We start from the raw sequence: 56,154 nt of genomic DNA, 5'->3' as shown, positions 1-56,154 counted from the left end.
GTCGAGAAGCTGATGGTGCTGACCATCGGCGACAAATACAATCCGGCGGCGGTGCAGCCGATGTGCGGCTGCACGACGCTCGGCCATGACGAGGTACGCCGGCTGATCAAGGCCAAGAGCCTGAAGACCATTCCGGCGGTCATGCAGGAATTGGAATGGACGACTTCCTGCGGTTGCGCCAAATGCCGGCCGGCGCTCAACTACTATCTCGTCTGCGACTGGCCGGACGACTATGCCGACGACTACCAGTCGCGCTTCATCAACGAACGCGTCCACGCCAACATCCAGAAGGACGGCACCTATTCGGTGGTACCGCGCATGTGGGGAGGTGTCACAAACGCCGCCGAACTGCGCGCCATTGCCGACGTCGTCGACAAGTTCGAGATCCCGATGGTCAAGGTCACCGGCGGCCAGCGCATCGACATGCTCGGCATCCGCAAGGAGGACCTGCCGGCGGTGTGGGCGGATCTCGGCCAGGCCGGCTTCGTCTCCGGCCATGCCTACGCCAAGGGCCTGCGCACCGTGAAGACTTGTGTCGGCTCCGACTGGTGCCGCTTCGGCACGCAGGATTCGACGGGGTTTGGCGTCCGCATCGAAAAATTCATGTGGGGCTCGTGGACCCCGGCCAAGGTCAAGATGGCGGTGTCGGGGTGTCCGCGCAACTGCGCCGAGGCGACCTGCAAGGATGTCGGCGTCATCTGCGTCGACAGTGGCTACGAGATCCATTTTGCCGGTGCTGCCGGCCTCGACATCAAGGGCACCGAAGTGCTCGGACTGGTCAAGACCGAGGACGAGGCGCTGGAGCATATCGTTGCGCTGACACAGATGTACCGGGAGCAGGGCCGCTATCTCGAGCGCATCTACAAATGGGCCAAGCGCGTCGGCATAGCCGAGATCAAGCGCCAGATCATGGACGATGGGGAGAAGCGCAAGACCTATTACGACCGCTTCGTCTTCAGCCAGAAATTCGCCCAGGTCGATCCATGGTCGGAACGCGTGTCCGGCAAGGACAAGCACGAGTTCCGGCCGATGGCCTCGGTCGGCTTTGCGCAGGCGGCGGAGTGACAATCATGAACTGGATCGCCATTGGCTCCATCTCCGACATCCCGCGCCGCGGCGCCCGCTGCGTCGCCACACCCGAGGGGAAAATCGCTGTCTTCCGCACCGCCGACGATCAGGTCTACGCCATCGACGACCATTGTCCGCACAAGGGTGGACCGCTCAGCCAGGGCATCGTGCATGGCACGGCCGTGACCTGTCCCTTGCACAATTGGGTGATTTCGCTGGAGACGGGCAAGGCGCTCGGCGCTGACGAGGGCGCGGTGCGGACCATTCCAGTGCGGGTCGAGGGCGAGCATCTGTTCATTGCGCTGGAAGCGCTGGCGAGCCGCGCGGCCTGACACATGGAAATTGAAGAAGCGCGCGAGGTGAGGACCACCTGCCCCTATTGCGGGGTGGGCTGCGGCGTGCTGGCGAAGGTCGCCGCGGATGGGCAAGTGTCCGTCCGCGGCGACCCCAACCATCCGGCCAATTTCGGCCGGCTCTGCTCCAAGGGTTCGGCACTGGCCGAGACCGTCGACCTTGACGGCAGGCTGCTTCATCCGGAGATCCACGGCCGCCGCGCCGGCTGGGACGAGGCGCTCGACCTGGTCGCCTCGACCTTCTCGCAAACCATCGCCGAGCACGGCCCGGATTCGGTTGCCTTCTATGTCTCCGGCCAGTTGCTGACCGAAGACTATTACGTCGCCAACAAGCTGATGAAAGGTTTTATCGGCTCGGCCAACATCGACACCAATTCGCGTCTTTGCATGGCCTCCTCGGTCGCCGGCCATCGCCGTGCCTTCGGCGCCGATACGGTGCCGGGAACCTATGAGGATCTGGAGCTTGCCGACCTCATCGTGCTGGTCGGCTCCAACCTCGCCTGGTGCCATCCCGTGCTCTACCAGCGCATCGCGGCGGCCCGGGAAAAGCGGCCGGAGATGAAGATCGTGCTGGTCGATCCGCGTCGCACGATGACCGCTGACATCGCCGACATGCACCTGGCGATCGCGCCGGATGGCGACGTCGCCCTGTTCACCGGCTTGCTGGCCTATCTCGGCCAGCACAATGCGCTCGACCGCCCCTATATCACGGCGCATACGACCGGTTTCGGGCAGGCTCTCTTCGCCGCCTCCGCGCTCGACCTTGCCAACGTCGCCGCCTCCACGGGCCTGAGCGAGGACGAGCTTGGCCGCTTCTACAGCCTGTTTTCGGCGACCGCGAAAACGGTGACCGTCTACAGCCAGGGCGTGAACCAGTCATCCTCGGGCACCGACAAGGTCAACGCCATCATCAACTGCCATCTCGCGACCGGCCGCATCGGTAAGCCCGGGGCAGGGCCATTTTCGGTGACCGGCCAGCCCAACGCCATGGGCGGCCGCGAGGTCGGCGGCATGGCCAACATGCTGGCCGCCCACATGGAAGTCGAAAACCCGGAACATCGCGATCGCGTGCAGCGATTCTGGAATGCACCGACCATTGCCCGAAAGCCCGGCCTGAAGGCGGTCGAGATGTTCCAGGCGCTGGCCGATGGGCGGATCAAGGCGCTGTGGATCATGGCCACCAACCCGGTCGATTCGATGCCGGACGCCGACGCCGTCGAAGCGGCAATCAAGGGCTGCCCGTTCGTCGTGGTGTCGGACGTGTTGGCCCAGACCGACACCGTGCGCCACGCCCATGTGCGGCTGCCCGCCGCCGCCTGGGGCGAAAAAGACGGCACCGTCACCAATTCCGAGCGTCGCATCTCGCGCCAGCGTGCTTTTTTGGAGCTGCCCGGAGAAGTGCTGCCGGACTGGCGGATTGTTGCCGAGGTCGGCAAGCGGATGGGTTTTGGCGAGGCGTTTTCCCATGCCACGCCGGCGGAGGTGTTTGCGGAGCATTCCGCGCTGTCGGGGTTCGAGAACGATGGTGCGCGGGATTTCGATATTGGAGCTTATGCCGGGGTTGATGGAGAAGACTACGACGCGTTGGAGCCTTTCCAATGGCCGGCGCCGAGCCAAGGCACCCCCCTCTGGCCTGCCGGCCATCTCCCCCGCAAGGGGGGAGATCGGCTGTCACTACAGCCTTCGCCAATCGCCAACGTGGCAAGAATGGCGGCAACGCCTGAACCGCTAATCTCCCCCCTTGCGGGGGAGATGGCCGGCAGGCCAGAGGGGGGTGTTCAAGCTGGACGTCAGCCAGAGGAGAGCGCTCACGCCGCACCTGGCCCTTCCACTACCCGCTTCTTCGCCAACGGCAATTTCTACACACCCGACCGCAAGGCGCGCTTCATTGCCATCCGCCCCACTACAGAAATCCGCACCAGCCCGGACTATCCGCTGATCCTCAACACCGGCCGTATTCGCGACCATTGGCACACCATGACGCGGACGGGGAAAAGCCCGCGGCTTTCCCAGCACATCGCCGAGCCCTTCGTCGAAATCCACCCGGCGGATGCCGCGCTTTACGGCATCGGCGACGCCGACATCGCGCGCGTTTCCAGCCCGCGCGGCGAGGTACTGGTGCGCGCGCTGGTGACGGCACGACAGCGCCAGGGCAGCCTGTTTGCACCGATGCACTGGACCGATCAGTTTGCGGCAAAGGGCAGGCTCGATGCACTGACCGCGCCGGTGACCGACCCGATTTCCGGCCAGCCGGCGTTGAAACATGTCGCGGCCCGCATCGAGAAGTTCGCCGCGAAAGCCTTCGGCTTCGCAGTGACGCGGCAGAGGCCGGGGCCCGATACCACGGCCTACTGGGCCGTGGCAAAATGCAAAGCCGGCTGGCGGGTCGAGCTTGCCTTTGGCGATGACGACATCGACTGGGCCGGCTTCGCCGGGTCCTTGTTCGGCACGTCACCGGGCGCCGAAATCCTCGCCTATCATGACCGCGACGCCGGCCAGCATCGCATCGCTGCCTTCGACGGCGATCAATTGTCCGGGGCCTTGTTCGTCGCGCCCGGTCCGGTTGCCGTTTCGCGTGGTTGGGCGGCGGAACAGTTGAGTGCCGATCACGTCGACCGGCGCGGCAGGCTGGCGATCGTGGCCGGGCGGCCCGGCGGGATCGACGCCGACCGCGGCGCCATCGTCTGCTCCTGTTTCGGCGTCGGCGCCAACCAGATCGCGGAAGCGGTGCGCCAGGGTTGCGGCAGCGTCGCGGCAATCGGCGCGGCGCTGCATGCCGGGACGAATTGCGGCTCCTGCCGCGCCGAAATCAGGGTTATCGTCGACGCACAAACTCTTCAGGCAGCCGAGTGACGAGCGCCGGAGCGGGCCGCGAAGAGTGCGCCCGACCGCTGCCGCCCGCTCGAAACCAAAAGGATCTGCGCCGCGGCGCCAGTTGGGCTAAGATGGCACAAGCGTGCAGCACCGAGCACGAATCCTCTTCAGTCAGGGTCACCCAATGGCTAATCCCCCGCGCCGACCGACAAATCCGATGACGGCCGCCGAGGCCGCCTTCAAGCCGGTGAAGAAGCCGGCTGCTCCGGTTCGTGAGCCCTCGGCCGCTCCAGGTGTCAGGGAGCTTGTTTCGATCCGGATCGACCGAGCCGTTCTGGATTATTTCCAGGAGGATGGACCCGGCTGGCAGGATCGCATCAACGACGCCTTGCGGCAGGTGATAGAAGGCAAGCCGACTGCCGGCGGTTCGGAAGACGAGTAGAGACCGTTGCGTCGCAAAGGTCGCGGCATCCTTGGCGATTTTCTGCGCGGCATGGCAGAACAGGACAACCGTCCTGTATTCGACAAACCGGGCGCGGACGCCGGCGCTTATTGGTCGGCGGCCTGACGCGCCGGCAGGCATGCGTTGATCTAAGACCGGATCCCCGGAGGAATATCATCGGCGGACGCTTTGGTCTGGCGGTCGAAAACGACTGCCAAACCCTTCTTGACAGCATGCGAGGCGACCATGTCGTCAAGTTCGCGATCGGGAATGGCGGGTTTGAGGACCTGCCGGATGGCCCGATAGGCGTGTTCGGTCGACACATAGTCGTGGCGCTTTTTGCGCGCTTCCACATACTGCTCGATGAGAATGCCCAATCGGCGGGCGGCGACAGAGTCTGGTTGCTGCTGCAAAGGAGCCTCCTCAAGCGTCAATGGTTTGCAGACGCCAAGGGATGTAAAAACCCACGCCGCGAAAGTTAAGACCTGCGTCCGGTTCGAGGCCAAATAAAATGTGCCGTCGACATTGACGACAAGGGTGCTCCTGCGCCGAATGATGCCATCAGCAGCGCAGCTGAAGTACTTTGTATATGCTTGTATACGCAACATGATATGATAGCCTCGAAACCGAAGCCGGCACAGCAAGGAGGATCACATGCGCAATGCTTCTCTCTTCGATCTCTCCGGCAGGAAGGCGCTTGTCACCGGCGCAAGCCGCGGCATCGGGCGCAGCATCGCCGAGGCGCTGAGCGCAGCCGGCGCCGACGTCGCGGTCACGGCCCGCGGCCTGGCTTCGCTTGAGGCGACGACGACAGCCATCCGCGCGGCCGGCGGGGTGGCGCACGCCATCGCACTTGACGTCACCGATGTCGAGCGGTGCCGGGCAGCAACCGCCGAGGCCGCCGGCCTGCTTGGCGGTCTCGATATTCTCGTCAACAATGCCGGGATGGAGGAGGTGCGGCCCTCGCTCGATGTCGATGAGGCGCTGTGGGACAGGATCGTCGATACAAATCTGAAGGGAGCGTTCTTCTGTGCCCAGGCCGCCGCACGGCAGATGCGGGACGCCGGCCGTTCCGGCGCCATCATCAATTTGTGTTCGCTGACATCGGAGGTCGGAATCCCCACTGCGGTGCCGTATGGCTCTTCGAAGTCGGGTCTGCTCGGCATGACGCGGGCGCTGGCGGCGGAGTGGGCGGAGCTTGGCATCCGGGTCAACGCCATTGCGCCGGGCTATTTCAGGACGGCGATGACCGACGTGTTTTACAGCAGCGAAGCATGGCAGCAGTCGATGCTGGCCAAGATTCCGCAGCGCCGCTTCGGCGATCTCCACGACCTGCACGGCATCGCGGTGTTCCTTGCTTCGGATGCCGCGGCCTACATCACCGGCCAGTCCATCCCGGTCGATGGCGGCTTTCTCGCCTCGATCTGATGGAGCAGTTTGCCTCGGCAGTTTCGATCGGAAGGACGGTGGAAAAATTGCTGGCGACCGTCATACGTACATGTATATACTTTATGTCCGGGCGAAGCCTCGCGATGGCTTTGATCCTCGTCCCGGGTCGACCCGTCGGCCCGCCGAAAGATGGCCGACCAGCCGTCATTGCGTTCGAAAAGTCCCAGGAGAACCAGCTGCCATGTCCGACATCAGCTTCCACGATTTGTCATCCATCGATGCCGACCAGCGCGCCAGTCTGCTGAAGCGCGCCGAGACCGATCTGACGGTCTTCGTCGAGAAGGTCCGGCCGATCATCCAGGCCGTCAAGGACGAAGGCGACGCCGCCTTGATCCGCTTTGCCAGGGAACTCGACAAGGCCAATGTCGCCGAGGGCGAACTGCAGGTGTCGGAAGCTGAGTTCGACGCGGCGTTCGACAAGGTCGAAAAAGATGTCGTGGAGAGCATCCAGTTCGGTATCGACAACATCCGGCATTTCCACGAGGAGCAGAAGCCGGAAACGATGTGGCTCAAGGAGGTCCGGCCGGGAGCCTATGCCGGCGACAGGTACACGCCGATCGCTTCCGTTGCGCTTTACGTGCCGCGCGGCAAGGGCGCCTTCCCGTCGGTGACGATGATGACGTCGGTACCGGCGGTGATTGCCGGCGTGCCGCAGATCGCCATCGTGACGCCGCCGACATCGGATGGTTCGGTGGACGCTGCAACGCTGGTCGCCGCGCGCCTTGCCGGCGTCGGGACCGTCTACAAATGCGGCGGCGCGCAAGCCGTCGCCGCCGTCGCCTACGGCACCGAGACAGTGAAGCCCGCACTCAAGATCGTCGGTCCCGGCAGCCCGTGGGTGGTGGCGGCCAAGAGCGTGTTGTCCTCGGTCATCAATACGGGTCTTCCAGCCGGCCCGTCGGAAGCGATCATCTTTGCCGATGACAGCGTCGACGGCGGCCTTGCCGCGCTTGATCTTCTCATCGAAGCCGAGCACGGGCCGGATTCTTCAGCCTATCTGGTGACGCACAGCCGCAAGGTCGCCGAAGCAGCACTCGCCGCACTTCCGGATCACTGGTCGCGGATGACTGAACAGCGTGTTGAGTTCTCTCGCGCTGTGCTGACCGGCAAGCGCGGCGGCGTCGTGCTGACTGCGTCGCTGGAAGACAGCTACCGTTTCATCAACGACTATGCGCCCGAACATCTCGAGATCCTGTCGAAGGAGCCGTTCGCGCATCTCGGACGCATCACCGAGGCGGCCGAAATCCTCATGGGACCGCACACGCCGGTGACCCTTGCCAACTTCGTCCTCGGACCCAATGCCGTACTGCCGACCAGCCGCTGGGCGCGAACCTATGGGCCGCTTTCGGTGACGGATTTCGTCAAGCGCTCGTCGGTCGGCTATGTCACCTCGGCGGCCTATCCTGAACTCGCGCTGCATGCGCGCAGGCTCGCCCGCTATGAGGGGTTCAGCTCGCACGAGAACGCGGTGTCGGAGATCCGCGACCGCTATCTCGCCGGCTGAGCGGACGCGATCGTGATGAAGGCCGCACGACTTTATGGACCCGGCGATCTGCGCGTCGAGGACATCGCCGCGCCGGGCACGCCGGATGCGGGCTGGGTGAAGCTGAGGGTCGATGCCGCCGGCATTTGCGGTTCGGACCTGCACAATTTCCGCACCGGCCAATGGATAAGCCGGTCGCCTTCGACGGCCGGCCATGAGCTGACCGGCACGGTGATCGCCATTGGCGAGGGCGTCGATACGGTCGCCGTCGGCGACAGGGTGATTGCCGATTCCCGCTTCTGGTGCGGAGATTGCGCACAATGTCGCGCCGGCAGGCGGCATCTCTGCACTGCGCTGGGCTTCGTGGGTGAGATCTGCGACGGCGGATTTGCAGAACAGGCGGTGCTGCCCGCGCGGCTTTTGCATGCCATCGATGCCGCGCTCGACGAGCGGGTTGCGGCGATGGCCGAGCCGCTGGCGGTGGCGCTGCACGCGGTGCGGCGGCTGCCGAAAACGACAGGTTCCGTGCTGGTTGTTGGCTGTGGACCCATCGGCGGTCTCGCCGCGCTGCTGTTGTCTCGAACTTTTGCGGGCACCGTGCTGGTTGCCGACCGCAACCTGGGCCGTTGCGCCCGGGTGGCGCGGGTGACCGGGGCAACGATCGTCGACCTGAACAGGGATGCCATTGCCAGCGCTACCGCCAATGCCCCGTTGCTCGCGGCCGTCGAAGCGACAGGCAGCATCGCGGCACTGAACCAGTTGCTCCGCGTTCTCGATCCCGGCGGCACGGTTGCTATGGTCGGCATCTTCCATGGCCGCCTCGACATCGACCCCAATAGTCTGGTCGAACGCGAAATCGGGTTGCTGGGATGCCACGCCTTTGCCGACGAGCTGCCCGAGGCCGTCCGGATGCTGGGTGAACTCAGCGATCCGCTGCTGGCCCTGATCGATCAAGAGATCGGCCTGGATGAGCTTCCCGCCGCCTATGAGCGGCTGTTGGCGGGGCGCAGCGACGGCTTGAAAACAATCATCCGCATGCGGCAACCTGTCGAGCCGTCGTGATTTCCGATCAATCGCCGGAAAGGACTTTTGAAATGATCACCTTGCCCGATACGGCCAGCCCTCTCTACGAGAAGGTGAAGGACTATATTCTGACGAATATCGGAACCGGCAAGTGGAGCAAGGATCGCAAGCTGCCGTCCGAGAATGAGTTGGTGGCGTCGCTGGGCGTATCGCGGATGACGGTGCACCGCGCCTTGCGGGAACTGACCGCGGCGGGATTTCTGACCCGGCTGCAAGGTGTGGGAACTTTCATTGCGCCACCGCGGCCGCAATCCACGCTGATCGAGATCAACAATATCGCTGCGGAAATCGTCGAGCGCGGCAACAGGCATCGCTCCGAAGTCCTCGTGCTCGAAACGATCATGCCGACAAAGGAGTTGGCGCTGTCGTTCGAATTTCCAAAACGTGTCTCGATCTATCATTCCGTCGTCGTCAATTTCGAGAACGATCTGCCGGTGCAGTTGGAAGAGCGCTTCGTCAATCCGGCTCTGATACCCGACTACGACAAGCAGGATTTTTCGAAGACGGCGACCTATGACTACCTGATGCAGAAAACCCCGGTGAGCGAGGTCGAGCATATCATCTCGGCGATCCCGGCTGATGCCGAGACGGCGCGGCATCTGGGTATCGATGTCGGCGCCTGCTGCCTTTTCCTGAACCGCCGGACATGGACGGGCGCGGTGGTGGCGACGATCAGCAGGCTGACATATGCCGGCAGCCGCTACTCGCTCGGCAGCCGTTATTCCCCTTCCAAAAATAGCTGACGGTAACGCTGCGACGCAAGACGGAGAGGTTTCGTTGCCAATGTATTTTGCATGTATTGAGGGCAGGCAGAGGCGCACGATCAAAGTCGAAATTGAGTCCTTTCCAACTTGTATATGCATGTATGTATTTTAGCCTTGACATCCGCTCCTGCTGACGCTGAAATATCCTCGCACTTCACCATGAGGTGGCAGGTAAGACGCCGAGGCACAGTGCCGCAAGAGCAGAAACCCGCAGTCTCAACAGACCGGACGCCTGGGTAAGAAAAGCGGTCTGATCATCAAGGGGAACAAAGATGATGCGTAACCTAACAGGACAATTTCGCGCGCTCGTGATGGCCGTCGCCATCGGGCTCGCCGCCGCCCCGGCAGCCTACGCGGCCGATGCGGCCATTCCCACTACGCCCGAGGCGGGAGCGTTCAAGATCGGCATCGAGCCCTGGCTTGGCTATGGCCAGTGGCATGTCGCGGAGGCCAAGGCGCTGTTCAAGGCAAACGGCTTGACCGACGTACAGATCGTCAATTTCGCCGAGGACAAGGACATCAACGCGGCGCTCGCAAGCGGCCAGCTCGACGCCGCCAATATCGCCACGCACACGGCGATGGGCATGGTTGCGGCCGGCCTGCCGGTGAAGATCGTGCTGCTGCTCGATGTCAGCATGACCGCCGACGCCATGATCGCCGGCAAGGACATCACCTCTATCAAGGACCTCAAGGGCAAGGAAGTCGCCTTCGAGGAAGGCACGACGAGCGACATCCTGCTCAAATACGCGCTCGCCAAAAACGGCATGTCGATCGACGACGTGAAGCCCGTGCCGATGCCGGCATCCGACGCAGGCGGCGCCTTGATCGCCGGCCAGGTGCCGGTCGCGGTGACCTACGAACCGTACCTCACTGTCGCCATGGCGCAGAACAAGGACGTCAAGCTGCTGTTCACCGCCGGCGAGGATCCCGGCCTGATCAGCGACGTGCTGGTGGTGCGCGACGAGGTGATCAAGTCGCGGCCCGGCCAGGTGCTGGCCATGATCAAGAGCTGGGACGCGGCGCTCAAGGACTACAAAGCCGATACATCAGGCGGCCGCGCCATCATTGCCAAGGCCGTCGGTTCGGACGTCAAGGACCTCAACACCGCCTTTGACGGCGTGCGCTATTATTCGCTCGCCGAAAACAAGACGGCGCTCACCGGCGACTTCAGCACGAAGACCTTCGCCGATGTCGAAGCCGCTGCCAAGAACGCCAAGCTGCTGCAGGCCGATGTGACGCCGGAACAGATGATCGACCCGTCTTTCGTCAAGGCGGCGGAATGATCAAGGCCGGTTCGCTGTGGTGACGCAAATGTCGGCGGAGCGACCGGCGGAAACAGGCCCGGCGCATTCCGCGCCAGGCCCCATCACGAAACCGGCGAAGCGCCGCCGATCCTCCGGGATCGGTGTGCCCATCGCCAGGTCGCGTTTCCTGACGATCGCGGTGGCTGTCTTTGTCGGGCTTGGCCTTGCCTGGTGGACGGCGACCGGACTGGGATGGGTGAAGCCGATCTTCTTGCCGTCGCCGGGCAGCGTCGCGACGCAGATAGCCAAGCTCGCGGCCGACGGCACGTTGTGGCTGGACCTCAAAGCCTCGATGTATCGCATTTCCATCGGCTTCCTCATCGCCTCGGCACTGTCGATACCGATCGGCGTTCTGATCGGCAGCTTCCGCTCCTGGGAAGCGGCCATCGAACCCCTGGTGGACTTCATCCGCTACATGCCGGTCGTCGCCTTCGTGCCGCTCTCCATCCTGTGGGCGGGTACCGGCGATACGCAAAAATTCCTGATCATCTTCATCGGCACCTTCTTCCAGCAGGTGCTGATGATCATGGACAACGTCAAACGGGTTCCCGCCGATTTCATCGGCCTTGGGCGCACGCTCGGCCTGCCGGATCGCAAGATCCTGACGCGCATTGTCGTCCCCAGCGCTCTGCCGGGTATCTGGGATACGCTGCGCATCAGCCTGGGCTGGGCGTGGACCTGGCTGGTGCTGGCCGAACTGGTCGCGGCGACATCGGGGCTTGGCTATCGCATCACCGTGTCGCAGCGCTATTTCCAGACCAACACCATCATCGGCTACATCCTGCTCTTGGGCCTGCTCGGCCTGATCACCGACCAGGTCATGAAGGCGTTGGAAAAGGTGCTGTTCAAGCAGGAGGGCCGCTCGCAATGAGGTGCCGCCGATGAGCTCTCCCAAATTGCGGATCGCCGGTCTCAACAAGAGCTTCGGCACGGGCGAGCGACGCAAGGAAGTGCTACGCGACATCAACCTCGATCTTGCCGACAACGAGTTCGTCTCCCTGGTCGGCATATCGGGCTGCGGCAAGAGCACGCTACTGTCGATCGTCGCCGGATTGCAGGATTTCGACGCCGGCGATCTCAGCATCGATGGCGCGCCGATCCTGCGGCCGGGCCTCGACCGCGGCGTCGTCTTCCAGTCCTACACGCTGCTTCCCTGGCTGACGGCGCGGCAGAACATCGAGTTCGCCCTCAAGGCCGCCGGCTACGACCGTTCGACCTGCCGCAGCATCGCGCTAGAGCATCTCAAGCTCGTCAAGCTGTCGGACAGCGCCGACCGCTATCCGGCCGAACTCTCGGGCGGCATGAAGCAGCGCGTTGCCATAGCGCGCGCGCTTTCCTATCGGCCCAAGATGCTGCTGATGGACGAGCCCTTCGGCGCGCTCGATGCCTTGACCCGGCATCAGATGCAGGAGCTGCTGACGCAGATCTGGGAGGAACACAGGTTGACCGTCCTGTTTGTCACTCATGACGTCGAGGAGGCCGTCTATTTGTCGGACCGGATCGTCGTCATGGGGATCGGCCCGGGGCGCATCACGCAGACGTTCAACGTCGATATCGAGCGCCCGCGCCGTGAAGAGGTGATGGAAAGCCCGGCATTCATGGATCTGCAGCGCGGCGTTCACAAGGCGATCCGCGAGGCGTCAAAACGTCCCGAAATGGCGTAGCATCCGGGCGGTCAAACAATTCGTTGGCCCCACATATCAGTCAGGAATCAGGGGCCGTGGGGACCGCATAGGCCGAGCGTCCACGCGACGGTCCCGCAAAAGTCGCCGACATACCCATGGTAGCTGCCGTAACCATTGTAGTAGCTGTCCATCCGGGCATTGTCACCGGCCGAGTTGTCGCCCGTCCAACCGCCGCCAACCCACATGTCAGTCCGTAGATATTCCCGGTGAACCACGTGCCGATGCTCGCCGCCGCGATGTGCCGCGACATGGCGGACAAAATGGTGCCTAACGACCGCGGCATCGGCGACAGTGCTAATAGAGATCGCGCTCGCGGCCGCCAGGACAATGGCACCGGTGAGCATCATCTGCCGTTTCATGAGGATGCCTCCTGTTCATGCGAGACATGCACGGGACGAAAACGGATTCTGCACCCACACGTTCCTTCACAAAATCGGGACAAGCGATCTTTGGACAACGGCCGTATTGCGCAATCGCCGCTTGCCTCACTCAGGCGATCTCGCACATAGGTCTTGTCAGAAAACGCACGGGCAGCAGGCGATCTGTCGGGTCGAACCCTGCCGGCCGCACTCAGGTCGCTTTGCCGAGCGCCGCGTCCATTGCCATTTCTTCCCCAGAAATGTCATCGAACGAAGCGTAGTTCATGTTGTAGAGGCGGGCGTAAAGGCCTTTCCCCTGCATCAGCTGTTCGTGGTTGCCGCTTTCGACGATCTCTCCGTTCTGCAGCACGATGATGCGGTCGGCGCCGCGGATGGTGGCCAGACGGTGGGCGATAACCAGCCCCGTGCGGCCTTCCAGCAGTTTGACCAGCGCCTTCTGGATCAGCATCTCGGTGTAGGAATCGATGCTGGCCGTGGCTTCGTCGAGCACCAGGATCTTCGCATCCGCCACCAGCGCACGCGCAAAACTGATCAGCTGGCGCTGGCCGAGCGAGAGATTGCCGCCGCGCTGCTCGAGCTCGGTGTCGTAGCCATCGGGCAGGTTCTCGATGAAATCGTGCGCGCCGACGGCTTTCGCGGCACGCACCACTTCCTCGCGGCTGGCACTCGTCTTGTGATAGCGGATGTTTTCCAGCACCGAACCTGAGAACAGGAACGGCTCCTGCAGCACCATCGCCACCTGATCGCCGAGCGAATCCTGCGTCAGGTCACGCACATCGTGGCCACCGACCAGGACTTGACCCGACCAGACATCGTAGAAACGGTGCACCAGCGCCATCGAGCTTGACTTGCCCGACCCGGTCGGACCGACAAGGGCCACGGTCTCGCCCGGATTGACGCGAAAGGAGATGTTCTTCAGCACCGGCTGGTTCGGCCGGTATCCGAAGGTGACGTTCCTGAACTCGACCGAGCCGTCCATGTCGCGCGACAGGGCGACGGCGCCTTGCCTGTCACTGACGTCGACGGGAACATCGAGCACTTCGGAGATGCGCTGGCCCGAAGCCATGGCGCGCTGCATGACGCTGTATTGCATGGTCAGCGAGCGGATCGGGTCGAAGAAGCGCTGGATGTAGAACAGGAACGCCACCATGACGCCGATGTCGAGGCTGTGCGAGAGCACCATCGAACCACCGACGACGATGACCGTCGCCATGGCGATGCCGGTCAGCGTGTCGACGATCGGCACCATCACCTGCGCATATTTCGCCGAGCGCAGATGGGCATTGAGATTGGCCAGCACCTTCTCGTCGTAAAGGTCGAAATTGACGTGCTGACGCTCGAGGCTCTGCACCGTTCGTACGCCGTGAATGCCTTCGGCCAGCGCGCCATTGGCGATCGAGTTGGTTTCGTGCGCGGCCATGAAGGCGACCTTGGCACGCGGCAGCCAGAACAGGCGCACGATGAACAGCACCGGCATAGTCGACAGCGTCAGCAGGCCGAGCCGGAAATCGAGCCACAAAAGCACGCTGACAATGCCGAACAACAGCACGATGTCACCGACCGACATCACAGACGTCTCGAGGAATTCCTGCATCGAATTGACGTCGCCCTGCAGGCGCGACATCAGCCGGCCGACCTCGGTCTTGTCCATGAAACTCAGCGAGACACGCTGCAGGTGGCTGAACATGGCGCGGCGCAAATCGGACAGCACGTTCTCGGCGACCTTGCCGACGACGCTTTCCTGTACGTAGCTGGCGGCATAGTTGATGACGATGATCAACGCGAACGCGCCGGTCGCGGCGATCATCACCGACCGGTCGAGCCGGCCCGCTGTCATGCCGTGGTCGATGGCGTAGCGGATGACCAGCGGGATCGCCAATTGCGTCAGGGTGAACACCAGCACCGCAGCGACCGAGATGAAAATCCGGCTCTGGTAGGGTCTCACGAAGCTCCAGATGCGCCTGATAATGCGCGGATCATAGGCTTTGCCGAAAACCTCTTCCTCGTCGCGATGGGAGCCGACGACGGCCTTTGTCGGCCGGCCACTGGTGTCTTCCTTGTCGTCGTCGCTCTGTGTCGACATCAGACTTCCTTATATACATATAGGTATGTAAGGAAAAAAGTTGCTACTATCATGCTCGCCGTCGCCGCGATGTAAAAACAAGCTGCCATCCAAAATCTGATAGGATGCATTTCACTCATGTATACTCTGCCACGAGCGCGGAATATCCCCGACAATATTGCGGGATACACTACGGATATACAAAAACTTATAAGCCATATATCCGATAGAATGCATGCGACTACGACCGCTGCGCGGGATGCGACAAAGCTAAAGCTCATGATATTCGCCATTCGGCTCCCACCGCAGGCCGGTCATCGTCCGGCCGCAACTGCAAATCGTAAAGAGCGCGATAGCGTCCACCGAGCGACAGCAATTGCTGATGCGTGCCGCGTTCGACGATACAGCCGCCTTCGACGAACAGGATCTGGTCGGCATGCATCAGCGAACTCAGCCGATGCGAGATGATCAGCGTGACGCGATCCTTGGCGAAGCGCTTCATCGCCGCCCGGATCCGCTGCTCGGTGCCGGCGTCTATTGCCGCGGTCGAATCGTCGAAGACCAGCACCGATGGCCGCAGCATCAGGCTGCGGGCGATGGTCAGGCGCTGCCGCTGGCCACCGGAAAGCGACGCACCGCGTTCGCCGACCACCGTGGTGTAGCCTGCCGGGAGACCGATGATGTAGTTATGCAGCTGGGCGTACTCGGCCGCCTGGCCGATGCGGGTCTCGCGTGCCCAGGGATTGCCGTAGGCGATGTTGTTCTCGATCGAGGTGGTGAACAGGAACGCGTCCTGCTGCACGACACCGACGGCCTTGCGCAACGATTGCAGCGTCACCTCGCGGATGTCCTGGCCATCAATGGTGATCGCACCTGAAGTGACGTCGTAGAAACGCGGGATCAGGTGTGCGATGGTCGACTTGCCGCTGCCAGGCGGGCCGACAATGCCGATGGTCTCGCCGGACCGGGCCTCGAATGAGATGCCCGACAGCGTTGGCCGGCCGCTCGCGCCCTCATAGCGGAAGCCGACATTGTCGAAGCGCAAAACGCCGTCGGTGACGACGAGGTCCTTGGCGCCAGGCGCGTCCTCGATGTCGAGCTCAGCGTCGAGCAGTTCGAACAGGCGGGTGCCGCAGGTCGAGGCGCGCGCGAACGAGTTGACCATCAGGCCGAGCTGGCGAACGGGCATCTGCAGGATGGTCATGAAGGTGAGGAACTGGGCCAGCGTGCCGACGCTGATTTGGCCCGCAATCACCTTCTGGCCACCGAACCAGAGTACCAGGCCCATGGCGGCCAGGAAGGAGAAGTTCATGGCGCTGGTGTTAGCGACGCGGATGTCGACGCGCTGATTGGCAAGCTCCAGCGCCGACAGCTTGGCGCGGTCGAATTTTTCGAGCTCATGCCGCTGCGCCGCGAAGGCCCGCACGACACGGATGCCGCCGAGATTCTCGTCCATCACGCGGCTCAACACCGAGAGGCGCTCCTGCAACGTTAGCCAGGTGCTGCGCAATGCGAGCTGGGTGACTGAGGATCGCCAGGCAACGAACGGCACGAAGCTCAAGCTGAGCAGCCCGAGTACAAGGTCGGTGCTGATCAGCAGATAGGCGCCGACGCCGATCAGCACGCCGAGCAGGACGACGCGCAGGATGCCGGTGGAAAAGAACATGCGCACGCCGTCGAGGTCGAGCAGGCCGAGCGTGATCAGATCGCCGGTGTGGACCCTGTCGTGGAAGGAGAAGCTCAATCGCTGGATCTTCTCATAGAATGCCAGGCGCAGCTCATAGCCGGTGCGGTGGCCGACGGCCTCGCCATAGTAGTTCTGCGCCATGGTGAAGAGACCGCGCAGAATGCTGACGACGAGCAGCGTCAGCGCCGTGTTCCACAGCGCTTGCTCTGCCGCGGCACCGGCACCCGTGGTCATCACGCCCTGCGCCTGGTCGATGGCGCGTCCCAGCAGGCGCGGAATGAACAGCTGCAGCGTCGCGGCAATGAAGGTCGAGACGATGGTGATGGAGACCTGCCAGGGATGGCGCAGCGTCATGCGCACGATACGGAGCAAGGTGCTGAGGCCCTTGCCCCAGGAGGCTTCCGCCACATGGGCAAACGATTTGCCGCGCTCCGGCGCGCCGCCGATTGCTTGCGTGTTCAAAGGAAAATATCCAGACCAATCCGGACGTTAGCCCGGACTAATAAAGCAGACTCAATTCAGATGGCGCGATGGTACGCGGGTCCGGCTCCACCGTTCAAGAGCCAATGCCGTCGGCGCACTGTGCCTGCAGCAACATGCCGCGAGTGACCCGGTGCATTGCCGGGGGTGGCACGTAGCGGCCATTGGCCGACGAGGCCGGCAGCCGCAGTTAGGCAAGGGACGGCCGGACGAGGCGCAACCACCCGTCCGGCCGGAATTTCGGTTGCTAGGCAGGTATCAGGACGGCGATACGATGCACACCGACCTCCTTGCTTGTATTCGTCGCCTCGTCGGTCTTGCCCTTGGAGCAGGTGTACATGTCACCTGTCTTGAGCTTGAATTCCTTGTCTGCCTTCTTGATGGTGAACGCGCCGGAAGTGATCGTGCAGACCATGTCGTTGTCCATCACGGTTTGAGGGGCGTGTGCTCCGGGCTGAAAGACTATGTCGACAATCGCGATGCTCTTGTAGGCGGGAATGTCGGAGTTGCCGGTGCCGACCTCAACCAGTCTGACACCGGGCGCAATCTCCTTGCCTTCTTTCGGGCCGTATTTCTTGGCTTTCGCGGACGCCGTCAGGGCAAAAAAAGGCGTCGCCGCGGCGGCCGTCATACCGAGAGCAATTGCAGACCTGCGATTCATGGTTTTCATCGCGTCCTCCCATTGGTTGGTCACGCACGAAGGTGCATGGCGATGATATATTAGCACAAACGCATTTACTTGTATGCGAAGAAGCGCCGAAGTCCATCTCGGCGGTAGAACTCCGGGCTTCCGGTTACCGCAGGTCAGTAAGCCACGACAATTTCACATGCCGCCGCCGCAGCCGTCGGACAGGTCCCAGACATCGACGATCTGCTTGCCGATGAAGCCGTGCTCGCGGATCAGGTATTTCGCCAGACCGCCATACACTTTCCAGCGCCAGCATTGGCAGCAGCACGGACCCTTCTCCTCGGAATTTGCCATCGCATAGTCGTAGGTCTGCTGTTCGGTGCTGGTGAGTTTCACATCGTAGTAGGGCATCATCTTCTGCGCGACGCCTGCCGGGATATCGTACGGATCACTCGGGATCATCGCTATGTCCCGGTATCTGGCCAAGCCGTTCACCTGCTCGACATAGCGCTTCATTTCCATCGGGCTGCAGCACGAGCCCTTGATCCGCGAGGTGCTCGGCATGGTGGCGATCGATTCCGTGAATTTGGCCGAGCACGTGCTGTTGCCGTTTTCGCTGAGGTCTTTGAAGCGGCTCGCCAGGCCTGGATCCTCCGCGGCGATTGCCAAATCCGTATCCCTGAGGAAGCCCATAATCGCGGCGGTCCCAAAAATGCCGCGCAGAACCGTTCGTCGACTGGGGTGCGATATTTGGCTCATTTGGCGGCCCTGGCCTGCTCGACCAGGCTCTTCATCGTCGCAAGATCGGTCGCGCCCGGGAAAATCCGGCCGCTGACGACGAAGCCTGCCATGATCGGCGCCACCTGGCGGCTGCGTTGCAATGGCCAGCATGAGGGAACGGGCCATTTTGCCGGAAACTCCGCCGAATTGCCCTGAATTATAGATCATAGGGTTCTCCTTCCTTCGGATGATGCTTCAGAAAAGGTTCTTTAATTTCGCCAGCCAGCCCTCTTGCTGTTCGTGATGCGGCCGCTCGATGCTATTGGTCAGCGCATTGACCAAGGTGACGAGATTGATCGGTGCGAAATCCAGGCCATGGAAATTCGCGCGCCAATAGCCCTCCTTGTCGATCACATGCGTGACGATGCCGTGCGCCTGAATGCCGTCGTCCGTTTTGGTAAATTTGTGGCCAAAAGCTTCCGCCAGCGTGCGGGTAGCGTCCTCCGGCTGGTCCTGGGTTGTGGTCAGGAACGCCCAATTGACGGGATCGAGCCCATGCGTTGGCCCGTATTTTCGCATCACGTCCGGCGTGTCTCTCGTCGGATCTGTGGTGATGCTGACAAAGGTGACCTGGTCCTTCATCGGCGTGCCGTTCACCATTTTCTGGATCTCGGCGATCTTCTCGGCATGCAAGGGACAAACGTCCGTGCACGATGTGTAGATGAAATGGAGGATGACAACCTTGCCACGCAGATCAGCCAGCCGCACCATGTGCCCGTCTGCGGTACGCAGCGTGAAGTCGGGCGCGGGTTTGTCGATCTGCTGGAAATACTTTTCGTCGCTCTGAAGCATGGCGTCGAGTTCTTCGAGCGAGTGCGCTTGCGCGCCGTGGACGAAGCCCACAATCAGCGCAGCAACGGAAATCAGGCACCGCAGGAAATGCATCCATTCTTGGATACGGACTGGCATCAGCTGTTGCCTTTCAGATCGGCGGGCACCGTTGTCGGACCAACGGCGACCTCTTCAGCTTTGGGGGAACCGTCTTCGGCCGGACAGGCGCGACCTGTCATCTTGTGCATGCAGAGGCCGAGCGCGCACATTGCGACGCAGGGCAAAGCGCTGAGAAGCAGCGGCGTGACGCCCGCCGCGGCCAGCCAGCTCCAGTTGGATGCAAGGCCTGCGAGGATCACGGCCGCCGCCAATGCGGGGAAGCCACGCCGGCCGCCGAGATAGTAGCGAATCGAGGCGAGGACATTGCGGCCGAACGAGGCCTCCTTGGCTCGGATCAGTTCTGTGGCGGTCACAGTGAATTCCTTCTCAGTTGGCAGCAAAATGGCTGCGGATAAAATCGACCATGTCGGGAGCATCCCATTCAGCCGGACCAATCAGGCGGGCGATCTCCTTGCCCCGGCGGTCGATCAGCAATGTCATGGGAAGGCCGAGGGCGCCGAGCGCGAACATCGCCTTGGCCGACGTGTCGATGTTGAGGGCGAGATGCTCGATACCGATCTCGGCGAAGAACTTTTTCACCTTGTCCGGACCGCCGCGATCCATCGACAGCGCGACGACCTCGAAGTCCGGCCCGCCGAGTTTGGCCTGCAGCCTGTCGAGCGTCGGCATTTCCTTTCGGCAGGGAGCGCACCACGTCGCCCAGATGTTGAGCAGCACGACCTTGCCGGAAAAATCGGCGAGCGTTTTGGGTTGTCCATCGCCGTCCTGGAACTGAATCTCCGGAAGCGGCTGCGGGCTCGCCTGAACAGCAAAATTCTGCGGCGGCTCGCCGGCCGTCGCAGGTCCAGGCACCGCGAGCAGTGCGCCGAAGAGAGCGAGAGCGACCATCTTCATAGCTGCCGTTCCCTCGATTCAAGCCGCAGGAACGTCATGGCGAGCCAGGTTCGGGCAGGGCAGTCCGACGTATCGGCAGACATGGCGCTTGCCTTTCAGTCCGTCGCGTAGATCGTGGGCGCCTTGCCGTCCTTGGTGAAGGCGTAGACGATGAAAGGGCCAGCCTTCTCGCCACCCATGCCGGGGGCACCGGTCGGCATGCCGGCCAGCGTGATGCCGGTGATGGCGGGCCGTTCGGTCAACAGTTTCTTGACGATATCGACCGGCACCAGCCCGTCGACGACATAACCGTCGACCATCAGCGTGTGGCAGCCTTCGAGGTCCGCCGGCACGCCGGCGTCACTGCTGATCTGGGACAGATTGTTGACGGGCTTGATGTCGACCTTGAAGCCGTTGTGTTCCAGATAGTTGGCATAGGATTCGCAGCAGCTGCATTGCGGGTTCTTGTACATCACCGCGTTGATCGTCGCCGCGACAGCCGGCAGCGGCATTGCGATCGCGACGGCGAAAGCGGCGAGAGAGTAAGTCAGTTTCATTGCAGTACTCCTTGTTGTCTTATTGTTGTTTTGACGAGAAAATCAGGTCACACGAAACACCGTCATGAGGCCGGCCATCTGGTGGTCGGCGACATGGCAGTGCAGCATCCAGTCGCCGGGATTGTCGGCGACGAACGCGCATTCGATCGTGTCCCTGGGAGCGAGCAGCACCGTGTCCTGCCATTGCCGGTACGGTACCGGCGAACCGTTGCGCGCAAGCACCAGCATGCTGAAGCCGTGGATGTGCATCGGGTGCCACCAGGCAGTTTCGTTGCGCATTGTGAGATGACAGGTTGCGCCGCGGGGCAGGGTGAACTGCGGCGCCATGCCGGCGTGGCCATCACCGGTCATCGACATGCCGTTGATCGCCCAGGCAGCGCCTCCCTTCATGCCGGGTGTCGCCATGCCCATCATGCCGCCGACGCCAGCGAGCTTGCCGCCACCCATCATGCCGCCTTGCAGGACGATCTCCTGGCGCTCGGTGCTTGCGAGATCGGGTTGCTGCAACGGGTTGCGCGGCAGGCCAAGCGGCGTACCGAGAGGATGGGTCCGAAGTGGCGATGCGCTGTCATAGGCAAGCGTGGTCAGCGTATAGGCGAGACCGTCATAGAAATCGTCGATCACTGCGTAACGCTTGCCTGGGTCGCCCTGCATATCGATCACGACGTCGATGCGCATGGCAGGGGCCAGAACAAGGCGGCCGTCCTCCGGTTCATGCGGATCACAGGGCTGGCCGTCGATCGCCACGACGACCGGGCGGTGGCCTTCGAAGCGCAGCGACATGATGCGGGCGAGCGACGCATTGGCCAGCCGCAGCCTGACGCGTTCGCCCGCCCTTACGCTCTGGTCGGCCGGCGCCGTGCCGTTGATGGTGACGACGTTGCCGACGCGGCCGGACATCGCCGCGTCCATCGCGCTGCCGAAACCGGGCGCCATCTGCCCGTCGTCGGCAAGCCGCCAGTCCTGCAGCAACCACAAGAGGTCGCGGTCGACGGCAACGGGTTCGGTTTCCTCGACAATGAGGGCGCCGGCGAGCCCGCGGCCGAGCTGCACAAGGCTGTTGGCATGCGGATGGTACCAAAAGGTGCCGGCGTCGGGCGGCGTGAATTCATAAACGAAATCTGTTCCCGGCTTGATCGGCTGCTGCGTCAGGCCGGGTACTCCGTCCATGGCGTTTTGCAGGCGGATGCCATGCCAATGGACCGTGGTTTCCTCGTCCAGCCCGTTCTCGACCGTGATGTGAACGGGTCGGCCCTGGCGCAGGCGCAGCATCGGGCCGGGGACCGTCCCGTCATACGCCCAGACGGGAGTAAGCGGATCGCCAGGGCTGGTGAAGCTGGCGTGGCCGGGCGCGATCCTGATGCGGCGTTCATCGACGGCGGATGCTCTTGGCGTTGCGGGGTGCACCAGGGTGGCCGCAGCAACGCCCGCCGCGGCAAAGACGAACCTGCGGCGTGAAATGGAATGACTGGAATCGATACTCACTCTCAAGCCCTTTGCGATCTCAATCGACGGCGAGCCTCTCGACGTCGAATTGCCGTGTGCCTGCCGGCGCGAAGCGCAGCGGCAATCAAACGCCGGAAATCAGCCGTGGGATGGCTGAAACGGCGTCAGACGAGATCGGTGGATTTGGGAGGGAATGGGTCGGGCACGGAACTTCGCCCGTGAAGGAACGGCATCGGTAGCGCCGATGGTTGCTGCACCGGTGGAACCATGGTGATGGCGAGGCTTTGAGGGAGTACGGCGAGCACCGGCGCGATGCAGGTCGGCGGACAATGCATCGGTTTGCCGGTGTCGCCCGCGCCCTTGAGGCAGGCGTTGCAGTCGCCATTCATGGCGGTGTCGGCCATCTTGGCCATGCCGGTGCCGACAGGCATTGTCATGCCGCCGCCAGCCATCATCATCTTCGCCGACATGACGCTCGCCTGAGCGGCAGACAGGCTGAACCCGGCGGTCAGGAATACCGCGAGGAGCATGACAAGCATATGTTTTGGCGACCGGCGTGCCATCATGCATCTAGGCTGGCCTCAAAAGATGGCATTTGCAAGCTGGATTCCGATGCTGCGACAATCCCGGCATCGCATCGTGCCTGAGGAAGAACATGCTGTTGAGGGCTTTGGACTGTCGGTAATCCGCTTACGAAGCCTGGCCGTGTCGCCAGCAGGCGATGAAATGGCCGGCCGCTGTCTCTCTGGCGGGCGGTTCGGCCCTTTTGCAGTCGGGCAGGACCAGAGGGCAGCGGTCGGCGAAGGAGCATCCGGTGTTCGGGGCTTCCTCGATGTCGACTGGAGCGGATAGCTTCGGCTCAGCCTCATCGGACGCTGCCGCCAGAAGCAATGCCGTATAGGGGTGATTGGGGCCCTGAAAAATCTGGTCGGATGAGCCGGTTTCGACGAGGCGGCCGCGATAGAGCACGCCGATCCTGTCGGCCATATAGCGCACCACCCTGAGGTCGTGGCTGATGAACAGATAGGTCGTGTCCTTGTCGCGCTGCAGGTCGTTGAGCAGGTTGAGGACGGTCGCCTGTACGGAGACGTCGAGCGCCGAAGTGGGTTCATCGAGCACGACGACCTTCGGCAGGCCGGCGAAGGCCCGCGCGATGGCCGCCCGTTGCCGCTGGCCGCCGGATAGTGATCGCGACTTCTGCTCGGCTGTGGCGCCGGCAAGGCGAACCGATTGCAGCAAGTCGCGGACGCGAGCCTTTATCTCACTGCCGCGCAGGCCAGCGAGCCGGCGCAGCGGGCGGCCGAGGATCCTGCCGATCCGCTGGCGCGGGTTGAGCGTGCGATCCGGCGACTGGAAGACCATCTGCACGTCGCGGCGTTCGGCAAGGTTCCTTCTCTCGACGCGCGGCGCGACGGTCCTTCCGAACAGTTCGACCGACCCGGCGTCGGGCGGCTGCAGGCCGGTGACGATCCTTGCCAGGGTCGACTTGCCGGAACCGGACTCGCCGATCAGCCCGAAGGTCTCGCCCTGGCCGATATCGAGATCGATGCCGTGCAGCACTGGCTGGCTGCCGAAGGCATGGCTGATGCCCTTGCAGGCGATCGCGATCCGGCGTTCCTTTGGCGGGCCAGCGGCTTCATTCTGGACTGCCAAGCGCGATGGCTGGCCGTCCGTCTCCGCCAGTCTTCCGTTCCGCTTGGTGTAATTGAGCGCCGGGATCGAGGCGATGAGCGCCTTCGTATAGGCGTGAGACGGGTTGTCGAAGACATCGCCGGCGGCGCCGCTTTCGACCACCTTTCCCGACTGCATCACCGCCACCCGGTCGCAGGAGCGGCGGATCATGTTGATGTCGTGGCTGATCAGCAGGATGCTGGTTTTGTGGTCCTTGCGCAGGTCGGAGAGGATGGCGATGATCTCGGATTGGACGCTGGCGTCGAGCGCCGTCGTCGGCTCGTCCAGCACCAGCAGCGACGGGTCGAGCGCAATCGCGATGGCGATGTTGGCACGCTGCTGCATGCCGCCGGAGAGTTCGTGTGGATAGAGCCCCAGCACCCGCTCCGGATGGCTCACCCGAACGCGCCCGAGCAGTTCGCAAGCCCGCTCGCGCGCCTCGTCATGGCGCACCGGGCGATGCCGCATGATCGTTTCGGTGATCTGGCGGCCGATCGTCATGCTTGGGTTAAGGGCCGCGCCCGGATGCTGGTAGACGGCGGCGATATGATCCCCCCTAAGCTGGCGCAACTGCTCGGCGGGGAGGTCGCGGATTTCCCGGCCCTGGAATTCCAGCGCTGACGCCGCGACGCGGGCATTCCTCGGCAGATAGCGCAGGATAGCGAGCGCGACCGAGCTTTTCCCCGATCCGGATTCGCCGACAAGGCCGAGTGCTTCGCCTTCGGCTATGCGCAGCGAGACGCCGCTGACGGCGGGATGCGACCCATTGCGCCCGTCATAGGCGATGGAAAGCTGGTCGACGTTCAGAACCGAGGAGAACATTGGGGGCTTGAAACCACTTTCTTCCAGCGTCGCGATCGAGGGCAATCGCTTCCACTTTCTCAATGCATTATCTCTATAAAGTTACTCGAATTAAGCCGGAGCGCAATCTAACTTTCAGGGCTCAAGAGAGATTGTCGCCGTCTGCCGAAGCAGCGCGACGTCCCTCGGAGCAGATCTGGAAGGAGACCGGCATGGCTCGAGCCCACATGATCCTCAGCGCATTTTTCTTCAACCCGCAGGGCGATCATCGGATGTCGTGGCGCCATCCGCGGGCGCCGGGCCGCGAGGTGCTGGACTTCGAGTTCTACCGCGATCTCGTGCAGGCGGCCGAGCGGGCCAGGATCGACACCATCTTCGTCGCCGACCACGTGTCGATCTGGGATTCGGTCAAGAGCGGTGTCGCCCACTACGCCAATGCCCGCCTCGAACCGCTGACGCTGCTGTCGGCGCTGGCCGGGGCGACCAGCCATATCGGCCTGATCACGACGGCGTCGAGTTCCTACAGCGAGCCCTACAATGTGGCGCGCATGTTCGCCTCGCTCGACCATATAAGCAAGGGCAGGGCATCGTGGAACGTCGTCACCTCGGCGATGGATGAGGAGGCGCGCAATTTCGGCCGCGATGGCAACATCGAGCATGCGTTTCGCTATGAGCGCGCGGCCGAATTCCTCGATATCGTCAAGGCGCTGTGGGACAGCTGGGAAGACGAGGCGCTGCTGATCGACAAGGCGTCGGGCTATTTCGCCGACCCCGACAAGGTCCATCCCATCGACCACAAGGGCAAGCATTTCAAGGTGCGCGGGCCGCTCAACGTCTCACGGCCGCCGCAGGGCCATCCGCTGATCGTCCAGGCCGGATCGTCCGAGGACGGCAAGAACTTCGCCACCGCGCAGGCCGATGCGCACTTCGCCATCTACAGCACCAAGGAGGATGGCATCAAATATCGCCAGGACATCAACGAGCGTCTCGCCCGCCACGGCAGGCGGCCGGAGAGCTTCAAAATCTTGCCCGGCATCCTGCCGATCGTCGCCCCTTCCGAGGCGGAAGGCCGGGAAAGACAGGAATACCTCCAGACCCTGCTGCCCGACCAGGTCGGCATCGACCTGCTGTCGAGCTGGAGCGGCATCGATCTCTCCGTCTATCCGCCGGACGGGCCGCTGCCGCCGCTGCCGGACGAAAGCACCTTCAATGGCGGGCGCACGTCGCTCAACCGGGTCAAGCAGTGGGCGAAGCAGAATCTCAGCCTGCGAGAGATTGCCCGCAAGCTCGCCAACAGCGGTTCTGTACCGACCGTCGCGGGCACGCCAAGACAGATCGCCGACCAACTCGAAGACTGGTTCGTTTCCGGTGCCGCCGACGGCTTCAACCTGATGTTCCCGCTGCTGCCGGAGGACTGGGTGAACTTCGCCGAACAGGTGGTGCCCGAGCTGCAACGGCGCGGCGTGTTTCCGAGCGAATACGCGCAGGGAACGCTGCGCGACCGCTTCGGCCTGGCGCGGCCCGCCAACCGCTTCGCCGAGCAGCGCGACAATGCGCGCGCCGTGTCCTGACCGGGAGAACGATCATGACTGTCGCCCCAAGATTGCAGCCTCGTGAAGCGACCGCTCCGCAGCTCGTCAACGTTCTGCACAGCCCCAAGCGCGTGCGGGTCAAATTCGGCGGCCGCACCATCGCCGACAGCCGCAACGTGCTGGTGCTGCGCTCCAACCATTTCCTGCCGATCTATTTCTTCCCGCCGTCAGCGGTCGACCCGTCGGTGCTGAAGCCTTCGCTGCATCGCGAACCGCATCCAGTGGGTGGCGAGACGGCCTATTGGGATATCGACAGCGGCGACAGGCGCAGTGCCAACGCGGCGTGGGCCTTCATCTCGCCGCCGGATGAGAACCTGGCGCCGCTCGCCGGCCGCATCGCCTTCACCTGGAAGGCCGTCGACCAATGGTTCGAGGAGGACGAAGAAGTCTTCGTCCACGCGCGAGACCCTTATGCGCGCATCGATGTGCTGCAAAGCACGAGCCATGTGCAGGTCTGGTTCGACGGCGAACCGATCGCCGACAGCCATCGTCCGGTGCTGCTGTTCGAGACGCATCTGCCGACCCGCTTCTATCTGCCCGCGGAAGACATCCGGCTGGAGCGGCTGACGGCGTCCGTTACGACGACGCGATGTCCCTACAAGGGCATCGCCTCCTACTGGTCCGGTCTGCTGAGCGATGGAACGGTGCGCCCGGACATCGCCTGGAGCTATCGCGATCCGATCGCGGAGATGCCCAAGATCAAGGGCCTCATCGCCTTCTATCCGCAGGCCGTGGACCGCATCCATCTCGACGGCGAACCCGTCGCATAGGTTTCAATCTTCATTTCAGAGCAGGGTTTTAACATGACCAAACACAGGGATATCGACGCACTTCGCAATCTGTCGGGAGACATCTGGAATGTCGCCGTCGACGAATATCAGGGCGGCTTTCTCAAGCGCCGCGATCTCCTGAAATATGCCGCACTGCTTGGCCTGACCGGCTTTGCCGCCTCGCAGGGGCTGGGGGGCGCGCGCGCTGCCGCAGCAGCAGGCGGCACAGTGCGTGTCGGGCTCGGCCAGCCGACCAAGGCGATCGATCCGGTTTCGGTGACCGATCCGGCCAGCATCGGGGTGATCAGCCAGGTCGGCGAATATCTGATCCTCGACGACCCAAAGGACGGGCTGCAGCCGAAGCTTGCCCTGTCCTGGGAAGCCGACGAGACGGCCAGCCGCTGGACCTTCAAATTGCGGCAGGGGGTGAAATTCCACGACGGCCGCGCGGTCACCGCCAAAGACGTGGTGGTGAGCTTCGAGCGGCTGGTCGATCCGGCCAGCGGCTCGTCTGCCTTGTCGGCCTACAAGGGCATCCTGTCCAAGGGCGGCGCCAAGCTGGTCGACGAGCAGACAGTCGCTTTCGATCTCGACGGTCCGAACAGCAACTTTCCCTTCTATGTTTCCTCCGACGTCTACAATGCCGTCATCCTGCCGGCCGACTATGCCGGTGATTTCGAGAAGACTTTCAACGGCACTGGCCCGTTCAAGCTCGAATCCTTCCGTCCCAAGCAAGGCGCCAGCTTCGTGCGCAATGAGGATTACTGGGGCGACAAGGCGCTGCCCGACCGGGTCGAGATCAAGTTCTTCGACGACGAGCAGGCGCAGGTGCTGGCGCTGCAGGCCGGCCAACTCGACGTTATCCCGAGCACGACGCGCCTGGAACTCGCGATCGAGGGCAATCCGAATTTCAAGCTGCTGAGCGTGCAGGCGAGCTCACACGACCAGGTGCATCTCAGAACCGACCAGGCTCCGTTCACCGACAAGCGCATCCGCCGTGCGCTGGCCCTCACCATCGATCGCGAGGCGGTGGTCAAGGGCCTGCTCAAGGGCCGTGCAATCGTCGGCAACGACAGCCCGTTCGCGCCGATCTTCCCCTCGGCCGATCCGTCGGTGCCGCAGCGCAAGCAAGACATTGCGGAAGCCAGGCGGCTGCTTGGCGAGGCGGGCGTGCCCAACGGCTTCGAGGTGACGTTGACCACCGAGCGCGCCTATGACATTCCCGACTATGCGGTGATCATCCAGAACTTCGCCAAGAAGGCCGGCATCGACGTCAAGCTCAATGTCCTGCCGCAGGACGCCTATTACGGCTCGGCGACTTTCGGCAGCTCGCCCTGGCTGGATTCGGTGCTCGGCATCACCGACTATGGCCATCGCGGCACGCCCGATATCTTCCTCAACGCGACGCTGAAGAGCTCGGGAGCCTGGAACGCGGCGCATTTCAACAACCCGGCCTATGATGCGCTGCTGCTCGACTACTCGAAGGCACGTGATCTGCAGGCACAGCGCCTCGTTGCCGGCAAGATCCAGACCCTCTTGCTTGACGAGACGCCGGCGATCATCAGCTACTTCTCGCAATACAGCCGGATCGTCAGCTCAAAGGTCGAGGGCGTGCGCTTCACCGCGATTTCGCATCTGCTGCTCGACCGCGTTTCCTTCGTCCAGGCATGATCGCGACATGCTGACCGGCCGCATTCTGTCGGCGCGTGTGGGCACGCTCGTCCTCACGCTGTGGCTGGTCAGTATCCTGGTGTTCTTCGCCGGGCAGGTTTTGCCCGGCGATGTCGGCCGCGTAATGCTCGGGCCGTTTGCCGACGCGCAGGCGGTGGCGGAGCTGAACAAGCGGCTCGGCGCCGACCAGCCGGTTCTCGTCCAGTACTGGCTCTGGTTCAGCAAGGCGGTCACAGGTGACTTCGGCACGTCGCTGTCGATGCGCGGGCCGGTGGCGCCCTTCGTGCTGGAAAGCCTCAAGCGCTCCGCTGCCCTTGCCGGCATTATTCTGATTCTTCTCGTTCCGCTCGGCGTGGGCGCCGGGATCGTTGCCGGACTCAACGCCGGCCGCTTCATCGACCGGCTGATTGTGATGGCGGGCGTCTCCTTTGGCATCGTTCCTGATTTCGTTTCCGGCCTGATGCTGCTCATCGTCTTCGGCCTGTGGCTGAACTGGTTCCCGATCTCAGGCGTTGCGCCGGCTGGCGCGGGCTTCTGGACGCATGGTTATTATCTGATCCTGCCGGCGTTGCCGCTGGTGCTCAATCTTGCCGGCTACATCGCCCGGATGACGCGGGCAGGCGTGATCGAGGCGATGGCCGCCGACTACACACGCACAGCCGTCCTGAAGGGTCTGAATCGGCGTGAGATCATCCTTCGGCACGTGCTGCGCAATGCGCTGACGCCGACCATCGCGGTGCTGGCGACGCAGACCGGATACATGCTTGGCGGGCTGGTGGTGATTGAGGCGCTGTTCGGCATCCAGGGGCTTGGCAATCTGGTTTTGAACGCGGCCAAGGCACGCGATTTTCCGATGCTCGAGGCCGGCGTGCTGGTGATGGCGGCAATCTTCGTGCTGTCGGCGGCAGTGGGCGACCTCGTGCTGGCCTTGCTCGATCCGCGGCAGCGCCGTCGGACCTCGCCATGACGGATCTGACGGAATCTCCGGCGCCGCGGCGCGCTGTGGTTGGTTTGCCAGCGGTGCGCAGGATCGGCAGTGCTTTCTCCGGACTGCCCCCATCGGTCGTGATCGGAACGCTGCTGCTGCTGTTCTGGGTCGCCTGCGCGCTGTTCGGCAATCTCTTCGTTCCCTACGATCCGTATGCCGAGGATTTTCTGGCGACGCTAACGCCGCCCGATGCCTTGCATTGGTTCGGGACCGATCAGCTCGGCCGCGACCTGCTGTCCCGCATCGTGGTTGGATCGCGCGACATCCTGCTGGTTGCGCCGTTGGCGACGCTGGCCGGCGTTGCGGCCGGCAGCATCATCGGCCTGGTGCTCGGCTATTTCGATGGCCTCACCGATGCCATCGGTGCGCGGCTGCTCGATACGCTGATGGCATTTCCGTTCATCGTTCTCGTCACCATGACGCTGGTGGCGATCGGGCCGTCGAACCTGACCGTCATCCTGGTAATCGGCATCGCCTATGCGCCGCTGGTGGCGCGCACCGTCCGCGCCGCCGTGCGCGAGCAGAAGGAGCGCGAGTATGTCAGCGCCGCCCGGCTCGGCGGCGAAGGCGCGCTTGCCATCATGTTCCTGGAGATATTGCCCAACATCAGGGAGACTATCCTCATCGAACTCGTCACCCGGCTAGGCTACGCGTTCTTTTCGATCGCGACGCTGAGTTTTCTCGGCCTCGGCATCCAGCCGCCATCGGCCGATTGGGGGCTGGCCGTCGCCGACGGCTACGGCTTCCTGACCGGCGGCAAATGGTGGGTGGTCGTGTTCAATTCCGCGGCAATCGTCTCGCTGGTGATGGCGACAAACCTCATCGCACAAGGCATCGGTGCCTTCGAAAATAGCGATGCATGAGCGTTAGACCGGGCGCGCTGGAAAACTTCTTTTGCATTGAAGCCCGGCGCGCATCCTTATATCGCATGGCTATGAAGAAAATCGGTTTCCTGTCGTTTGGGCACTGGACGCCCTCGTCGCAATCGCAGGTGCGCTCGGCATCGGATGCGCTTTTGCAATCCATCGACCTTGCCGTCGCGGCCGAACAGCTTGGCGCGGACGGAGCGTATTTCCGCGTGCATCATTTCGCCCGCCAGCTCGCTTCGCCGTTCCCGCTGCTGGCGGCTGTCGGCGCCAAGACCAGCCGCATCGAGATCGGCACGGCCGTCATCGACATGCGCTACGAGAATCCGCTCTACATGGCGGAGGATGGGGGCGCGGCCGATATCATCGCCGGCGGCCGCCTGCAACTCGGCATCAGCCGCGGCTCGCCCGAACAGGTGATCGACGGCTGGCGCTATTTCGGCTACGCGCCGCCGGAAGGCAAAAGCGACGCCGACATGGCGCGGCATCACGCCGAGGTCTTCCTCGACACTCTGCGCGGCGAGGGGTTCGCACGGCCCAATCCACGGCCGATGTTCCCCAACCCGCCTGGCCTGCTGCGGCTTGAGCCGCATTCGGAGGGCTTGCGCGAGCGGATCTGGTGGGGTGCAGCGACCAACGCCACGTCGGAATGGGCGGCGAAGCTTGGCATGAACCTGCAAAGCTCGACGCTCAAATTCGACGAGGGCGGCAAGCCGTTCCACGTCCAGCAGGCCGAGCAGATCCGCATCTACCGCGAGGCCTGGAAGGCTGCCGGCCACAGTCGTGAACCGCGCGTCTCTGTCAGCCGCAGCATCTTCGCGCTGGTCGACGATCGCGACCGCGCCTATTTCGGACGCGGCAATGAGAGCCGCGACCAGATCGGCTTCATCGAGGAGAACACCAGGGCGATCTTCGGCCGCAGCTACGCCGCCGAGCCGGACGTGCTGATCAAGGAATTGGCTGAGGACGAGGCGATCGCCGAGGCCGATACGCTGCTGCTCACCGTTCCGAACCAGCTCGGCGTCGACTACAATGCGCATGTCATCGAGGCGATCCTGACCCATGTTGCCCCGGCGCTGGGCTGGCGCTGACACCGGATCGGTCAAGACGGATCATTTCAGGGAGGTACACCATGGCGAAGAAGGCTTTGATCGCCTGGGGCGGCTGGGAAGGTCACACACCGGAGCGCAGCGCCAAAATCATCAGCTCGCTGCTTGAGCGCAACGGATTCGACATCACGCTCGGCCAGGGGACCGCGATGTTCGCCGATCCAGAGCTTGCCTCTTTCGATCTCATCGTTCCGGTGATCACGATGTCGACGATCGAGAAAGCCGAACTTCAGAACCTGACGCTTGCCGTTCGCGGAGGCAGCGGGCTCGGCGGCTTTCACGGCACGATGGGCGACAGTTTTCGCAACGAACCCGACTATCAGTTCATGACCGGTGGCCAGTGGGTCGCGCATCCCGGCGATATTATCGACTATAGGGTTGCCGTCACCAGGCCGGACGACCCGATCACATCCGGCATCGCCGATTTCGCCTACCGGTCGGAGCAGTATTACATGCACGTCGACCCGAGCAACGAGGTGCTGGCCACGACCACCTTCACCGACGCGCATTTCCCGGGGATAGGCGGCGTTGTCATGCCGGTCGTCTGGAAGCGACGCTATGGCGCGGGAAAGGTTTTTTACAGCGCGCTGGGGCACAATGCCGACGAGTTCGCGGTCCCAGAAATGGCCTTGATTGTCGAGCGGGGTCTTATCTGGGCCGCCCGCTAGATCAGCGGAAATGAGGACATGAGCATGACGGTCTCGGTGACAGATTTGCCTCTGCACACGCCCATCGATGGCCGGCACCGCAAGATGCTGATCGATGGCGCCTGGTGCGATGCGCTCAGCGGCCGGACGTTCGAGACGCGCAACCCCGCCACCGGCGCCGTGATCGGCACTGTGCCGCTCTCCGATTCCAGCGATATCGACCTCGCGGTGGCGGCGGCCCGGCGCGCCTTCGACGGGCCGTGGAGCCGGTTCAAACCCTATGAGCGCCAGGTGCTGCTGCTGAAGATCGCCGACCTGATGGAGCGCCATTGGGAGGAGATCGCGCGTTCAGACACCATGGATATGGGCATGCCCATCGTGCGCACGCTCGCCAACAAGAACCGCGTGCTTGGCATGCTGCGCTTCTACGCCGGCATGGCGACAGCGATCCATGGCCACACGATCGGCAATTCGCTGCCGGGCGAGATCATTTCGTACACGCGCAAGGAGCCGGTCGGCGTCGTTGGCGCGATCATTCCGTGGAATGCGCCGACCGCCGCGTCGATCTGGAAGATCGGCCCGGCGCTGGCGACCGGCTGCACCATCGTGCTGAAGCCTTCCGAGGAAGCGCCGCTGACGCCGCTGCTGATCGGCGCGCTGATGATGGAGGCCGGCGTGCCGCCCGGCGTCGTCAATGTCGTCACCGGCACTGGTGCCGAGGTGGGCGCGCCGCTCGCCGCCCATATGGACGTCGACAAGATCGTCTTCACCGGCTCGACAGTGACCGGCCAGAACATCCTGCGCGCCTCGGCCGGCAACATGAAGCGCGTCTCGCTGGAGCTTGGCGGCAAGTCGCCGGTCATCGTCTGCGCCGACGCCGATCTCGATCGCGCGGTGCCGATCGCGGCGATGTCGGTGTTCGCCAATTCCGGCCAGATCTGCATCGCCGGCTCGCGGCTGTTCGTCGAACGGCCGATCCATGACGAGTTCGTCGAGCGGGTCTCGGCCTATGCGGCGAAGCTCCGGATCGGCGATGGCGCCGACCCCGAGACCGAGATCGGACCGCTGATTTCGCCCAAGCAGCTCGAACGCGTCGCTGGATTCATTGAGGATGGCACAAGGCAAGGCGCGCGGCTGGTCACCGGCGGCAACCGCATCACCGAAGGTGCGCTTGGAGCGGGCAACTTCATCACGCCCAGCGTCTTTTCCGGTGTCACCGACGACATGCGCATCGCCCGCGAAGAGATCTTCGGCCCGGTCATCTCTGCGTTGCCGTTCGACACGCTGGACGAGGTGGTGCGGCGCGGCAATGACACGCCCTATGGGCTGGGCGCCGGCGTGTTCACCCGCGACCTCGGCAAGGCGCACCAACTGGCCAACAGCCTGCGCGCCGGCTCGGTCTGGGTCAACACCTACCACGCCATCGACCCGGCAGTGCCCTTCGGCGGCTACAAGATGAGCGGCTACGGCCGCGAGGGCGGGGCGGAGCACCTCGACGAATATCTTAATACCAAGGGCGTGTGGATAAGGACGGATTGAGAGGCCGGCATTTTGCAGATGGCGCTCTACGGCGCCCCCCTCTGTCCTGCCGGACATCTCCCCCACAAGGAGGGAGATTGGCAGTTTCGGCGCTGGCTCTCCTCCTGCTACGTTGAAGATTGGCGAAGGTCGCGGTGACGGCCAATCTCCCCCCTCGTGGGGGAGATGTCCGGCAGGACAGAGGGGGGCGCCAAGGAACTCGACGGCGGTGCTGGGTTCTTCCCGCTCCACTCACCCGATGCCACCCGTGACAGCATAGGCGCCAGCCGTCCGCCCATCCTCCAGCCGCACGACCGCCGTCACGATCGAGCCATACGAGCCGCGCCAGACGCTGTGGGACCTCTGATGCTCGGCGGCCGGGACGAGCGCACGCCCGCTGAAGCGCGCGCCGCTGCGCTGCAGTGCGACCGCCTCGCCGTTGACGTGCACTTTGACGCTGGCCGCCTCGGCGACTTCGTTGGGCAGGTCGAGCGTGATGAGGATTTCATCCTGATCGCCGGAAGGCCGCGTCTCAGCGGCGAGCTTTATGGCAAGCGGCGGCGCCTTGCCGTCGCCGGCTCGGGCAGGGCGGCTCGAAAAGACTTCGTCGGGCAGCTCGGGCGTGCGCGGCGGGCGGGTGCGGCGCTGCGTGGAGCGCTCGAAATCGCCGGCCATGCACAGCAGTCTCTCGTCGTCATAAGCCTTGCCGGCGAAGGTCAGGCCGACCGGCATGCGGATATCGGCCATCGTTCCCATCGGCACGGTGACGGTCGGGATGCCGAAATGGCGCCAGACCAGATTGCCGTTGGCGACCCAGGTGCCGTTGCGCCAGGCAAGCGCGGCGGATGCCTCGTCGACATCGGCATCGGCCGGTCCGACATCGGCCGCGGCGGGCAACACCACGGCGTCGATGCCCTGAGCGTCCAGCCAGTCCTCGAAATCGATCCGCCTCGTCGCCTCCAGTCCCTTCAGGCTCTCTTCGAGCGTCGGAATGTCCGCGAAGGGCGTGACGCCGGCCCGCGCCCGCTCGACATACTCCGCCAGGTCGAAGCCGCCCTCGTAGCGGTCGGGCAACGTGCCCGGCGGTTGCGGGAAGATTCTTGGGCCATCGACCGAAACGAGATCGGGCAGGGCAGGGTCGGCATTGGCGCGCAAAAAGTCGTCCCAGCCCCAGATGCAGAGATCCCAGAGTTCGCGGTCGGCGAACTCTTCTGGTACCAGCCCGCGCTCGACCATGGTGCGCGCGCCGGGGCGGTCGCGCTCGTAGTTGGAAACGACGGGAAAATCGACCTCGATCACCTCGGCGCCAAGCCGCGTGAGATCGGCCGCCGCCTGCTCCCACAGGGCAAGCACCGAGGCGCGGGTTTCGATCGGCGCGTCGGCGTCGCTGTCGCGGCCGATATACATTCTGGGCACGCCGAGGCGCATGCCTTTCAACGATCCCGCCTGTGCGAGGTCGGTATAGCGTGGCGGCCGCACGTCGGAGCTTTTCGGCAAGACGACCCAAGGCTGCGCACGCCAGAAATCGCCTCTCGTCTCGGGATCGTCGGCGACGATCACGTCGAGCAGTTCGAGCATGTCGGGCACGCTGCGCGTGTGCGGCACCACGACATCCATGGTTGGCACCAGCGGCCAGTTGCCGCGCACCGAAATGATGCCGCGCGATGGCGTGTAGGCGACCAGCGCGTTGTTGGTCGCCGGCGCGCGGCCCGACGACCAGGTCTCTTCGCCAAGCCCGAAGGCGCAGAAGCTGGCTGCCGTCGCCGTGCCGGAGCCATTGGATGAGCCCGACGCGAAGGCGGCGGTCAGGAAGTTTGCGTTGTAGGGGCTTTCGGCGCGGCCATAGACGCCGCGCTGCATGCCGCCATTGGCCATTGGCGGCATGTTGGTGAGACCGATCAGCACGGCGCCGCCTGCGCGCAGCCGGGCGATGGTGAAGGCGTCCTCATTGGCGACGAGATGCTCGAAGGCCGGCGAGCCGGCGGCCACCGTCAGGCCAGATACCTTGTAGCTGTCCTTGGCGGTGTAGGGGATGCCGTCGAGCGGCCCGAGCACGGCACCCTTGCGGCGCCGCTGGTCGGAGGCGGCCGCTTCCTCGAACATCGCTGGATTGAGTACCGGGACGGCGTTGAGAGTTATGCCGTGGCGGTCGAAATGCGCGATGCGCCTGAGATACGCACCGACCAGTTCGACGCTGGTGACGGTGCCGTCGTCGAGCGCGCGGCGCAATTGGCCGATCGTCGCTTCGACGAGATGAAGGCTGGCATCGGTCATCACTGGTCCCACATTTCCACGCGCCATGGATGAGTGAGGCCGTCAGCTTCGGCAAGAGCCTATCGCGATCTTCGTTGGAACTTTTGTCCGGCTGGCGATGTTGGGTGTATAGTGCGATTCCGAAATGGCCAGGAGGGTGCTGCCGATGACCACGAAATGCGTTGCGATCCTAGCTCTCGCTGTGGCAATGGGCTCAAGCCTTTGCGCCCCGGCCTTCGCTGGCGACCGGCATTACGACCGCCGAGCCCACTCCGAACGCTACGTTCCCGCCGAAGGCGATCTCATCGACATCCTGTTCGGCGGCCCGCGTTACTATGATCAGCAGCTGTTCACGACGGCGGCTGGCGCCTGTTCCTACCATCGCGTCGGACCCGATGCGAATGCGTTGAACAAGATCAACGATCATCACTGCGGGAAGTAGGGCAGTAGGCAGTAGCTACGCCTCAACGCTGGCAGCTTTCCTTCATCCGCTCGATGATATCCGTCCTCCGCGCGAGGTCGCGGCTGAATCGGCAAAGTCGGTCAGTGGCGCCGGCCACTACGGCATCCTCCTATCAATGCCCTGCGTTTTCCGCATGTCTTCCAATAAGTTGAGACGCGTCAGGATTTAGAACAGCGCTCAGGGATTTTTTGACCGTGCAGCCCTACGCCATGCCTGGCTTGCCGGCATTCGCTACAACCAAAGCGCGAAAAAGACATCGCGGAGGGAACCTTTTAGGAGTATCGGCGGTAGTAGCTGCTTTTGTGCAGGGGAGGTTGTAGAGCGTTGGGAGGTGAAACAATGCTTGGTCAGGACGACCTGATCCGAGCGGCCGTCGGACGGCTGCTCGCCGAGAAGACAGGTGCCGCCGTCATATCGATGAGAGAGAGCATTACGGAGCTTCTGACGCTGACCGGTGCCGGGCTGGACGAAACACTGCAGGACCTGTTGCTGGAAATGGCCGAAGTCCGCGGCATGACGGTCGCTCTCGACCTTTAGGGTCGCCGTCGGCCGCGCGACTTCGGCAGATCGCACAAGGTTGAGCTTGTGCGGAGCTTTGCGCGTTGCATCCAATCCATTTGAGGATGTCCTTTACATGCCCATGTGAGGCTGGACCAGCGTCCGCGCCGCGTCTTTCCCTGCCGCGAGGATGCGATCGGACAATTCGGTTCCTTTGACAGCGCGGGCCATTTGAAGCGCACCGATGACCGTCGCAAAGACAGCAAGCGCCACGCCTTCCGGGTCCTTGGCCCGCGGAAGTGCCTCACCCAATTGGCGCACCAAAGCCAGCAAATGGTCGGTATAGGCGTCGCGCGTTTCAGGTGGCTGACGCGCCAGCTCCGGCAGCAGCGCGGCTGACGCGCAGCCCTTTCCCGGATTGTCTCGATGCTCGGCCGAGAGATACGCCTCAATGGCCATCTCCGGGCCACCCGCGGCCAATGCTTCCGCCATCTGCTGCGCCTGAAGCTCCATGGCTGCCGCCACGCTTTCGCGCACAAGCTCCGCCTTGGATTGGAAGTGGGGATAAAACGCGCCGTTCGTCAGGCCGGCGTCGCTCATGATGGTCGCAAGTCCGGACGCGGCTATGCCGTCGCCGCGAAAGCGGTCGGCGGCGACCTCCATGATCCGGCTGCGTGACGCGTCTTTCCGGCCCTTTTCGTAACGCATGGCTGCCATTCCTTTCTGCTATTGCATTATGAGCATAATCTGATATTATGAGTGTAATTCAACGGGCGCATAAAAGCTAGCCCCCATCAGCTTGGAGCACGAAATGACTATGAATTCGGGAAAAACCGCGATCGTTACCGGAGCCTCCTCGGGCATCGGCCGCGCCAGCGCCGAGGCGCTAGTGCGGGCAGGGTTCACTGTCTTCGGAACGAGCCGCCGCAAGGCCAACGGCCCGGACGGGGTGACCATGCTGATTTGTGATGTGACCGATGGCGAGGCCGTCACCGCACTTGTCTCAACGGTGCTCGCGCAGACCGGCCGGATCGACCTCTTGGTCAACAATGCCGGCGTCGGTCTGCTTGGAGGCGCCGAGGAATCCTCAGTGGCACAAGTGCAGGCTCTGTTCGACGTCAATCTGTTCGGTGTCATCCGCGTGACCAATGCGGTGTTGCCGTCGATGCGGCGGCGCGGCGAAGGACGCATCGTCAATATCGGCTCGGTATTGGGATTCGTGCCGGCGCCGTATTCAGCGTATTATTCGGCGGTCAAGCACGCGCTCGAGGGCTATTCGGAATCGCTCGATCACGAGGTTCGTGCCTTCAATATCCGCGTCTCGGTCATCGAGCCGGCGTTCGTCCGTACCGTCTTCGACCAGAACGGGATCGAGCCGGATTCCCTGTTGAAAGAATACGATCGGGCACGAGCCGGACTCGAAGCGCTCCTTCGCGATGTGATGCCTGTAGCCGATCGACCGGAAGTGGTGGCCCAGGTGGTCGTCAAGGCGGCGACCGATGCCAATCCGCGACGGCGCTATACCGCCGGCAAAGCCGCGCGCCAGGTCAGCCTCCTGCGCCGCTTTGCCCCTGCGGGGATATTCGACAAGAGCCTGCGCAAGCAGTTCCGCCTGCCGGTCTGAACAACAGTCAGATAGAGGATCTCACGCACATGCGCCTAGCAACGACGACACAATTGGCCAGTCCCCACAAGACGGAGGTGCCAAGCACGACGCATAGGTTCAATCAGTCGCCCCGCTCACCGGCGTCGTTCCAGGACACGCCGACGCGTTCGGTGGATGTCGGCGGCACGGCGTTCGTCTACCGGGAGCTCGGCCCCAGGACCGGCGTACCGGTGATCCTGCTCAACCATCTCGCTGCTCAACTGGACAACTTCGATCCACGCATCGTCGATGGCCTCGCCGCGACCCGGTGGGTGATTGCCTTCGACAATAGGGGCATCGGTGCTTCGGGCGGCAAAACGCCGTCAAGCGTTGCCGAGATGGCACGGGATGCGGTCGCCTTTATCCGGGCGCTGGGGCTCGAAGAAGTAGATCTCTTCGGCTTTTCGCTCGGCGGCTTCGTGGCGCAGGAGATCGTGCTGAGCGAGCCCAGGCTTGTGCGCAAGCTCATCCTGGCCGGCACCGGGCCGGCCGGTGGCGAAGGCATCGACAAGGTGACGCCGTTGACGATCGTCGACATGATCAAGGGGGCGCTTACTCTTCGGGATCCGAAATACTATCTCTTCTTCACAAGGACGGCGAATGGGCGCCGCGCCGCCAAAGCTTTCCTGCAGCGGTTGACGGAGCGCCACGCCGATCGCGACAAGCCGGTATCGCTGAGCGCGTTCCGCGCTCAGCTCAAGGCGATCAAGGCTTACGGACTGCAGGCGCCGCAGGACCTGAGCGCCGTCCGAATTCCTGCTTTGGTTGCGAACGGAGATCACGACAGGATGGTGCCAACCGGCAACACGCACGATCTCGCCCGGCGTATCCCTGGAGCGCAACTGGTGATCTATCCCGATGCCGGACATGGCGGGGTCTTCCAGTACCACGCCGATTTCGTCTTGAAGGCCTTGGCCTTCCTCGATGCCTGACGTCTTTCTCAGGGCGGTTTTTTCGTCGCGGAACATCAACAAACATTTTCAGGAAGTCACTGTCATGAAGGCATTCGTCGTCGATAAATATAACAAGAAGGGCATTCTGCGGCTGGCCGAGATGCCGGAGCCGGTGCTTGGGGACAATGACGTCCTGGTCGAGGTCCACGCCGCGGCCGTGAACCTCCTCGATTCCAAGATCAGAACCGGAGAGTTCAAGCTCATCCTGCCCTATCGCAGGCCCTTTATCCTGGGCCATGACGTGGCCGGTAGGGTTGTCCGCGTGGGATCGAAAGTCCGCAAGTTCAAACCTGGCGACGATGTCTATGCACGGCCGCGCGATGGACGGATCGGTGCATTCGCCGAGTTCATCGCCATGGACGAAGCCGACGTCGGCCTGAAGCCCAAAAATCTCAGCATGGAAGAGGCGGCCTCGGTCCCGCTGGTGGGGTTGACCGCCTGGCAGGCGCTCATTGAAAGGGCAAACCTAGGGAAGGGACAGAAAGTCTTCATCCAGGCGGGCTCCGGCGGCGTGGGCACATTCGCCATCCAATTGGCAAAGCATCTTAGCGCGACCGTCGCGACAACCGCGAGCGCGGCGAGCGCCGATCTGGTCAGGGGGCTCGGGGCCGACGTTGTCGTCGACTACAAGAAAGATGATTTCGAGAAAGTTCTGTCGGGATACGACGTCGTCTTGAACAGCCAGGACGCAAAGACGCTTGAAAAATCGCTGAATGTGCTGAAACCGGGTGGGAAATTGATCTCCATCTCCGGTCCGCCGGATCCCGAATTCGCCCGGGAAAAGGGACTGAACCCCGTGCTGAGGCTGATACTGCGCCTGTTGAGCCGAGATATCCGGACCAAAGCCAAACGCCGCGGCGTGAAGTTCTCGTTCCTTTTCATGTGGGCGCAGGGTGATCAGTTGAGCAAGATTGCATCCCTCATCGAATCCGGAGCGATCCGCCCGGTTGTCGATCGGATATTTCCCTTCGAAGCGACCAACGAGGCTCTGGCTTACGTCGAAAGCGGACGTGCCAAGGGCAAGGTCGTCATCAAGGTCAGATAAAACTCGGCAGTGAAAGAGCCTCAGCCGCGCCGGGCCGCGTCGATCGCTGCGACGTCTATCTTCTTCATGTCCATCATTGCATCGAACGCGCGCTTGGCTTCGTCGCCGCCGGCCGCCATCGCCTCGATCAGTGTGCGCGGCGTGATTTGCCAGGACACGCCCCATTTGTCCTTGCACCAGCCGCACGCACTCTCCTGGCCGCCATTGCCGACAATGGCATTCCAGTAGCGGTCGGTTTCCTGCTGATCGTCGGTGGCGATCTGGAACGAGAAGGCCCCGCTTTGCTTGAACGCGGAGCCGCCGTTCAGTCCGATGCAGGGAATGCCGGCGACGGTGAATTCGACCGTCAGCACATCGCCCTGCTTGCCGGACGGAAAATCGCTCGGCGCACGGTGAATGGCCCCCACCTTGGTGTCTGGAAAGGTCTCCGCGTAGAAACGAGCCGCAGCCTCGGCGTCCTTGTCGAACCAGAGGCAAATCGTGTTCTTCGGCGTCTTTGGCACTGCGTGTTCCTTTCGATCTAAAGGCTGATTTCCGTCCTCGCGTTCCACCCGCGCTCTTGTGACATAGGTCGCCAACCGCTTCTCGCCACTGCCGCAGCCCGCATGGACCGACGGAACCGGCGTGGCCCTGACGAATTCAATATTGGCACAGGAGGTTGCCATGATCCGCAAGCTGAAGTCCGGGGAGTTCCGACTCTATTCCCGGAAGGTCGATCCAAAAACCCACAAGCGCAGAAATCTCGGTACGTTCAAATCGCGCGAGGCCGCCGAGAAGCACGAGCGTGAGGTCCAGTACTTCAAGCGGCATTAGCGCGCGCTGCGTTCGCCAGCTGCGGATGTCCATCTGCGTCAGGCTGTTCCAACATCGAGTCAGCCCAGAAGATTGCGTGCCGCGCGCATGAAAATCCTTGAGCCGATCGGGATCAGGTCGTCGGGAAAATCATAGTCCGGATTGTGCAATGAAGGGTGCCGCTCGCCTGCGCCGAGGAAGAACATCGCCGATGACGCGCTGTGACCGAACAGGCCGAAATCTTCCGAGGCGCGCATCGGCAGGGCCTCTTCGCTGTGCGCGACGCCCTCTTCGCCGAGCGCGCGTTGCAGGTGCTCCACCGCATCCTGCGCGTTGACGCTGGCGACGAAGATTTCGTGATAGTCCCACCGGGCAGCGAGGCGATGCTCGGCGGCAATCTTCGCGACCAGCGCCTCGGCGGCGGCGCACAGGTCTGCCATACGCTCGTCGCGGCGGGTCCGCAGCGTCGCCCACACCTCGGCATGACCAGGCGCGATGCCGAACACGGCTTCGCCCATTGCGGCATGAGTAACGGTGACCATGGAGAAGGCGTCGTCGGCGAAGGTTCCGCGCCTGAGCGCGGGGAGGGCCGGCATCAGCTCGCTGATCGCCAGCATCGGCGAGACGCCGGTCTCCGGCATCGACGAATGCGCGGTCTTGCCCTCCAGCACGATGCGCATGCCGCGTGAAGCACAGTTGACCACGCCGGGTTTGAGCCGCACTTCGCCGAACGGCACGCCGGGCAGGTTGTGCAGCGAGAAGGCGAAATCCGGCGCGATCTCGCCGAAACGCGGATCGGCGATGACGCCGGCCGCGCCATTGCCGGTTTCTTCCGCGGGCTGGAACATCAGCACGACGCGGCCGCTTGCTGGCCTCTCGCGCCCGAGCTGGCGGCCGAGGGATGCAAGGATCGCGGTATGTCCGTCATGGCCGCACATATGCGACTTGCCAGGCACGCGCGACGAATGCGGTACGCCCGAAAGTTCTTCGATCGGCAAGGCATCGAGCTCCGATCGGAACAGCACCGTCGGCCCCGCTCTGCCGCTGTCGTATATGGCCGCGACGCCGTGGCCGCCCAATCCGGTCAGCACCTTGTCCGGTCTGGTATCGGCGAGGAAGTCGATGACCTCTTTTGCCGTCTTCTCCTCTTCGTTCGAGATTTCCGGATGCTGGTGCAACTGGCGCCGCCACGCGGTCAATTCGACGATGTCCCGGTTGGTAAGGGTCATGCTCTTTGGCCTCCGCTGCATTCACGACACGCCCGGAGGCGTCAAACTGCGATGACGAGTATCGACAAATGGCTGTGCCTGCCACACTCCAATCTTCAGGCTTTAGCGGGCCAGGCAACGCCGCAATGCCTCGCGAATGGTCTTAGCGCACGCGATTGGGGCACAGGGCTTTGAACTGGTCCAGAGTGTAGTCGTATCCCGAGGCACCCGAGCCATCCAGCACCACATTGTCGTCGGTGTCCGATATCAAATAGTCCGTCGTCGCGTCCGCATCGGGGTTGCGGCCCTGGAACCGCATGTTTGCACCGTAGAGGGTGGTGAATTTGCCGGTCCGGCAGTTAGCGGTGATCTCGAGGTGCAAGGGCGTTTGCAACTCCTTGGCAATGCAGTCCTCGGTCACCTTGCCAACATAGTCGCGGCAGAAGGCGATTGCATTCCGCCTTGTGTGCCCGGTCAGTATCCTGGCATGCGAAGAGCCGATGCCGGATGCCTTGACGATTGTGGACCTCCATGCCCGCCCTGCCGCCGTAGTAAAGCGTTTTGGCCTCAGCCGAAGAGGCAAGGATTACAGCGCAAAGCACGGCCAGGAAACGTCGCATGCAAACCTCCCTTTGGGTGGAAAAGGTCCACATGCGCCGTCTCTGGTCAAGCTCTCCGTGCCGCTTTTTGTGCGACACCCAAAACTGGCGGCCGCAGCCTACTGATTGATCTCGGGTTCGACGAGCTTTGCCAGGTTCCTGAGCGATTCCTGCCAGCCGAGATAGCAGGCCTCGACCGGAATCGCATCCGGAATGCCGGCCTGGGTGATGTCGATCTCGGTGCCGACCGACACTTTTTTCAAGATTACGGTCACCTGGATCTCGCCGGGCAGGTTGGGGTCGTCGAATCGGTCGGTATAGCGCAGGCGTTCTCCTGGAACGAGTTCGAGATACTCGCCGCCGAAGGAATGGCTGCCGCCGGTCGTGAAGTTGCGGAAGGCCATCTTGAACGTCCCGCCGACCTTCGCCTCAAGGTGATCGACCGTGCAGGTGAAGCCGTTCGGCGGAAGCCATTTCGCCAGCGCATCCGCCTCGGTGAAGGCGCGATAGACCTTCTGCGGGCTGGTCGTCAGAACGCGGTGCAGACGTACGGTGCCGGGCATATTCCAGATCCTTTCGTGATTGTTTGTTCAATGGCCAAAGGACGAACGAGAGGCGGCCAGTCCGACATAGCTCCCGGATTTCTTTTTTAAAGGCCTCGCTGCCTGTTCGACTGCGCACGCATGGCGTGCGCTTGTTCAACCCTGCGCCCCCCGGCCAATGGTCGGCTATTCGATCTAATTTCTTTGCAAACCGTTAATGCGGCCATGCTGTTAATAAGCATTTGCTAATCAAGCGATCCGGCTGGAGTAGCCATGACCAAGAATCTCGGCAACGCGCGTTATATGCCGCCAAAGGACGCCAGGATCTCCGTGTTCAGCAAGGCCGCACCGGCACTGTTCCCGCTGGTCGTGGCGGCGCTGGGCTACATGATCGGCAAGCACTTCTTCGGCTTCTAGGCTCGAATGCCGTCTTCCGGCGGAGTGTAGATCAAGCGCCAACCTCGGTAACCTCCTTTCTGGCCTCCGCGGAGCGGATGCGTTCGCTGGCCAGAAGCACCACCGGGCAGGTGACGGCGGCAAGCACCGCCGTCGCGGTATCGCCGAAGAACAGCTCTTCGCCCGGCCTTTGCGTTACACCCATCACCACCAGGGCAGCCCCCTTGGCGACCTCCCTGGCGATCGCCTTGTCAGGGGTGGCGCGGGTGCGGATTGCGGTGTCGACCTGTACGCCATACCGAACGGCCAGATCGGCAATATCCTTCAGCATGGCTTCTTCGCGCCGGTGCGAGACGGACGTGATCCTCCCGCCTTGCCGCGCCGCCTTCGAGACGTAGAGAACCTTCACGCGCGCCCGGTTCGGGCGTGCCAGCGCCAGGGCCAGATCGGCGGCGCGGCGCGACACTTCGGTGCCGTTGACGGGAACCAGTATGGTGGTTCCGGTCCGCAATACCGGCATCTTGCCGGTGGATCCGGCGCCGTTCAGCACCAGGCATAGTGGGCCGTCGAACCCTTCGGTGATGTCGTTCAGCGCCGGTGTGAACGACCCCTTCACCGTGAAAGCGTCTTCCAGGCCGAGCAGCAGCAGGCCGTAGCCTTTGCGGGCCTCCTCGGCGATCGTCGCGGCTGTCGCCCCGGATTCAGTGCGGGTGGTCAGATGGACTTTCGCGACCAGGGTGTCCTCGGCCTTGCTGACGGCCTTTGCACTCTTCTGCGCACCCTTCTTCACTTCCTTGACTGACTGTTCCGGGCCCTTGTCGCGGTTCGGGCCGGCGAGCTTGCCATCCTTGAGATGGAGCAAAGTGGTCGGCATGCCGCTGCCGCCGCCAACCAGTCCGGCGAGGTAGGCGGTGAACTTGCCGATCGGGCTGTCGTCGACCAGCAGCAGCAGCCGCTCAAGCTTCGAGACGAAGCCGCGCTCGTCGAGCAATTCGCGGTCGACGCGCTGCTTCTCGACATCGTCGACAGGCAAGCGGCCGAGCGCCCAGCGCAACATTGGTGGCATGGCGAGCGTGGTGAGGGCGGCCATGGTGACGATCATGGTGAAGAGGTTGTGGGAGAGGATGTTCATCGACAGGCCGATGCTGGCGACGATGACCTCGGTCGAGCCGCGTGCGTTCATGGCGCTGCCGACGGCGATTGCCTCCTTCAGCGACATGCCGGCAATCCTGCCGCCGAGGAAGGCGCCGCCGAACTTGCCGATACTGGCAATGACCAGCAGCGCCAGCGTCAGCAGCGCCAGCGTCGGGTCGGCAAGCACGGTGAGGTCGGCTGACAGGCCGGCCATGCCGAAGAAGATTGGCATGAACAGCGCTGTGATGACGCCGCGCAATTGGCCCTCGATGTGGGCGGACAGGATCGGCGATTCGCCAACAAGGATGCCCGCGACGAAGGCACCGAGGACGGTGTGCACACCGATCAGATTGGTGATCAGCGCCATCACGCCCATGATGAGGAGGATGACGGTGATGACGGCGTATTCGCTGCGGAAAGAGTCGTTGCTCCAGCGGATCAGCATGAACACCAGCCGGCGGCCTATGGTGAAGGAGAACACCATGAACAGCGCCACCTCGGCGACCGTGGTGAGCAGCGGCAGCAGCTGCAGGCTGCCGTTGGTGGCGATGCCGAAGGTGACGGCGATGATGAGCCAGCCGATTGTATCCTCGATGATCGCCGAGGAGATGATGACCTGGCCGAGATTGCGGCGCATGAAGTTCATTTCGCGCACCACCATGGCGACGATCTTGACCGAGGAGATGGACAGCGCCGTGCCCAGGAACAGCCCGGCGACGACGCGCTGCGTCGGGTCAGGCAGCAATGTATCGGGCAGGAACTGCGCCAGTGCGAAACCGCAGACGAAGGGCACGATGACGCCGGTGATCGAGATAGAAAAGCAGGCCGCCCCCACCCGGCGCACGAGGCGCAGGTCTGTCTCCATGCCGGTCAAGAGCAGAAGCAGCAGAATGCCGAGCTGCGAGACCGCGTCGATCATGCTTTTCTGCGCCGGATCGGTCGAGAAGATCAGGTGCTGCGCGTCGGGCCACAGCCAGCCGAACAATGAGGGCCCGAGCAGGATGCCGCCGATGAGCTGGCCCATGACCGCCGGCTGACCGTGGCGCTGGAAGATCTCTCCGACACCCCGGCCGACCAGAAGCAGCAAGACGATCTCGGCGACGAACACCCCCTCCGCTGAGCCACCCATGCCCGAAGCGTGGCCTGCCGGCTGGGCGGCGAAGGTCGTGCCTGCCGACGCCAAACCGAATACGGCCAGCAAAAGGGCCGGCGCAATGCTGCGTGACGTCGTTGCCGATCGACAGGCCATGGATTCCCTCAAAACGCCTCGGCAGACTGACCATCACAACGCGCAGGCCATCATTTGCGTTGCAGCCGCGTGTCGCCAGACATCGACGTCAAACATGGACGTCGCCGAAGGAAAGTTCGCCGTCGTCGCCGGCCACGAAAAAGACGATGGCGAACAGCCCGGCATAGAATGCCGCCACAACGACCACGATCGCCACACCGGGAATGGGGCCAAGGGCGGCGCTGTCGACGGCCTCGCGAAGCGAACCGACAAACCCGGTCCTGAGGCCCACGGCCTGAAGACTGGGGGTCGATATCTTGACCATCCAGGCCAGCAGTAGGATCAGGAACAGGTAGATGTAGTTTCGCCGCAGGCGGCGCGCCAGCGCAGCGCGCTGCGACAGCAGAAACTTCGGCGCGCGCAGGCCTTCGCCGACGATGAGCAGCCAATCAGAGGCAAAGTCGGGTTGCGGGGAGAAGATCTGCGCGAAATAGTGACGCTCGAACTGGCGCACGCGAGCCCGATAGAAATCGAAGAAGCGATAGCGGCGCGCCTCGATCCACAGCAGCAGGAGGATCAGCAGCATGGCGAACAGCAGCACGCCGTGATGCGCACTGGCCGTGGACAGCGACACCGAAAGCAGCGCCGCCACCACCGTGATCGCCCAGTTCGTCGTCCGGTCGAGCCGATCTCGCCACCCCGCCATGCGCGCGATCTCAGCGCGATGAAAATGCGATAGCGTGTTGACCCGTTCGGCCGATGTAAGCACCGGCCTGATGGGCTTCGCCGACGCATCGTTCATAACGCCCTCCAACTCAGTAAAACGCCTCAGACTTGGTCTCGTTCCGCGGCGTCCGGATTTCGCACCGGCCGGCGGCCTCCGCCGTGACCGCCACGCTGCGCCGGCGTGGCTGGCGCCACCGCAGTTCAACGATCACATTGCATTATCGGATCTTGACCCCACCGCGGCAAACCCCAAATCAAGCATACCGGTGCCGACGCGGGCGCCGGCTTCATGGCGGCGCCGCGGAGAGTGGTGGTTTTGTGGCCGTCAAACTCGGGCACCAGGTAGCCGGAGGCGATGAAGGCCCGCGAGACCTGGTCCAGGGTGTTTCCCAGGTGGAGCGGATCGGAACAGAAGGGAGCGAAAAACAGAAAGCGCAAATGGGGTGTGGGTCGGACGGCGCATTGTCCCCCGGAGCATGGCATGTAAACGAACAAAAACCAGGATCAAGAAAGGAGCAATGCAATGACCATTCGTGATCTAATGCCATGGAGCCGCGACGCCAACCAGGCTTCTACCCTGTTTCGCGACCGCGACCAGGACCCGTTCATGAGCCTGCATCGCGAGATGAGCCGCCTTGTCGACGACATGTTTCGCGGCTTCGGCTCACGGCTTCCGTCCATGTTGTCTTCGGCCGGCGGTAGCTGGCCTAGCGTGGAAATCTCCGAAACGGACAAGGAGATCCGTGTGACGGCCGAGATACCTGGCATGGAGGATAAGGACATCGAGGTGTTGCTCGATGACGGCGTCCTGACGTTGCGCGGTGAAAAACAGGCCGAAACCGACGACAAGGAACGTCAGTTCTCCGAGCGGTTCTACGGCCGCTTCGAACGTCGCATTCCGATCGGTTTCGAAGTCGAAGAGGACAAGGTAGCGGCCGATTTCCGCAATGGCGTGCTGTTCGTCACTTTGCCGAAGTCCGAGAAGGCGCAGAGCAGGACAAAGCGCATTCCCATCGGCGGCAAGAGCACCAAACACTAGAATAGACCAGCAGCCGGGCGAGCAAATCGCGCACGCCCGGCATCAGTCACCGGATTTCGCGCCGGTCACATGGACCTTGAGTATCCCTCTGCCTTGGGCAAACATGGCGGAGAGGGCCGGGGGCGCGAAAATGAACAAGCCGATTTCTGCCGTATCGCCGCGCAAGGCGCCGATGGCGCTGACCGAGGAGCTCGTCGCCCGCACCATGCGCGCGGTCGAGGATGCCGGGCCGACGCCGGGCATGGTCTACATGACCGACGCCGACTATGCGCGCGTCCGCGATGAGGTGCTGGCTTCGGCTCCGGCGGGGCCGACAAGGCTGTTCGCCTATGGTTCACTGTTGTGGAATCCGGTTGGCGAATTGCGTGGCGGCGAAAGGGCGGTGGCAACGGGCTGGCATCGGTCCTTCTGTTTCACCGTCAAGCGTTTTCGCGGCACGGTCGAGCGGCCCGGCCTGATGATGGCGCTCGATCGTGGCGGCCAGTGCCAGGGCATGGTGTTCGAGATCGCCGAACCGGTGGCGGCCAATCTCGAAGCGCTGCTGCGCCGCGAGATGACCGTTCTGCCCGCCGTCAACGTGCCGCGCTGGCTGCGGGTCAGGACAGGTGGCGGCCTATGCCGCGCGCTTGGCTTCGTCGTCGATCCCGCCAATCCGCGTTATGCCGGCAAGCTCGACAAGCAGGTGATCGCGGCAACGCTGGCAACGGCCGTCGGCCATTGGGGCTCGGGCGCTGAATATCTGTTCGCGACCATCCGTCACCTCGAAACCTGCGGTATCCGCGACCGCAATCTTTGGCGATTGCAGGAATTGGTGGCCGAGGAGATAGGCCGCTTCACCCGTCCCTGAGCCAAACCAGCATTTCGCCAGGCTCGCGGTTGTCCCAGGCAAAGTAGGGAATGGCGGTCAGGCGCGTCTCTGTCGTGGCCGGGGGTTCGGGCCTGTAGAGCCCGCTTTGCCAGTCGTCGGCGGCATCGGCAACTGCTGTAGCCGACAGCGTCACCACGCCGCCGAGAAGCTCGGGCCTGTGCTGCGCTTCGAGGCTGGCCGTCCTTGGCAGCGTCAGCCGATGCAGCTGGCTGTCATTGTCGGTCGCCTCGACGCAGTAGATCAGCGGCCCGCGCGACAGCGCGACGCGGCCGGCATCCTGGCGCACCTGCGGGTTGGCGTAGAGCCGCTCGATCGGCATTTCGAGATCGAGCCGCACCTGGTCGCCCTTCTTCCATGTCCGCCGGATCGCCGCGTAGCCGTCGCTGGTGACATCCGCCAACTTGACCGCCTCACCATTGACCTTGAGCGCAGCGCCGGTGCTCCACGCCGGCATGCGCAGGTGCAATGTGAACGCAACCGGCGCCTGCGGCTCGATCGTGATCTCGACGGCGCCGTCCCAGGGATAGCGGCTTGCCTGCGTCAGGCTCACCGGCACGCCTGATATATCGAAGCGGGCGGTCGAGTCGCCATAGAGATGGACGGCCAGCGCGTCGTCGGCCAGGCTGTAGAAATAGCTGCCGATCGAGGCGACCATGCGCCCGATATTTGGCGGGCAGCAGGGGCAGCGGTGCCACTTCCACCTGTTGTGCTTGCCCCGGCTTTCCAGCGGGTTTTCGTAGAAGAACAGCGAGCCGTCGAGCGACAGGCCCGAGATCGAGCCGTTGTAGAGGGCGCGTTCCATCATGTCGGCATAGCGGGCATTCGGCCCCATGCCGAGCATGCGGTTCGCCCAGAACACCAGTCCGACCGCGGCACAGGTCTCGGCATAGGCGCTTTCGTTGGGCAGATCGTAGTCGCTGGTGAAACCTTCATTGTGAGCCGACGGCCCGAGCCCGCCGGTGATGTAGAGGCTCTTGGTGGTGAGATCGTCCCACAGATGGTCGAGTGCCACGCGCAAGCTGTCGTCGCCATATTCGGTGGCGATGTCGGCCATGCCCGAATAGAGGTACATCGCCCTGACCGCGTGGCCGACGACCTTGTCCTGCTCGCGCACTGGAATGTGCGACTGGCTGTATTCATAGGTCTTGAAATGGTAGGCCTTCGGGTCGGCGCCGCGGGCGCGGGCCTCCTCGTCGAAGTAATGCGGCTGCTGGCCGCGCTGGTCGATGAAGTATTTGGCGAGATCCATGTATTTCCGCTCGCCGGTCACCCGCGCCAGCTTGACCAGCGCCAGCTCGATCTCCTCGTGGCCGCAATAGCCCTTCTTCTTACCGGGTTCGGGGCCGAGCACCGACGCGATATGGTCGGCATAGCGGCACATGATGTCGAGCAGCTTGCGTTTTCCCGTCGCCTGGTAATAGGCGACCGCACCCTCGATGAGGTGGCCGGCGCAATAGAGTTCATGGCAGTCGCGCAGATTGGTCCAGCGCTTGCCGGGCTGGATGCGCTGGTACCAGCTCGAGAGATAGCCGTCCTCCTGCTGCAGTTTGCCGTACATGTCGATGACGGCATCGATCTTCTTCTCCAGTTCTGGATTCTTGCGCCGGTAGAGCGAATAGGCCGCGGTCTCGATCGTCTTGCCGAGATCGGAATCCCAGAACATCTGCGTGGTCACCGTCGACCCGGTGAATTCCGCGCCCTGGCGGTCGGCTTCGTCGGGCGAGGGCGAGTGGAAAGGAATGACGACGCCGGGCGAGGGCCGGTCCGGGTCGATCTGCTCCAGCATGCGGGCCTCGACGCAGCGGTCGTAGAGGATATCGGCGGTGCGTGTGGCTACCGCGTCGGCGCGGTCGCCCCAGAAGCCGTGCACGTCGACCTGCGGCACCGGCAGCGGGCGGAAGGCGAGCTTTGGTTTTCCGGTTTTTGCGGATGGCGATGCGGTCATGTACTCACTCCGTCTATTTGATGGCCCCGGCCATCAGGCCGCGGATGTAGAAGCGCTGCAGGACCAGGAACAGGATGAGGCAAGGCACCATCATGACTGTGACGCCCGCCTGCACCGCACCCCAGTCGATGGCGCCGAAGCGGCCCGACTGCAGTGCGGTCATCATCACCGGCAGCGTGAACTTGGACTGGTCGGTCATCAGCACGAGGGCTGCGAGGAACTCGTTCCAGGCGCCGAGGAAGGCAAACAGCGCGATGGTGACGACGCCCGGCCAGACCAGCGGCAGCATCACCTTCAACAGCATGGTGAGATTGCCGGCACCGTCCATGCGGGCGGCTTCCTCGATCTCGCGCGGCACCGCGTCGAATGCATTGCGCATCATGAAGATCGAGAACGGCAGCTGCAGCGTCACATAGACGCCGACCAGGCCGGTCAGCGTGTTGTGCAGGCCAAGCTTGGTCAGCACCAGGAAGATGGGCGTCAGGATCGACTGGAACGGGATCATGATCGTCGATAGGATGAGGATGAAGAACAGGTCCTTGAACGGAAACCGGAATCGCGAAAAACCGTAACCGGCCAGCACGCTGACAGCGACCGACAGCAGCACGGTCATCACCGAGACGTAGATGCTGTTTTGCGCCGAGACCCAGAGCCCGTCGCCGAAGCTGTTGAGCGTGGCGTAGTTCTCCAGCGAGAAGCCTGACGTCGGCCAGGGCGGCAGCGGCGGCAGGCGTGCCTCGGCGGCTGGCTTGAACGCCGACAGCACTGCCCACACGATCGGCGCCGCAAACAGCACCGAGGCGATGATGCCGGTCGAATGCTCGCCGATGCGAGCCAGGAGCCGGCGGTTGCGGGAAGCGGCCTGCGCCATCAGTCGAGCCCCTCCGGCTTGCGCAGCAGCCACAGCTGGACGAGGCTGAGCGCCACCAGGACGACGAGCAGCACCATCGAGAGCGCGGCACCATAGCCGAGCTTGAACGAGACGAAAGACTGGTTGAAGATCCAGTAGACGGCCGTCAGCGTCTGGTTGCGCGGACCGCCACGCAGGATGATGTAGAACTGGTCGAAAGCGAGGATCGAGCCGGCGACCGACAGGATCAGCGCGAGCGCCAGTGTGCGGCGCATCAGCGGCAGGGTGATCGCGCGGAACCTGGCGAACGGCCCGGCGCCGTCAATGACTGCGGCCTCCTGCAGGTCCTGCGGGATCGACTGCAGGCCGGCCATCAGGATGATCATGGTGAAGCCGGCGACCTTCCAGACGACCATGGCGATGATCGACCAGAAGGCCGGCTGGAAGGTGGCCAGCAGGTTGAATTTCTTGTCGATCAGGCCGAGATCGTAGGCGGCCGGGCTGAACAGGCCGGAATCGACATTCAAGAGCCATGACCAGAGCAGGCTGGCCGAGGCGAAACCGACCACCGCCGGCATGAAGAACATGGTCCGGTAGAGATTGGTCAGGGGCCGTGGGCGTTCGACGAACAGCGCCAGCGGGAACGCCACCACGAAGATCGCGATGGTGACGATCACGGTGTAGTAGGCGGTGAAGCGCAGCGCGTTCCAGAACCTTGTGTCGCGCAGGATAGCGACATAGTTGCCGAGGCCGACATAGCTGTGCTCGCCCATCAAGGGCCAGTTGTGCAGCGACATCCATGCCGTCATGCCGAGCGGGATGAGAAAGAAGACGACGACCAGCGCGATGGCCGGCGCTACATAGAGCAGGCCGATCCATTGCCGTCCGGCGCCGACGAGTCTTCGGGCGCGGGGCGGCGCGGTGATGGTTGCGATGGAGGTCATGGCTGCTCTGCTCTTGCTTTCCGTTCCCCTTGTGAGGAGGGAATTCCAGCTTGGGTTCCTCGCCCCCGCCAGAGGCGGGGGAGAGGTGGCCGCGAAGCGGCTGGAGAGGGGGCCTTCATAGGGCGCAGTCCCCCTCTCCGTCTCGACTTCGCCGAGCCACCTCTCCCCCACTCACGTGGGGGTGAGGAACCCAAGCTGGATAGGCCGAGCGGATGTCTCAAAGCTTCCATGTCGAATAGCCTGCATTGACGGATGCGATGTCATCCTCCCCTCAAGGGGGAGCTGGGGCGGCCACCCGCCCAGGGAGACGAGCGGGCGGCCGGCAGACGCCGCTATTTCTGCGGCGCCTGGTCGATGATCGACTGCATCGTCTCCTGCGCATTGGCGATCGCGCCGTCGACGTCGTCGCCGAAGAAGACCTCGTTGATCATCTGCGTCCACGGCCCGTTGGCGGAGTTGATCAGGTCGTTGAACACCACCGAATAGGGCGTGCGGCCCTTGGCCATAGCCTCGGCGGCAATCTGGTAGCGCGGATCGAGATCCTTCAGCGCTTCCTTGGCGATGTCGCCGCGCACCGGCAGGCTGCCGTATTTGGCAAGAATGGTCTGGCCCTCGAGCGAATAGGCGAAGTCGAGGAATTCCTTGACCACGGCAAGTTTCGTGGTGCCCTTGGTGACGACGAAATTGTCGCCGCCGGCAAAGGACGACCAGCCGCTATCCTTGCCCGGCAGGAAGGTGACGCCGTAGTCGATATCGGGATACTGGGTGTTGAGCGCGCCGATGGCGAAGGCGCCGGAGGGTGAGATACCGATATTGCCGGCGGCGAAGGCGGCGAAGAAGTTGGCGCCGGTGTCGGTCTGCGCACCTGCCGGCACTAGGTCCTTCTTGACCATCGAGCGGTAGAGATCAATGGCGCTGCGCAATTGCGGGCTATCCAGCGTCGCCTTGGACCCGTCCTCCGAGAGGATGTCGCCGCCCGACGCCCAGATCAGCGGCGTGAAGGTGAAGATGTTGCAGCCGCCGCAATTGCCCGAGAAGTAGAAGCCCTTGATGTTACCGCCGAGTGCGTTGACCTTCTCGGCGTCGGCCGCGATCTCGGCCCAGTTGGTCGGCCCCTTCTCAGGGTCGAGGCCGGCCTGCTTGAACAGCTTCTTGTTCCAGATCAGCACCGAGGCGTCGGCGGAGAACGGCAGGCCGTAAATGTGGTCCTTGTAGGTGCCGGTCTTCACATGCGCCGGCGACAGGCTGGCGAAATAGGGCAGCGACTTGGCCCAGTCGGTGATATCCTCCAACTGGCCGGCAGCGGCGAAGGACGGCGTGTAGATCAGGTCGAGCGACAGCGCGTCGGGCGCCGTGCCGCCGGCGGCCGCTGCACCATATTTCGGGATGATCTCGGCATTGGGGATGATGTCCAGCTTGACCTGGTTGGTGTGCGCCTTGTTGTAGGCGTCGACGATCCTCGGCATGAAATTCGAGCCGTCGGCGCGCACCCAGATGTTGGCCGTCTCGGCGGCGGCAGTGCCGAGTCCGCTACCCAGAACGGCAGCGGCCAGGGCCAGTTTGGCAATCAGGTTCCTCATGTTCTCCTCCTCCAGGTTTGGCCGCGCTCCGCGGCTTGGCGCCGATTGCGCGGCGCTTGGTTTCAGCCATCCAGCGGATGGCCGCATGACTGCCGCACCACCAGCCGGCACGGCAGTTTTCGAATGCCCGGCGCGGCGCGCTTGCCGCCGACCAGCGAAAGCAGGGTCAGCCCGGCCTCGCGCCCGAGTGCGACCAGGTTCATGTCGATGGAGGTCAGCGGCGGGCGCGTCGCCTCGGCCACGATCTCCCAATTGTCGAAACCGATGACGCCGACATCGCGCGGAACGTTCAGGCCGCGCTCGCGCAAGGCATCGATGACGCCGCGCGCGATCTGGTCGTTGCCGCAGAAGACGGCGTCCGGCATCTCGCTCTTGCCGTCGAACAGTTGCGCTACCGCCTGATGACCCCAGGCTTCCGACCAGGAACCGAGCAGGGGCTCGGTGACCGGCAGGCTGTTTTCGATCAGCACGTCGCGGTAAGCCTGGGCGCGGGCGTGCACCACGGCAAAGCTCGCTGGGCCGGTGACATGGGCGATGCGCTTCCAGCCCAGCCGGCAAAGGTGCTCGACCGCCAGCCGTGCGCCGTCGGAATCGTCCGAGACGAAGGCGATGGCGTCGGGATCGGGCTGCGTGAAGGCATAGATCACCGGGACGCGCAGATTGCTGAGGTCGACGGGCAGATGGCGGTCGATGCGCTTGCCGGTGGCGACGATGCCGTCGACGCGCTTGTCGAGCATGGCATCGACATGCATCTGGCCCAGCCGCGGATCCTCCTCGACATTGCACAGGAACACCGACACGCCATTGTCGACCAGCGCGTCCGAGATGCCCGACATCAGCGGCAGCGAGAAGCGGCCATAGGTATCGTTGGTGAGCAGGCCGACAGTGAAGCTGCGCCGCCGGAGCAGGCTCTGCGCCAGGCTGTTTGGCCGGAAGCCGAGGCGCCGCGCCGTCTCGCGGATGCGTTCGCGCGTTTCGCCGGTCATTCGCCCCTGGTTGTTGAGCGCCTTCGAGGCGGTAGCGACGCTGACGCCGGCCTGCGCGGCCACGTCACGCAACGTGACTGGCTTGGAAAAGACCGGAACAGGCAGATCGTCCGATGGCATCGCGCCGAGAATCCTTAGCTGGGAAAAGGTTTTCTCTTACAGCCCGGAAAAGAACCGGCACGTGGCCAAGCCCTATCGGAAATGTTGGAAAAACCTTTTCTCAAACCAAGGCTAAGCCAGATCTGATGGTCGTTCAAGCGGAAAAATGGTCTGGACAGGCAATGACTTCAGGTTTGGATTTCGCCCCGATGGTCGAGGAGATGGATCTCGGCTGATCCGCCGAAACCGGCTGCCGTCGGGCCGCACCATTGAGTCCGCGACCTCATCGCCTGAGTTGCCGTTGAGCGCGAGCCAGATGATCCAGGGAATTGAACCACGATGGAACCGGCACTGCTTTCGACAACAGCGTTCGCCAAGCGACCGCCGCGGTCATGCAGGCTGATTCGGCCTGGACCAGGGCGGAATCATGAATCGTTAACGCTCTGGTAACCAAGCGGGATTCTGTTGGCCGGGAAGGAGACCGGCGATGGACGCAAGC

General features: G+C 63.3%; 55 protein-coding genes (1 of these 55 only partly in view). 29 read left to right on the top strand and 26 right to left on the bottom strand.

The window, feature by feature from the left end; all coding sequences use genetic code 11:
• From nirB to NKJ89_RS25010, 4 genes are all read left to right on the top strand, one after another.
• Window positions 1-1,065, top strand: partial view of a nitrite reductase large subunit NirB gene (nirB, locus tag NKJ89_RS25025; RefSeq protein ID WP_352606445.1) — the final stretch only. The gene continues 1,386 nt to the left of window position 1, outside the view; 1,065 of the gene's 2,451 nt are visible here — the last part of the coding sequence; its start codon lies beyond the left edge, outside the window; the stop codon is at window positions 1,063-1,065.
• A gap of 5 nt (window positions 1,066-1,070) precedes the next feature.
• Entirely contained in the window at window positions 1,071-1,400 is a 330-nt protein-coding gene (gene nirD, locus NKJ89_RS25020) for a nitrite reductase small subunit NirD (RefSeq protein WP_352606443.1), read from the top strand.
• Window positions 1,401-1,403: 3 nt separating this feature from the next.
• Window positions 1,404-4,274: a nitrate reductase gene (locus NKJ89_RS25015; protein ID WP_352606441.1), complete on the top strand. Its 2,871-nt coding sequence runs from the start codon at window positions 1,404-1,406 to the stop codon at window positions 4,272-4,274.
• A gap of 145 nt (window positions 4,275-4,419) precedes the next feature.
• Complete coding sequence (locus NKJ89_RS25010; protein WP_352606440.1) at window positions 4,420-4,677, top strand: BrnA antitoxin family protein; 258 nt, start codon at window positions 4,420-4,422, stop codon at window positions 4,675-4,677.
• A 149-nt stretch (window positions 4,678-4,826) separates the two neighbouring features.
• On the opposite strand, the gene NKJ89_RS25005 is transcribed toward NKJ89_RS25010, so the two are convergent.
• Entirely contained in the window at window positions 4,827-5,285 is a 459-nt protein-coding gene (locus tag NKJ89_RS25005; RefSeq protein WP_352606438.1) for a hypothetical protein, read from the bottom strand.
• A 46-nt stretch (window positions 5,286-5,331) separates the two neighbouring features.
• Here NKJ89_RS25005 and NKJ89_RS25000 point away from each other — a divergent pair, with 46 nt between their 5' ends.
• From NKJ89_RS25000 to NKJ89_RS24970, 7 genes are all read left to right on the top strand, one after another.
• A complete protein-coding gene (locus tag NKJ89_RS25000) occupies window positions 5,332-6,105 on the top strand; it encodes an SDR family NAD(P)-dependent oxidoreductase (protein WP_352606436.1) in 774 nt (257 codons plus the stop codon).
• A gap of 202 nt (window positions 6,106-6,307) precedes the next feature.
• A complete protein-coding gene (hisD, locus tag NKJ89_RS24995) occupies window positions 6,308-7,630 on the top strand; it encodes a histidinol dehydrogenase (protein WP_352606434.1) in 1,323 nt (440 codons plus the stop codon).
• A 15-nt stretch (window positions 7,631-7,645) separates the two neighbouring features.
• The gene (locus NKJ89_RS24990; protein WP_352606432.1) at window positions 7,646-8,671 is read left to right on the top strand and encodes a zinc-dependent alcohol dehydrogenase; all 1,026 of its coding nucleotides are present in this window, start codon (window positions 7,646-7,648) and stop codon (window positions 8,669-8,671) included.
• Window positions 8,672-8,703: 32 nt separating this feature from the next.
• The gene (hutC, locus tag NKJ89_RS24985) at window positions 8,704-9,435 is read left to right on the top strand and encodes a histidine utilization transcriptional repressor HutC (protein ID WP_352606430.1); all 732 of its coding nucleotides are present in this window, start codon (window positions 8,704-8,706) and stop codon (window positions 9,433-9,435) included.
• 296 nt (window positions 9,436-9,731) lie between these two features.
• Window positions 9,732-10,739: an ABC transporter substrate-binding protein gene (locus tag NKJ89_RS24980; protein WP_352606491.1), complete on the top strand. Its 1,008-nt coding sequence runs from the start codon at window positions 9,732-9,734 to the stop codon at window positions 10,737-10,739.
• 124 nt (window positions 10,740-10,863) lie between these two features.
• A complete protein-coding gene (locus NKJ89_RS24975) occupies window positions 10,864-11,631 on the top strand; it encodes an ABC transporter permease (RefSeq protein WP_031260273.1) in 768 nt (255 codons plus the stop codon).
• Window positions 11,632-11,641: 10 nt separating this feature from the next.
• Entirely contained in the window at window positions 11,642-12,424 is a 783-nt protein-coding gene (locus NKJ89_RS24970) for an ABC transporter ATP-binding protein (RefSeq protein ID WP_352606429.1), read from the top strand.
• A 47-nt stretch (window positions 12,425-12,471) separates the two neighbouring features.
• Here NKJ89_RS24970 and NKJ89_RS24965 read toward each other — a convergent pair whose 3' ends face one another.
• The 12 genes from NKJ89_RS24965 to NKJ89_RS24910 all read right to left on the bottom strand — a co-directional run bounded on the left by NKJ89_RS24965 (window position 12,472) and on the right by NKJ89_RS24910 (window position 24,785).
• Window positions 12,472-12,804 carry a hypothetical protein gene (locus NKJ89_RS24965; RefSeq protein ID WP_352606427.1) on the bottom strand — a complete coding sequence of 111 codons (333 nt, stop codon included), beginning with the start codon at window positions 12,802-12,804 and terminating at the stop codon, window positions 12,472-12,474.
• 211 nt (window positions 12,805-13,015) lie between these two features.
• Window positions 13,016-14,908 carry an ABC transporter ATP-binding protein gene (locus NKJ89_RS24960; RefSeq protein ID WP_352606426.1) on the bottom strand — a complete coding sequence of 631 codons (1,893 nt, stop codon included), beginning with the start codon at window positions 14,906-14,908 and terminating at the stop codon, window positions 13,016-13,018.
• 256 nt (window positions 14,909-15,164) lie between these two features.
• Window positions 15,165-17,036: an ABC transporter ATP-binding protein gene (locus NKJ89_RS24955; protein ID WP_352606424.1), complete on the bottom strand. Its 1,872-nt coding sequence runs from the start codon at window positions 17,034-17,036 to the stop codon at window positions 15,165-15,167.
• A 265-nt stretch (window positions 17,037-17,301) separates the two neighbouring features.
• Complete coding sequence (locus NKJ89_RS24950) at window positions 17,302-17,748, bottom strand: hypothetical protein (RefSeq protein WP_352606422.1); 447 nt, start codon at window positions 17,746-17,748, stop codon at window positions 17,302-17,304.
• Window positions 17,749-17,877: 129 nt separating this feature from the next.
• Window positions 17,878-18,351 (bottom strand): hypothetical protein, encoded by a 474-nt coding sequence (locus tag NKJ89_RS24945; protein ID WP_352606420.1) that lies wholly within the window; start codon window positions 18,349-18,351, stop codon window positions 17,878-17,880.
• Between the two features lie 306 nt (window positions 18,352-18,657).
• Window positions 18,658-19,371 (bottom strand): SCO family protein, encoded by a 714-nt coding sequence (locus NKJ89_RS24940; RefSeq protein WP_352606419.1) that lies wholly within the window; start codon window positions 19,369-19,371, stop codon window positions 18,658-18,660.
• Complete coding sequence (locus NKJ89_RS24935; protein WP_352606417.1) at window positions 19,371-19,706, bottom strand: hypothetical protein; 336 nt, start codon at window positions 19,704-19,706, stop codon at window positions 19,371-19,373. The genes NKJ89_RS24940 and NKJ89_RS24935 overlap by 1 nt, the downstream gene beginning before the upstream one ends.
• Window positions 19,707-19,719: 13 nt before the next feature.
• Window positions 19,720-20,247 carry a TlpA family protein disulfide reductase gene (locus NKJ89_RS24930; RefSeq protein ID WP_023759571.1) on the bottom strand — a complete coding sequence of 176 codons (528 nt, stop codon included), beginning with the start codon at window positions 20,245-20,247 and terminating at the stop codon, window positions 19,720-19,722.
• Window positions 20,248-20,342: 95 nt separating this feature from the next.
• Entirely contained in the window at window positions 20,343-20,783 is a 441-nt protein-coding gene (locus tag NKJ89_RS24925; protein ID WP_023759570.1) for a DUF411 domain-containing protein, read from the bottom strand.
• 42 nt (window positions 20,784-20,825) lie between these two features.
• Window positions 20,826-22,268 (bottom strand): multicopper oxidase family protein, encoded by a 1,443-nt coding sequence (locus NKJ89_RS24920; protein ID WP_352606415.1) that lies wholly within the window; start codon window positions 22,266-22,268, stop codon window positions 20,826-20,828.
• 125 nt (window positions 22,269-22,393) lie between these two features.
• Window positions 22,394-22,768 carry a hypothetical protein gene (locus tag NKJ89_RS24915; protein ID WP_352606413.1) on the bottom strand — a complete coding sequence of 125 codons (375 nt, stop codon included), beginning with the start codon at window positions 22,766-22,768 and terminating at the stop codon, window positions 22,394-22,396.
• Window positions 22,769-22,919: 151 nt separating this feature from the next.
• Window positions 22,920-24,785: a dipeptide ABC transporter ATP-binding protein gene (locus NKJ89_RS24910; protein ID WP_352606411.1), complete on the bottom strand. Its 1,866-nt coding sequence runs from the start codon at window positions 24,783-24,785 to the stop codon at window positions 22,920-22,922.
• 128 nt (window positions 24,786-24,913) lie between these two features.
• Between NKJ89_RS24910 and NKJ89_RS24905 the strand changes: the two genes are divergently transcribed.
• The 8 genes from NKJ89_RS24905 (at window position 24,914) to NKJ89_RS24870 (ending at window position 33,883) form a co-directional block, all read left to right on the top strand.
• Entirely contained in the window at window positions 24,914-26,272 is a 1,359-nt protein-coding gene (locus NKJ89_RS24905; protein WP_352606409.1) for an LLM class flavin-dependent oxidoreductase, read from the top strand.
• A 14-nt stretch (window positions 26,273-26,286) separates the two neighbouring features.
• Window positions 26,287-27,063, top strand: a complete 777-nt coding sequence (locus NKJ89_RS24900) for a DUF427 domain-containing protein (RefSeq protein WP_023759566.1) — start codon at window positions 26,287-26,289, stop codon at window positions 27,061-27,063.
• Window positions 27,064-27,096: 33 nt separating this feature from the next.
• The gene (locus NKJ89_RS24895) at window positions 27,097-28,734 is read left to right on the top strand and encodes an ABC transporter substrate-binding protein (protein ID WP_352606407.1); all 1,638 of its coding nucleotides are present in this window, start codon (window positions 27,097-27,099) and stop codon (window positions 28,732-28,734) included.
• 7 nt (window positions 28,735-28,741) lie between these two features.
• Entirely contained in the window at window positions 28,742-29,701 is a 960-nt protein-coding gene (locus NKJ89_RS24890) for an ABC transporter permease (protein WP_352606405.1), read from the top strand.
• Window positions 29,698-30,585, top strand: coding sequence for an ABC transporter permease (locus NKJ89_RS24885; RefSeq protein ID WP_352606403.1), 888 nt, complete (start codon window positions 29,698-29,700; stop codon window positions 30,583-30,585). The genes NKJ89_RS24890 and NKJ89_RS24885 overlap by 4 nt, the downstream gene beginning before the upstream one ends.
• Window positions 30,586-30,656: 71 nt before the next feature.
• Window positions 30,657-31,679 (top strand): LLM class flavin-dependent oxidoreductase, encoded by a 1,023-nt coding sequence (locus NKJ89_RS24880; RefSeq protein ID WP_352606489.1) that lies wholly within the window; start codon window positions 30,657-30,659, stop codon window positions 31,677-31,679.
• A gap of 41 nt (window positions 31,680-31,720) precedes the next feature.
• Window positions 31,721-32,365 carry a ThuA domain-containing protein gene (locus tag NKJ89_RS24875; RefSeq protein WP_352606401.1) on the top strand — a complete coding sequence of 215 codons (645 nt, stop codon included), beginning with the start codon at window positions 31,721-31,723 and terminating at the stop codon, window positions 32,363-32,365.
• A 24-nt stretch (window positions 32,366-32,389) separates the two neighbouring features.
• Window positions 32,390-33,883, top strand: coding sequence for an aldehyde dehydrogenase family protein (locus tag NKJ89_RS24870; RefSeq protein ID WP_502904151.1), 1,494 nt, complete (start codon window positions 32,390-32,392; stop codon window positions 33,881-33,883).
• Between the two features lie 231 nt (window positions 33,884-34,114).
• On the opposite strand, the gene NKJ89_RS24865 is transcribed toward NKJ89_RS24870, so the two are convergent.
• Window positions 34,115-36,136: an amidase gene (locus NKJ89_RS24865; RefSeq protein WP_352606399.1), complete on the bottom strand. Its 2,022-nt coding sequence runs from the start codon at window positions 36,134-36,136 to the stop codon at window positions 34,115-34,117.
• Window positions 36,137-36,281: 145 nt separating this feature from the next.
• Here NKJ89_RS24865 and NKJ89_RS24860 point away from each other — a divergent pair, with 145 nt between their 5' ends.
• Together NKJ89_RS24860 and NKJ89_RS24855 are read left to right on the top strand one after the other, a co-directional pair.
• On the top strand, window positions 36,282-36,557 hold the full coding sequence (locus NKJ89_RS24860; RefSeq protein ID WP_023759557.1) for a hypothetical protein: 276 nt from the start codon (window positions 36,282-36,284) through the stop codon (window positions 36,555-36,557).
• 360 nt (window positions 36,558-36,917) lie between these two features.
• The gene (locus NKJ89_RS24855) at window positions 36,918-37,115 is read left to right on the top strand and encodes a hypothetical protein (protein ID WP_352606397.1); all 198 of its coding nucleotides are present in this window, start codon (window positions 36,918-36,920) and stop codon (window positions 37,113-37,115) included.
• 93 nt (window positions 37,116-37,208) lie between these two features.
• Here the strand turns inward: NKJ89_RS24855 and NKJ89_RS24850 are convergent, their stop codons facing one another.
• Entirely contained in the window at window positions 37,209-37,784 is a 576-nt protein-coding gene (locus NKJ89_RS24850; protein ID WP_352606396.1) for a TetR/AcrR family transcriptional regulator, read from the bottom strand.
• Between the two features lie 103 nt (window positions 37,785-37,887).
• Between NKJ89_RS24850 and NKJ89_RS24845 the strand changes: the two genes are divergently transcribed.
• The 3 genes from NKJ89_RS24845 (at window position 37,888) to NKJ89_RS24835 (ending at window position 40,719) form a co-directional block, all read left to right on the top strand.
• Window positions 37,888-38,700: an oxidoreductase gene (locus tag NKJ89_RS24845; RefSeq protein ID WP_352606394.1), complete on the top strand. Its 813-nt coding sequence runs from the start codon at window positions 37,888-37,890 to the stop codon at window positions 38,698-38,700.
• Window positions 38,701-38,729: 29 nt separating this feature from the next.
• Window positions 38,730-39,653, top strand: a complete 924-nt coding sequence (locus tag NKJ89_RS24840; protein ID WP_352606392.1) for an alpha/beta fold hydrolase — start codon at window positions 38,730-38,732, stop codon at window positions 39,651-39,653.
• Between the two features lie 64 nt (window positions 39,654-39,717).
• On the top strand, window positions 39,718-40,719 hold the full coding sequence (locus tag NKJ89_RS24835) for an NADP-dependent oxidoreductase (RefSeq protein WP_352606390.1): 1,002 nt from the start codon (window positions 39,718-39,720) through the stop codon (window positions 40,717-40,719).
• A gap of 20 nt (window positions 40,720-40,739) precedes the next feature.
• On the opposite strand, the gene NKJ89_RS24830 is transcribed toward NKJ89_RS24835, so the two are convergent.
• Window positions 40,740-41,222 (bottom strand): VOC family protein, encoded by a 483-nt coding sequence (locus tag NKJ89_RS24830; protein WP_352606388.1) that lies wholly within the window; start codon window positions 41,220-41,222, stop codon window positions 40,740-40,742.
• Window positions 41,223-41,382: 160 nt separating this feature from the next.
• On the opposite strand from NKJ89_RS24830, the gene NKJ89_RS24825 reads away from it, so the two are divergent.
• Window positions 41,383-41,532 carry a hypothetical protein gene (locus NKJ89_RS24825; RefSeq protein WP_023759550.1) on the top strand — a complete coding sequence of 50 codons (150 nt, stop codon included), beginning with the start codon at window positions 41,383-41,385 and terminating at the stop codon, window positions 41,530-41,532.
• A gap of 59 nt (window positions 41,533-41,591) precedes the next feature.
• On the opposite strand, the gene NKJ89_RS24820 is transcribed toward NKJ89_RS24825, so the two are convergent.
• From NKJ89_RS24820 to NKJ89_RS24810, 3 genes are all read right to left on the bottom strand, one after another.
• On the bottom strand, window positions 41,592-42,740 hold the full coding sequence (locus tag NKJ89_RS24820) for an amidohydrolase (protein WP_352606386.1): 1,149 nt from the start codon (window positions 42,738-42,740) through the stop codon (window positions 41,592-41,594).
• 142 nt (window positions 42,741-42,882) lie between these two features.
• The gene (locus tag NKJ89_RS24815; RefSeq protein ID WP_352606384.1) at window positions 42,883-43,302 is read right to left on the bottom strand and encodes a hypothetical protein; all 420 of its coding nucleotides are present in this window, start codon (window positions 43,300-43,302) and stop codon (window positions 42,883-42,885) included.
• Between the two features lie 135 nt (window positions 43,303-43,437).
• Window positions 43,438-43,881 carry an SRPBCC family protein gene (locus NKJ89_RS24810; RefSeq protein ID WP_023760001.1) on the bottom strand — a complete coding sequence of 148 codons (444 nt, stop codon included), beginning with the start codon at window positions 43,879-43,881 and terminating at the stop codon, window positions 43,438-43,440.
• A 252-nt stretch (window positions 43,882-44,133) separates the two neighbouring features.
• On the opposite strand from NKJ89_RS24810, the gene NKJ89_RS24805 reads away from it, so the two are divergent.
• Window positions 44,134-44,277, top strand: coding sequence for a hypothetical protein (locus NKJ89_RS24805; RefSeq protein ID WP_023760002.1), 144 nt, complete (start codon window positions 44,134-44,136; stop codon window positions 44,275-44,277).
• 31 nt (window positions 44,278-44,308) lie between these two features.
• Here the strand turns inward: NKJ89_RS24805 and NKJ89_RS24800 are convergent, their stop codons facing one another.
• On the bottom strand, window positions 44,309-46,639 hold the full coding sequence (locus NKJ89_RS24800; RefSeq protein WP_352606382.1) for a cation:proton antiporter domain-containing protein: 2,331 nt from the start codon (window positions 46,637-46,639) through the stop codon (window positions 44,309-44,311).
• An 88-nt stretch (window positions 46,640-46,727) separates the two neighbouring features.
• Window positions 46,728-47,420 (bottom strand): DUF2270 domain-containing protein, encoded by a 693-nt coding sequence (locus NKJ89_RS24795; protein ID WP_352606381.1) that lies wholly within the window; start codon window positions 47,418-47,420, stop codon window positions 46,728-46,730.
• Between the two features lie 447 nt (window positions 47,421-47,867).
• On the opposite strand from NKJ89_RS24795, the gene NKJ89_RS24790 reads away from it, so the two are divergent.
• Together NKJ89_RS24790 and NKJ89_RS24785 are read left to right on the top strand one after the other, a co-directional pair.
• Complete coding sequence (locus NKJ89_RS24790) at window positions 47,868-48,383, top strand: Hsp20/alpha crystallin family protein (RefSeq protein ID WP_031260414.1); 516 nt, start codon at window positions 47,868-47,870, stop codon at window positions 48,381-48,383.
• Window positions 48,384-48,513: 130 nt separating this feature from the next.
• Window positions 48,514-49,230: a gamma-glutamylcyclotransferase gene (locus NKJ89_RS24785; protein WP_352606379.1), complete on the top strand. Its 717-nt coding sequence runs from the start codon at window positions 48,514-48,516 to the stop codon at window positions 49,228-49,230.
• Here NKJ89_RS24785 and NKJ89_RS24780 read toward each other — a convergent pair.
• The 5 genes from NKJ89_RS24780 to NKJ89_RS24760 form a co-directional block, all read right to left on the bottom strand.
• Window positions 49,217-51,196 carry a glycoside hydrolase family 127 protein gene (locus NKJ89_RS24780; RefSeq protein WP_352606377.1) on the bottom strand — a complete coding sequence of 660 codons (1,980 nt, stop codon included), beginning with the start codon at window positions 51,194-51,196 and terminating at the stop codon, window positions 49,217-49,219. The genes NKJ89_RS24785 and NKJ89_RS24780 overlap by 14 nt on opposite strands.
• A gap of 13 nt (window positions 51,197-51,209) precedes the next feature.
• Window positions 51,210-52,067, bottom strand: coding sequence for a carbohydrate ABC transporter permease (locus NKJ89_RS24775; protein ID WP_352606375.1), 858 nt, complete (start codon window positions 52,065-52,067; stop codon window positions 51,210-51,212).
• Complete coding sequence (locus NKJ89_RS24770; protein ID WP_352606373.1) at window positions 52,067-52,990, bottom strand: carbohydrate ABC transporter permease; 924 nt, start codon at window positions 52,988-52,990, stop codon at window positions 52,067-52,069. The genes NKJ89_RS24775 and NKJ89_RS24770 overlap by 1 nt, the downstream gene beginning before the upstream one ends.
• Before the next feature lie 332 nt (window positions 52,991-53,322).
• Window positions 53,323-54,570, bottom strand: a complete 1,248-nt coding sequence (locus tag NKJ89_RS24765; RefSeq protein ID WP_352606371.1) for an ABC transporter substrate-binding protein — start codon at window positions 54,568-54,570, stop codon at window positions 53,323-53,325.
• A gap of 62 nt (window positions 54,571-54,632) precedes the next feature.
• Window positions 54,633-55,676, bottom strand: a complete 1,044-nt coding sequence (locus NKJ89_RS24760) for a LacI family DNA-binding transcriptional regulator (RefSeq protein ID WP_352606369.1) — start codon at window positions 55,674-55,676, stop codon at window positions 54,633-54,635.
• Here NKJ89_RS24760 and NKJ89_RS24755 point away from each other — a divergent pair.
• Window positions 55,670-55,891 (top strand): hypothetical protein, encoded by a 222-nt coding sequence (locus tag NKJ89_RS24755; protein ID WP_352606367.1) that lies wholly within the window; start codon window positions 55,670-55,672, stop codon window positions 55,889-55,891. The two genes, NKJ89_RS24760 and NKJ89_RS24755, sit on opposite strands and share 7 nt — an antisense overlap.
• The last annotated feature ends 263 nt before the right edge of the window (window positions 55,892-56,154 follow it).

Source organism: Mesorhizobium sp. M0047 (assembly GCF_040323315.1).
In the GTDB taxonomy this organism is placed as follows: domain Bacteria; phylum Pseudomonadota; class Alphaproteobacteria; order Rhizobiales; family Rhizobiaceae; genus Mesorhizobium.
The sequence above is the reverse complement of the archived record's forward strand: the minus strand, read 5'-3'. Positions and strand labels throughout refer to the sequence as shown.

Excerpts from the sequence above, each read along its gene's own strand:
- nirD (WP_352606443.1), top strand. The coding sequence starts at position 1,071 with ATGAACTGGATCGCCATTGGCTCCATCTCCGACATCCCGCGCCGCGGC.
- NKJ89_RS25015 (WP_352606441.1), top strand. The coding sequence starts at position 1,404 with ATGGAAATTGAAGAAGCGCGCGAGGTGAGGACCACCTGCCCCTATTGC.
- NKJ89_RS25010 (WP_352606440.1), top strand. The coding sequence starts at position 4,420 with ATGGCTAATCCCCCGCGCCGACCGACAAATCCGATGACGGCCGCCGAG.
- NKJ89_RS25005 (WP_352606438.1), bottom strand. The coding sequence starts at position 5,285 with ATGTTGCGTATACAAGCATATACAAAGTACTTCAGCTGCGCTGCTGAT.
- NKJ89_RS25000 (WP_352606436.1), top strand. The coding sequence starts at position 5,332 with ATGCGCAATGCTTCTCTCTTCGATCTCTCCGGCAGGAAGGCGCTTGTC.
- hisD (WP_352606434.1), top strand. The coding sequence starts at position 6,308 with ATGTCCGACATCAGCTTCCACGATTTGTCATCCATCGATGCCGACCAG.
- NKJ89_RS24990 (WP_352606432.1), top strand. The coding sequence starts at position 7,646 with ATGAAGGCCGCACGACTTTATGGACCCGGCGATCTGCGCGTCGAGGAC.
- hutC (WP_352606430.1), top strand. The coding sequence starts at position 8,704 with ATGATCACCTTGCCCGATACGGCCAGCCCTCTCTACGAGAAGGTGAAG.
- NKJ89_RS24980 (WP_352606491.1), top strand. The coding sequence starts at position 9,732 with ATGCGTAACCTAACAGGACAATTTCGCGCGCTCGTGATGGCCGTCGCC.
- NKJ89_RS24970 (WP_352606429.1), top strand. The coding sequence starts at position 11,642 with ATGAGCTCTCCCAAATTGCGGATCGCCGGTCTCAACAAGAGCTTCGGC.
- NKJ89_RS24965 (WP_352606427.1), bottom strand. The coding sequence starts at position 12,804 with ATGAAACGGCAGATGATGCTCACCGGTGCCATTGTCCTGGCGGCCGCG.
- NKJ89_RS24960 (WP_352606426.1), bottom strand. The coding sequence starts at position 14,908 with ATGTCGACACAGAGCGACGACGACAAGGAAGACACCAGTGGCCGGCCG.
- NKJ89_RS24940 (WP_352606419.1), bottom strand. The coding sequence starts at position 19,371 with ATGCCAGTCCGTATCCAAGAATGGATGCATTTCCTGCGGTGCCTGATT.
- NKJ89_RS24930 (WP_023759571.1), bottom strand. The coding sequence starts at position 20,247 with ATGAAGATGGTCGCTCTCGCTCTCTTCGGCGCACTGCTCGCGGTGCCT.
- NKJ89_RS24925 (WP_023759570.1), bottom strand. The coding sequence starts at position 20,783 with ATGAAACTGACTTACTCTCTCGCCGCTTTCGCCGTCGCGATCGCAATG.
- NKJ89_RS24915 (WP_352606413.1), bottom strand. The coding sequence starts at position 22,768 with ATGCTTGTCATGCTCCTCGCGGTATTCCTGACCGCCGGGTTCAGCCTG.
- NKJ89_RS24905 (WP_352606409.1), top strand. The coding sequence starts at position 24,914 with ATGGCTCGAGCCCACATGATCCTCAGCGCATTTTTCTTCAACCCGCAG.
- NKJ89_RS24900 (WP_023759566.1), top strand. The coding sequence starts at position 26,287 with ATGACTGTCGCCCCAAGATTGCAGCCTCGTGAAGCGACCGCTCCGCAG.
- NKJ89_RS24895 (WP_352606407.1), top strand. The coding sequence starts at position 27,097 with ATGACCAAACACAGGGATATCGACGCACTTCGCAATCTGTCGGGAGAC.
- NKJ89_RS24890 (WP_352606405.1), top strand. The coding sequence starts at position 28,742 with ATGCTGACCGGCCGCATTCTGTCGGCGCGTGTGGGCACGCTCGTCCTC.
- NKJ89_RS24885 (WP_352606403.1), top strand. The coding sequence starts at position 29,698 with ATGACGGATCTGACGGAATCTCCGGCGCCGCGGCGCGCTGTGGTTGGT.
- NKJ89_RS24880 (WP_352606489.1), top strand. The coding sequence starts at position 30,657 with ATGAAGAAAATCGGTTTCCTGTCGTTTGGGCACTGGACGCCCTCGTCG.
- NKJ89_RS24875 (WP_352606401.1), top strand. The coding sequence starts at position 31,721 with ATGGCGAAGAAGGCTTTGATCGCCTGGGGCGGCTGGGAAGGTCACACA.
- NKJ89_RS24870 (WP_502904151.1), top strand. The coding sequence starts at position 32,390 with ATGACGGTCTCGGTGACAGATTTGCCTCTGCACACGCCCATCGATGGC.
- NKJ89_RS24865 (WP_352606399.1), bottom strand. The coding sequence starts at position 36,136 with ATGACCGATGCCAGCCTTCATCTCGTCGAAGCGACGATCGGCCAATTG.
- NKJ89_RS24860 (WP_023759557.1), top strand. The coding sequence starts at position 36,282 with ATGACCACGAAATGCGTTGCGATCCTAGCTCTCGCTGTGGCAATGGGC.
- NKJ89_RS24855 (WP_352606397.1), top strand. The coding sequence starts at position 36,918 with ATGCTTGGTCAGGACGACCTGATCCGAGCGGCCGTCGGACGGCTGCTC.
- NKJ89_RS24850 (WP_352606396.1), bottom strand. The coding sequence starts at position 37,784 with ATGCGTTACGAAAAGGGCCGGAAAGACGCGTCACGCAGCCGGATCATG.
- NKJ89_RS24845 (WP_352606394.1), top strand. The coding sequence starts at position 37,888 with ATGACTATGAATTCGGGAAAAACCGCGATCGTTACCGGAGCCTCCTCG.
- NKJ89_RS24840 (WP_352606392.1), top strand. The coding sequence starts at position 38,730 with ATGCGCCTAGCAACGACGACACAATTGGCCAGTCCCCACAAGACGGAG.
- NKJ89_RS24835 (WP_352606390.1), top strand. The coding sequence starts at position 39,718 with ATGAAGGCATTCGTCGTCGATAAATATAACAAGAAGGGCATTCTGCGG.
- NKJ89_RS24825 (WP_023759550.1), top strand. The coding sequence starts at position 41,383 with ATGATCCGCAAGCTGAAGTCCGGGGAGTTCCGACTCTATTCCCGGAAG.
- NKJ89_RS24820 (WP_352606386.1), bottom strand. The coding sequence starts at position 42,740 with ATGACCCTTACCAACCGGGACATCGTCGAATTGACCGCGTGGCGGCGC.
- NKJ89_RS24810 (WP_023760001.1), bottom strand. The coding sequence starts at position 43,881 with ATGCCCGGCACCGTACGTCTGCACCGCGTTCTGACGACCAGCCCGCAG.
- NKJ89_RS24805 (WP_023760002.1), top strand. The coding sequence starts at position 44,134 with ATGACCAAGAATCTCGGCAACGCGCGTTATATGCCGCCAAAGGACGCC.
- NKJ89_RS24800 (WP_352606382.1), bottom strand. The coding sequence starts at position 46,639 with ATGGCCTGTCGATCGGCAACGACGTCACGCAGCATTGCGCCGGCCCTT.
- NKJ89_RS24795 (WP_352606381.1), bottom strand. The coding sequence starts at position 47,420 with ATGAACGATGCGTCGGCGAAGCCCATCAGGCCGGTGCTTACATCGGCC.
- NKJ89_RS24790 (WP_031260414.1), top strand. The coding sequence starts at position 47,868 with ATGACCATTCGTGATCTAATGCCATGGAGCCGCGACGCCAACCAGGCT.
- NKJ89_RS24785 (WP_352606379.1), top strand. The coding sequence starts at position 48,514 with ATGAACAAGCCGATTTCTGCCGTATCGCCGCGCAAGGCGCCGATGGCG.
- NKJ89_RS24780 (WP_352606377.1), bottom strand. The coding sequence starts at position 51,196 with ATGACCGCATCGCCATCCGCAAAAACCGGAAAACCAAAGCTCGCCTTC.
- NKJ89_RS24775 (WP_352606375.1), bottom strand. The coding sequence starts at position 52,067 with ATGGCGCAGGCCGCTTCCCGCAACCGCCGGCTCCTGGCTCGCATCGGC.
- NKJ89_RS24770 (WP_352606373.1), bottom strand. The coding sequence starts at position 52,990 with ATGACCTCCATCGCAACCATCACCGCGCCGCCCCGCGCCCGAAGACTC.
- NKJ89_RS24765 (WP_352606371.1), bottom strand. The coding sequence starts at position 54,570 with ATGAGGAACCTGATTGCCAAACTGGCCCTGGCCGCTGCCGTTCTGGGT.
- NKJ89_RS24755 (WP_352606367.1), top strand. The coding sequence starts at position 55,670 with ATGGCATCGCGCCGAGAATCCTTAGCTGGGAAAAGGTTTTCTCTTACA.
- NKJ89_RS24760 (WP_352606369.1), bottom strand. The coding sequence starts at position 55,676 with ATGCCATCGGACGATCTGCCTGTTCCGGTCTTTTCCAAGCCAGTCACG.